This is a genomic window from Allonocardiopsis opalescens, from assembly GCF_003002095.1.
In the GTDB taxonomy this organism is placed as follows: Bacteria; Actinomycetota; Actinomycetes; order Streptosporangiales; family Streptosporangiaceae; genus Allonocardiopsis; species Allonocardiopsis opalescens.
Window position 1 is genome coordinate 1 of record NZ_PVZC01000008.1, and the last position, 56,748, is coordinate 56,748.

50 protein-coding genes and 1 pseudogene are annotated in these 56,748 nt (G+C 75.0%); 13 read left to right on the plus strand and 38 right to left on the minus strand.

All coding sequences use genetic code 11. From position 1 onward, the window contains the following. The first annotated feature begins 640 nt into the window (after positions 1 to 640). Positions 641 to 796, plus strand: coding sequence for a hypothetical protein (locus tag CLV72_RS32370; RefSeq protein ID WP_170141093.1), 156 nt, complete (start codon positions 641 to 643; stop codon positions 794 to 796). Positions 797 to 1,082: 286 nt separating this feature from the next. Here the strand turns inward: CLV72_RS32370 and tyrS are convergent, their stop codons facing one another. The 12 genes from tyrS to argC all read right to left on the minus strand — a co-directional run bounded on the left by tyrS (position 1,083) and on the right by argC (position 12,986). Beyond that, positions 1,083 to 2,357, minus strand: coding sequence for a tyrosine--tRNA ligase (tyrS, locus tag CLV72_RS23785; protein WP_106251305.1), 1,275 nt, complete (start codon positions 2,355 to 2,357; stop codon positions 1,083 to 1,085). A gap of 95 nt (positions 2,358 to 2,452) precedes the next feature. Continuing rightward, a complete protein-coding gene (locus tag CLV72_RS23790) occupies positions 2,453 to 2,845 on the minus strand; it encodes a hypothetical protein (protein WP_106250523.1) in 393 nt (130 codons plus the stop codon). Next, positions 2,842 to 3,342 (minus strand): hypothetical protein, encoded by a 501-nt coding sequence (locus CLV72_RS23795; protein ID WP_146159543.1) that lies wholly within the window; start codon positions 3,340 to 3,342, stop codon positions 2,842 to 2,844. The genes CLV72_RS23790 and CLV72_RS23795 overlap by 4 nt, the downstream gene beginning before the upstream one ends. Continuing rightward, positions 3,339 to 4,010: a DNA-3-methyladenine glycosylase gene (locus CLV72_RS23800; RefSeq protein ID WP_106250528.1), complete on the minus strand. Its 672-nt coding sequence runs from the start codon at positions 4,008 to 4,010 to the stop codon at positions 3,339 to 3,341. Before CLV72_RS23800 ends, CLV72_RS23795 begins: the two co-directional genes overlap by 4 nt. A gap of 9 nt (positions 4,011 to 4,019) precedes the next feature. Beyond that, positions 4,020 to 5,453: an argininosuccinate lyase gene (argH, locus tag CLV72_RS23805; RefSeq protein ID WP_106250531.1), complete on the minus strand. Its 1,434-nt coding sequence runs from the start codon at positions 5,451 to 5,453 to the stop codon at positions 4,020 to 4,022. 105 nt (positions 5,454 to 5,558) lie between these two features. Further along, positions 5,559 to 6,758, minus strand: a complete 1,200-nt coding sequence (locus tag CLV72_RS23810; protein WP_106250533.1) for an argininosuccinate synthase — start codon at positions 6,756 to 6,758, stop codon at positions 5,559 to 5,561. Between the two features lie 68 nt (positions 6,759 to 6,826). Continuing rightward, entirely contained in the window at positions 6,827 to 7,393 is a 567-nt protein-coding gene (locus CLV72_RS23815) for an arginine repressor (RefSeq protein ID WP_106250535.1), read from the minus strand. Then, a complete protein-coding gene (gene argF / locus CLV72_RS23820; protein WP_106250537.1) occupies positions 7,390 to 8,325 on the minus strand; it encodes an ornithine carbamoyltransferase in 936 nt (311 codons plus the stop codon). Before argF ends, CLV72_RS23815 begins: the two co-directional genes overlap by 4 nt. Further along, positions 8,322 to 9,566, minus strand: coding sequence for an acetylornithine transaminase (locus CLV72_RS23825; protein ID WP_106250539.1), 1,245 nt, complete (start codon positions 9,564 to 9,566; stop codon positions 8,322 to 8,324). The genes argF and CLV72_RS23825 overlap by 4 nt, the downstream gene beginning before the upstream one ends. Further along, the gene (gene argB / locus CLV72_RS23830) at positions 9,563 to 10,450 is read right to left on the minus strand and encodes an acetylglutamate kinase (RefSeq protein WP_425428120.1); all 888 of its coding nucleotides are present in this window, start codon (positions 10,448 to 10,450) and stop codon (positions 9,563 to 9,565) included. Before argB ends, CLV72_RS23825 begins: the two co-directional genes overlap by 4 nt. Before the next feature lie 110 nt (positions 10,451 to 10,560). After that, positions 10,561 to 11,712, minus strand: coding sequence for a bifunctional glutamate N-acetyltransferase/amino-acid acetyltransferase ArgJ (gene argJ, locus CLV72_RS23835; RefSeq protein ID WP_106250543.1), 1,152 nt, complete (start codon positions 11,710 to 11,712; stop codon positions 10,561 to 10,563). Between the two features lie 245 nt (positions 11,713 to 11,957). Continuing rightward, a complete protein-coding gene (argC, locus tag CLV72_RS23840) occupies positions 11,958 to 12,986 on the minus strand; it encodes an N-acetyl-gamma-glutamyl-phosphate reductase (RefSeq protein WP_106250545.1) in 1,029 nt (342 codons plus the stop codon). A 222-nt stretch (positions 12,987 to 13,208) separates the two neighbouring features. Here argC and CLV72_RS23845 point away from each other — a divergent pair, with 222 nt between their 5' ends. The 4 genes from CLV72_RS23845 to CLV72_RS23860 all read left to right on the plus strand — a co-directional run bounded on the left by CLV72_RS23845 (position 13,209) and on the right by CLV72_RS23860 (position 17,722). Then, positions 13,209 to 14,516, plus strand: a complete 1,308-nt coding sequence (locus tag CLV72_RS23845) for an acetamidase/formamidase family protein (RefSeq protein WP_106250548.1) — start codon at positions 13,209 to 13,211, stop codon at positions 14,514 to 14,516. A gap of 169 nt (positions 14,517 to 14,685) precedes the next feature. Next, complete coding sequence (locus tag CLV72_RS23850) at positions 14,686 to 15,360, plus strand: response regulator (RefSeq protein ID WP_211303083.1); 675 nt, start codon at positions 14,686 to 14,688, stop codon at positions 15,358 to 15,360. A 317-nt stretch (positions 15,361 to 15,677) separates the two neighbouring features. Then, complete coding sequence (locus CLV72_RS23855; RefSeq protein ID WP_245930408.1) at positions 15,678 to 17,177, plus strand: sensor histidine kinase; 1,500 nt, start codon at positions 15,678 to 15,680, stop codon at positions 17,175 to 17,177. Further along, positions 17,174 to 17,722 (plus strand): GerMN domain-containing protein, encoded by a 549-nt coding sequence (locus CLV72_RS23860; protein ID WP_106250555.1) that lies wholly within the window; start codon positions 17,174 to 17,176, stop codon positions 17,720 to 17,722. Before CLV72_RS23855 ends, CLV72_RS23860 begins: the two co-directional genes overlap by 4 nt. A gap of 19 nt (positions 17,723 to 17,741) precedes the next feature. Here the strand turns inward: CLV72_RS23860 and CLV72_RS23865 are convergent, their stop codons facing one another. The 17 genes and pseudogenes from CLV72_RS23865 to CLV72_RS23945 form a co-directional block, all read right to left on the minus strand. After that, entirely contained in the window at positions 17,742 to 19,433 is a 1,692-nt protein-coding gene (locus CLV72_RS23865) for an ABC-F family ATP-binding cassette domain-containing protein (RefSeq protein WP_106251306.1), read from the minus strand. 849 nt (positions 19,434 to 20,282) lie between these two features. Next, positions 20,283 to 20,957 (minus strand): annotated as a pseudogene (locus CLV72_RS33840) (Fic family protein); the annotation flags it as partial. Further along, positions 20,881 to 23,430: a phenylalanine--tRNA ligase subunit beta gene (gene pheT / locus CLV72_RS23875; RefSeq protein WP_106250557.1), complete on the minus strand. Its 2,550-nt coding sequence runs from the start codon at positions 23,428 to 23,430 to the stop codon at positions 20,881 to 20,883. The pseudogene CLV72_RS33840 and the gene pheT, both read right to left, overlap by 77 nt. Beyond that, positions 23,430 to 24,557, minus strand: coding sequence for a phenylalanine--tRNA ligase subunit alpha (gene pheS, locus CLV72_RS23880; protein ID WP_106250559.1), 1,128 nt, complete (start codon positions 24,555 to 24,557; stop codon positions 23,430 to 23,432). The genes pheT and pheS overlap by 1 nt, the downstream gene beginning before the upstream one ends. Positions 24,558 to 24,743: 186 nt before the next feature. Further along, positions 24,744 to 25,826, minus strand: a complete 1,083-nt coding sequence (locus CLV72_RS23885; RefSeq protein ID WP_245930409.1) for a sensor histidine kinase — start codon at positions 25,824 to 25,826, stop codon at positions 24,744 to 24,746. Positions 25,827 to 26,001: 175 nt separating this feature from the next. Beyond that, positions 26,002 to 26,805, minus strand: a complete 804-nt coding sequence (locus CLV72_RS23890; protein ID WP_106250563.1) for a TrmH family RNA methyltransferase — start codon at positions 26,803 to 26,805, stop codon at positions 26,002 to 26,004. A gap of 17 nt (positions 26,806 to 26,822) precedes the next feature. After that, positions 26,823 to 27,203 (minus strand): 50S ribosomal protein L20, encoded by a 381-nt coding sequence (rplT, locus tag CLV72_RS23895; protein ID WP_106250566.1) that lies wholly within the window; start codon positions 27,201 to 27,203, stop codon positions 26,823 to 26,825. A 77-nt stretch (positions 27,204 to 27,280) separates the two neighbouring features. Continuing rightward, positions 27,281 to 27,475 carry a 50S ribosomal protein L35 gene (gene rpmI, locus CLV72_RS23900; RefSeq protein WP_106250568.1) on the minus strand — a complete coding sequence of 65 codons (195 nt, stop codon included), beginning with the start codon at positions 27,473 to 27,475 and terminating at the stop codon, positions 27,281 to 27,283. Positions 27,476 to 27,616: 141 nt separating this feature from the next. After that, complete coding sequence (gene infC, locus CLV72_RS23905) at positions 27,617 to 28,222, minus strand: translation initiation factor IF-3 (protein ID WP_106250571.1); 606 nt, start codon at positions 28,220 to 28,222, stop codon at positions 27,617 to 27,619. 334 nt (positions 28,223 to 28,556) lie between these two features. Further along, positions 28,557 to 29,384 (minus strand): shikimate dehydrogenase, encoded by an 828-nt coding sequence (locus tag CLV72_RS23910; protein ID WP_106250574.1) that lies wholly within the window; start codon positions 29,382 to 29,384, stop codon positions 28,557 to 28,559. Then, a complete protein-coding gene (gene mltG / locus CLV72_RS23915; RefSeq protein ID WP_106250575.1) occupies positions 29,381 to 30,556 on the minus strand; it encodes an endolytic transglycosylase MltG in 1,176 nt (391 codons plus the stop codon). The genes CLV72_RS23910 and mltG overlap by 4 nt, the downstream gene beginning before the upstream one ends. A 14-nt stretch (positions 30,557 to 30,570) precedes the next feature. Then, positions 30,571 to 31,050 carry a Holliday junction resolvase RuvX gene (gene ruvX / locus CLV72_RS23920; RefSeq protein ID WP_106250577.1) on the minus strand — a complete coding sequence of 160 codons (480 nt, stop codon included), beginning with the start codon at positions 31,048 to 31,050 and terminating at the stop codon, positions 30,571 to 30,573. Positions 31,051 to 31,081: 31 nt separating this feature from the next. Beyond that, positions 31,082 to 33,766: an alanine--tRNA ligase gene (alaS, locus tag CLV72_RS23925; protein ID WP_106250579.1), complete on the minus strand. Its 2,685-nt coding sequence runs from the start codon at positions 33,764 to 33,766 to the stop codon at positions 31,082 to 31,084. After that, positions 33,766 to 34,080 (minus strand): DUF6167 family protein, encoded by a 315-nt coding sequence (locus CLV72_RS23930; protein ID WP_106250582.1) that lies wholly within the window; start codon positions 34,078 to 34,080, stop codon positions 33,766 to 33,768. Before CLV72_RS23930 ends, alaS begins: the two co-directional genes overlap by 1 nt. After that, positions 34,077 to 34,505, minus strand: a complete 429-nt coding sequence (locus tag CLV72_RS23935) for a DUF948 domain-containing protein (protein WP_106250584.1) — start codon at positions 34,503 to 34,505, stop codon at positions 34,077 to 34,079. The genes CLV72_RS23930 and CLV72_RS23935 overlap by 4 nt, the downstream gene beginning before the upstream one ends. 110 nt (positions 34,506 to 34,615) lie before the next feature. After that, the gene (locus tag CLV72_RS23940) at positions 34,616 to 35,920 is read right to left on the minus strand and encodes a methyltransferase family protein (protein WP_106250587.1); all 1,305 of its coding nucleotides are present in this window, start codon (positions 35,918 to 35,920) and stop codon (positions 34,616 to 34,618) included. Further along, positions 35,917 to 36,894, minus strand: a complete 978-nt coding sequence (locus CLV72_RS23945; protein WP_106250590.1) for a hypothetical protein — start codon at positions 36,892 to 36,894, stop codon at positions 35,917 to 35,919. The genes CLV72_RS23940 and CLV72_RS23945 overlap by 4 nt, the downstream gene beginning before the upstream one ends. A gap of 129 nt (positions 36,895 to 37,023) precedes the next feature. Here CLV72_RS23945 and CLV72_RS23950 point away from each other — a divergent pair, with 129 nt between their 5' ends. Both CLV72_RS23950 and CLV72_RS23955 read left to right on the plus strand, forming a co-directional pair. After that, positions 37,024 to 37,704, plus strand: a complete 681-nt coding sequence (locus CLV72_RS23950; protein ID WP_106250593.1) for a TetR/AcrR family transcriptional regulator — start codon at positions 37,024 to 37,026, stop codon at positions 37,702 to 37,704. A gap of 66 nt (positions 37,705 to 37,770) precedes the next feature. Next, positions 37,771 to 38,346, plus strand: coding sequence for a hypothetical protein (locus CLV72_RS23955; protein ID WP_106250595.1), 576 nt, complete (start codon positions 37,771 to 37,773; stop codon positions 38,344 to 38,346). Between the two features lie 4 nt (positions 38,347 to 38,350). Here CLV72_RS23955 and CLV72_RS23960 read toward each other — a convergent pair whose 3' ends face one another. Continuing rightward, on the minus strand, positions 38,351 to 39,421 hold the full coding sequence (locus CLV72_RS23960; RefSeq protein WP_106250597.1) for a hypothetical protein: 1,071 nt from the start codon (positions 39,419 to 39,421) through the stop codon (positions 38,351 to 38,353). A 158-nt stretch (positions 39,422 to 39,579) separates the two neighbouring features. On the opposite strand from CLV72_RS23960, the gene CLV72_RS23965 reads away from it, so the two are divergent. Continuing rightward, positions 39,580 to 39,978: a hypothetical protein gene (locus CLV72_RS23965; protein ID WP_106250601.1), complete on the plus strand. Its 399-nt coding sequence runs from the start codon at positions 39,580 to 39,582 to the stop codon at positions 39,976 to 39,978. 7 nt (positions 39,979 to 39,985) lie between these two features. Here the strand turns inward: CLV72_RS23965 and CLV72_RS23970 are convergent, their stop codons facing one another. Then, a complete protein-coding gene (locus CLV72_RS23970; protein ID WP_106250603.1) occupies positions 39,986 to 41,314 on the minus strand; it encodes a replication-associated recombination protein A in 1,329 nt (442 codons plus the stop codon). A gap of 149 nt (positions 41,315 to 41,463) precedes the next feature. Between CLV72_RS23970 and CLV72_RS31875 the strand changes: the two genes are divergently transcribed. After that, positions 41,464 to 42,954, plus strand: a complete 1,491-nt coding sequence (locus tag CLV72_RS31875) for a serine/threonine-protein kinase (protein WP_146159544.1) — start codon at positions 41,464 to 41,466, stop codon at positions 42,952 to 42,954. A 12-nt stretch (positions 42,955 to 42,966) separates the two neighbouring features. Here CLV72_RS31875 and CLV72_RS23980 read toward each other — a convergent pair whose 3' ends face one another. Beyond that, complete coding sequence (locus tag CLV72_RS23980; protein WP_106250605.1) at positions 42,967 to 43,677, minus strand: phosphatase PAP2 family protein; 711 nt, start codon at positions 43,675 to 43,677, stop codon at positions 42,967 to 42,969. 226 nt (positions 43,678 to 43,903) lie between these two features. On the opposite strand from CLV72_RS23980, the gene CLV72_RS23985 reads away from it, so the two are divergent. Beyond that, positions 43,904 to 45,529, plus strand: coding sequence for a serine/threonine-protein kinase (locus tag CLV72_RS23985; protein ID WP_106250607.1), 1,626 nt, complete (start codon positions 43,904 to 43,906; stop codon positions 45,527 to 45,529). Between the two features lie 13 nt (positions 45,530 to 45,542). Here the strand turns inward: CLV72_RS23985 and CLV72_RS23990 are convergent, their stop codons facing one another. Both CLV72_RS23990 and CLV72_RS23995 read right to left on the minus strand, forming a co-directional pair. After that, positions 45,543 to 46,187, minus strand: coding sequence for a response regulator (locus tag CLV72_RS23990; protein WP_106250609.1), 645 nt, complete (start codon positions 46,185 to 46,187; stop codon positions 45,543 to 45,545). Further along, a complete protein-coding gene (locus CLV72_RS23995; protein ID WP_211303084.1) occupies positions 46,184 to 47,281 on the minus strand; it encodes a sensor histidine kinase in 1,098 nt (365 codons plus the stop codon). The genes CLV72_RS23990 and CLV72_RS23995 overlap by 4 nt, the downstream gene beginning before the upstream one ends. A 111-nt stretch (positions 47,282 to 47,392) precedes the next feature. On the opposite strand from CLV72_RS23995, the gene CLV72_RS24000 reads away from it, so the two are divergent. After that, positions 47,393 to 48,130: an ABC transporter ATP-binding protein gene (locus CLV72_RS24000; RefSeq protein ID WP_106250613.1), complete on the plus strand. Its 738-nt coding sequence runs from the start codon at positions 47,393 to 47,395 to the stop codon at positions 48,128 to 48,130. Further along, positions 48,127 to 48,894, plus strand: a complete 768-nt coding sequence (locus CLV72_RS24005) for an ABC transporter permease (RefSeq protein ID WP_106250615.1) — start codon at positions 48,127 to 48,129, stop codon at positions 48,892 to 48,894. The genes CLV72_RS24000 and CLV72_RS24005 overlap by 4 nt, the downstream gene beginning before the upstream one ends. Positions 48,895 to 48,946: 52 nt before the next feature. Here CLV72_RS24005 and CLV72_RS24010 read toward each other — a convergent pair whose 3' ends face one another. From CLV72_RS24010 to CLV72_RS24020, 3 genes are all read right to left on the minus strand, one after another. Next, complete coding sequence (locus tag CLV72_RS24010; RefSeq protein WP_106250618.1) at positions 48,947 to 50,932, minus strand: SpoIIE family protein phosphatase; 1,986 nt, start codon at positions 50,930 to 50,932, stop codon at positions 48,947 to 48,949. A gap of 268 nt (positions 50,933 to 51,200) precedes the next feature. After that, a complete protein-coding gene (aspS, locus tag CLV72_RS24015) occupies positions 51,201 to 52,973 on the minus strand; it encodes an aspartate--tRNA ligase (protein WP_106250620.1) in 1,773 nt (590 codons plus the stop codon). Positions 52,974 to 53,335: 362 nt separating this feature from the next. Continuing rightward, a complete protein-coding gene (locus CLV72_RS24020; protein ID WP_106250622.1) occupies positions 53,336 to 54,034 on the minus strand; it encodes an MBL fold metallo-hydrolase in 699 nt (232 codons plus the stop codon). A 434-nt stretch (positions 54,035 to 54,468) separates the two neighbouring features. On the opposite strand from CLV72_RS24020, the gene CLV72_RS24025 reads away from it, so the two are divergent. After that, positions 54,469 to 55,698 carry a DUF349 domain-containing protein gene (locus tag CLV72_RS24025; RefSeq protein ID WP_106250624.1) on the plus strand — a complete coding sequence of 410 codons (1,230 nt, stop codon included), beginning with the start codon at positions 54,469 to 54,471 and terminating at the stop codon, positions 55,696 to 55,698. A 49-nt stretch (positions 55,699 to 55,747) separates the two neighbouring features. Here CLV72_RS24025 and CLV72_RS24030 read toward each other — a convergent pair whose 3' ends face one another. Beyond that, on the minus strand, positions 55,748 to 56,665 hold the full coding sequence (locus CLV72_RS24030) for an SAM-dependent methyltransferase (RefSeq protein ID WP_106250626.1): 918 nt from the start codon (positions 56,663 to 56,665) through the stop codon (positions 55,748 to 55,750). Positions 56,666 to 56,748 lie beyond the last annotated feature (83 nt).

Consider the following 56,748-nt stretch of genomic DNA (forward strand, 5'->3'; position numbering starts at 1 on the left):
TGCGGATCTTCTACACGAGGGTCAATACAAAAGCATCAACCAAAATGCACTGGCTTTTAGCACACTGTTGAGTTCTCAAAACACAACCACCACACTGAGAAACCACCCGACTTCCGTCGAGCGCCCCTCAGGGCAACTTTCTTAATTTACCTTAGCAGCCGGCCCGAGTGCTAGTGCCCTCGTTGGCTGTTTCGGTGATCCTCACCCTACCCGAAGCGGAAGACCGCTCTGTACGTCGGTGAGGGGGTGCTGTGCGGTCCGGTTCCGGGGCCTTGCGGCTCCCGCCGTCCCGCGGCGCAGGAAGAACATTACGAGCGAAGGTGGAACGCGTCAAATCAGCGTTCGGCCCTGGGGAAGGGCCTGTCACGCCCGGGGTTCTCCCGCCGTCCGCCCCACACCGGGCGGGGGGGCATCGGTTGTCCTGCTTGTCTGACAGGGAGGGCCTACCCCTGCGTCCGTGGGTCAAAACACCGGAGGCGCCGCCGAAATTCCGCGACGGGGCCGTCCATGGGCGAGCACCAGGTCTCCACCTGCGCGGACACCGGCAGGCGGGAAGGTAGGAGCCTGTTCGGGCCGTCCGTCGGGCGGGTGTCCGATTCGTCCAAGCCGCCGCGCCGCGGGGATAGCCATACCCGCCACCATGAGTGTCGACCTGGCGCGCGCCGCCTCGTTCCTCGCCGGCCACGGCCGGCTGCTCGACCGGAGCCGATTCGGACTGCTGCTCGGCGAGGCGGAGCCGGACGCCGTGCTCGCCACCCTGGAGGGCTACCGCGATGACGACGGTGGTTGCGGCTGAGCTGCTCGCCGGCCGCGGCACTGGAGTGGCGCGGCTACGTGACGGTGGGCGCCGTGCTGATCCTGAAGCGGGCCGGACGGCTGCGGACGGGCTGAGCGGCGGGACCGCCGCCGCGGGCGGCGGGCAGACCTCTGCCTGGGACCTGGGGGGAACCCCTAGATCCAAGTATCCGGGAAAGGCGGCCGCCCTGGCAGGCCGCTTCTCCCGGCTGTGGACGGTGGGCGCCCTGCGGGCGGGTCGTCCACAGCCGGGAGTGCTGCGGCTTGCGGGCTCGGGCGGGTCGCTGCTACGGGCGGACCTCGACGCCGCCGATGCTGCGCTTGCCTCGGCGCAGGACCAGGTAGCGGCCGTGCAGCAGGTCGCCGGGGCCGGGCACGGCGTCGGCGTCGGCGATCTTGGTGTTGTTGAGGTAGGCGCCGCCCTCCTTGACGGCGCGGCGGGCCGCGGACTTGCTGGGGGTGAGCCCGGTCTCGGCGAGGAGGTCGACGACAGGCGGCAGGGCGCCGCCCTCGGCGGCGACCTCGGCCCTGGGCACCTCGGCGAGCGCGGCGGCGAGGGTGGGTTCGTCCAGCTCCTCCAGTGCGCCCTGGCCGAAGAGGGCGCGGCTGGCCGCGACGACCTTGGCGCACTCGTCGGCGCCGTGGACCAGTGTGGTCAGCTCCTCGGCGAGGGCGCGCTGGGCGGCGCGCGCGGCCGGGCGCTCGGCGGTCTGGCGCTCCAGCTCCTCGATCTCCGCGCGCTCCCGGAAGCTGAACACCTTGAGCAGTTTCGCGACGTCGCGGTCGTCGGAGTTGAGGAAGAACTGGTAGAGCGCGTACGGGCTGGTCAGCTCGCGGTCGAGCCAGACGGTGCCGGTCTCGGTCTTGCCGAACTTGGTGCCGTCGGCGCGTGTGATGAGCGTGGTGGACAGGGCGTGCACGCTGACGCCCTCAACGCGGTGGATCAGGTCGACTCCGGCCGTGATGTTGCCCCACTGGTCGCTGCCTCCCGTTTGCAGGGTGCAGCCGAAGCGGCGGTACAGCTGGAGGTAGTCCATGCCCTGGAGCACCTGGTAGCTGAACTCGGTGTAGCTGATCCCGGCGTCGGAGTTGAGGCGGCGCGCGACGGCGTCCTTGGTGATCATCTTGTTGACGCGGAAGTACTTGCCGACGTCGCGCAGGAACTCGATGGCCGACAGCGACGAGGTCCAGTCGAGGTTGTTCGCCATCCGCGCCGCGCTCGGGCCGGAGAAGTCCAGGAAGGGCTCGATCTGGACGCGGATGCGGTCGACCCAGCCCGCGACGACGGCCGGGTCGTTGAGGGTGCGTTCGGCCGTCGGCTTGGGGTCGCCGATCAGGCCGGTGGCGCCGCCGACGAGTCCGATGGGGCGGTGCCCGGCGAGCTGGAGGCGGCGCAGGGTGAGGATCTGCACCAGGTTGCCCAGGTGCAGGCTCGGCGCCGTGGGGTCGAATCCGCAATAGACGGTGACCGGGCCGGAGGCGAGCGCCTTGCGCAGCTCGTCCAGGTCGGTGGAGTGGGCGATCAGCCCGCGCCATTCGAGGTCGTCGATGATGTCGGTCACGGTCGTCATCCGTCTGCTCGGTTGCTCGTGGGTCGGTCCCTCCCACGGTATCGGCAACGGCGCTGCCGCCGCTCGCGCGTTTCGGGCGGGGCGGCTCAGGGCGCGGGGACGAAGAAGCGGTGACCGCCCTCGGCGGGGAGCAGCCAGGCGCCGCCGTCGGTCCATTCGACGGCGAAGGGCGCCCAGTCGCCGGACCCGGCGGCCCGCACCCGCAGCGGGCCGGCGGCGAGCACCCCGTCGTCCGCGAGGGTGAAGCCGTACCGGGTCAGCTCGCGGTTGAGCGCGGACTGCTGCTCGACCACCAGGACCAGGCCCGCCTCGTCCGGCGCCCGGACGCGCTGGATCTCTTGGACGGGGCCCCAGACCGTGCCGGCGCCCAGGTACAGTCCGGCGCCGAGGACCACGACGAGCAGGGCGGCGGTCGCGGCCGCGGCGCGCCGGTAGCCGGGCCGGAAGCCGCGGGCCGGGCCGGGGCGGGGCACGGTCACCACACTCCGGGGAAGCGCTCGGCCGGCACCCAGACCTGGTGCCCGGACTCCAGCCGGGCCAGCACGCCGTCCTCGGCCCATTCGACGGCCGCGACGGCCGCGGTCCCGCCGGGCGGCTCGATGCCGACGGTGTGCGGCGCGGCGAACCACCGCTGCCCCGTGGCGCCGGTGACGCCGGCGCGGCTGCCGACGCGCAGTTCGTAGCCGTCGGCGCCCAGTGGGCAGGGCGTGCGCACCAGGGCGAGGGTGACGGGGAGCGGTTCGCCGGCGCCGTCCAGGGTGTAGCGGCGGCCGGCGTCGGCGGAGTCCGACAGGTGGACGACGTCCTCGCGCCGGAGGCCGTCGAGGGCGAGCAGCGCGCCCGCGAGGACCGCGGCCGCCAGGACCAGGCCGGTGAGCACGCCGAGGGCGGTGCCGGTGGCGCGGGCCGCTCCCCCGCCCCGCTCGGCCTCGGCCGCGCCGCTCGCCGGATCGGGGTCGTCGTGCACGTGACTCATGACGTTCCGCCGGGGCGCGGGGTTCCGGCGCGCCGCCGGGGAGTGTGCCGCCGGTACGGGGAGACGGTGGCGTCGCCGGACAGGTGGAAGCGCCAGGGCAGTTCCGCGGCGGTGGAGATGCCGGTACGGGGTCCGGCGACGACGCGGTCGGACGGCGCCGGCTCGCCGGGCAGGACGCGCAGCGGCCCGTCGGGGTCGCACACGTCCAGGCCGTTGTGGCGCAGGTCCAGGCCGAGGGCCTGGGCGAGCCGGGCGGGGCCGCGGGCGAGTTCGCGGTCGGGGCGGGCGGCCGCCGCGGCGCCCCGCCGGGCCCTGGCCTGCTCGACGCCGGCCACGACCTCGCCGGCCCGCAGCAGCACCGCCGAGGCGGTGCCCTCCGGGCGGCAGACCAGGTTCAGGCAGTGGTGCATGCCGTAGGTGAAGTACACGTAGGCGTGCCCGGGCGGCCCGAAGGTGGCGGCGTTGCGCGGGGTGCGGCCCCGGTAGGAGTGCGCGGCGGGGTCCTCGCCCTGCCCCTCGTACGCCTCCACCTCGGTGATGCGCACGGCGACGGCGCCCTGCGGCGTGCGGTGCTCGATGACGCGGCCGATCAGCAGCGGGGCGACGTGCTCGGCGCGGCCGTCGAAGAAGGCGCGCGGCAGCGGGGACTGCGGTGGCGGTGGGGGCACCGCGCCAGGCTAGTGCCCCTCGGCTTTGCCGATCCAGGCGCGGTGCTCGGCCTGCTCGGCGCGGACCCGCTCCAGCTGCTCGGCGACGCGGGCGGGGGCGGTGCCGCCCTGGCCGTCGCGCGAGGCCAGCGAGCCGGCCACGGTGAGCACCTCGCGGACGCCGGGGGTGAGCAGCGGGGAGATACCGGCGAGTTCGCCGTCGGTGAGGTCCCACAGCTCCACGCCGCGCTCCTCGCAGCGGCGCACGCAGGCTCCGGCCAGCTCGTGGGCGGTGCGGAACGGGACGCCCTGGCGGACCAGCCACTCGGCGACGTCGGTGGCCAGCGCGAAGCCCTGTGGCGCCAGTTCGGCCATGCGCCCGGTGTTGAAGGTCAGGGTGGCGACCATGCCGGTGAAGGCGGGCAGCAGCAGCGCGAGCTGGTCGGCGGCGTCGAAGACCGGCTCCTTGTCCTCCTGGAGGTCGCGGTTGTAGGCGAGCGGGAGGCCCTTGAGGGTGGTGAGCAGGCCGGCGAGGTCGCCGATGAGGCGGCCGCTCTTGCCGCGCGCCAGTTCGGCGATGTCGGGGTTCTTCTTCTGCGGCATGATCGAGGAGCCGGTGGCGAAGGCGTCGTGCAGGGTGACGAAGGAGAACTCCTTGGTCGCCCAGAGGATGATCTCCTCCGACAGGCGGGAGAGGTCCACGCCGATCATGGCGGTGACGAACGCGAACTCCGCGACCACGTCGCGGGCGGCGGTGCCGTCGATGGAGTTGTGCACGGCGCCGTCGAAGCCGAGTTCGGCGGCGACCTCGGCCGGGTCCAGGCCGAGGGAGGACCCGGCGAGCGCGCCGGAGCCGTAGGGCGACACCGCCGCGCGGCGGTCCCAGTCGCGCAGCCGCTGCACGTCGCGCAGCAGCGGCCAGGCGTGGGCGAGCAGGTGGTGGGCGAGCAGCACGGGCTGGGCGTGCTGGAGGTGGGTGCGGCCGGGCAGGGCGGCGCCGGGGTGGGCGGCGGCCTGGTCGGCGAGCGCGCCCACCAGGTCCAGGACGCCGTCGGCGATGGACCTGGCCTGCTCGCGCAGGTACATGCGGACCAGGGTGGCGATCTGGTCGTTGCGGGAGCGGCCGGCGCGCAGCCGGCCGCCGAGTTCGGGGCCGACGCGCTCGATGAAGCCGCGCTCCAGGGCGGTGTGCACGTCCTCGTCGGCGGGCCTGGGGGTGAAGGTGCCGTCGGCGACGTCGGATTCCAGGCGGTCCAGGCCGTCCAGGGTGCCGGCGAGTTCATCGCGGTCGAGCAGCCCGGCGCGGTGCAGGGCGCGGGCGTGCGCGCGGGAGCCGGCGATGTCGTGGCGGGCCAGCCGCCAGTCGAAGTGGGTGCTCAGCGAGAGCGCGGCCAGGGCGTCGGCGGGTCCGTCGGCGAACCGGCCGCCCCACAGGCGCAGGGCGGGCTGCTGCTCGTCAGCCACGGTGGAGGGGTCCTCACGGGTCGGGGCCCGCGGGGCGGGCCGGGGCGGGTGCGGGTGTCCCCCATGGACGCGGGCGGTCCGCGGCCATGGGGGGGTGCGGCGGCGTCAGCCCTGCCGGCGGTCGCGCTCGGCGGCGATCTTGGCGGGCATGGACCAGATGTCGACGAAGCCCTTGGCGAGGGTCTGGTCGTAGGTGTCGCCGGTGTCGTAGGTGGCGAGCTGGTAGTCGTAGAGCGCCGAGGGGCTGCGCCGGCCGGTGACGACCGCGCGGCCGCCGTGCAGCACCAGGCGCACCTCGCCGCTGACGTGCCGGTTGGCCTGGTCGATGAAGCCGTCCAGGGCCTCCTTGAGCGGGGAGAACCACAGGCCGTCGTAGACGAGTTCGCCCCAGCGCTGGTCGACGGTGCGCTTGAAGCGGGCCAGCTCGCGCTCGACGGTGACGTTCTCCAGCTCCTGGTGGGCGGCGATCAGCGCGATGGCGCCGGGCGCCTCGTAGACCTCGCGGCTCTTGATGCCGACCAGGCGGTCCTCGACCATGTCGATGCGGCCGACGCCCTGCTCGCCGGCGCGCCGGTTCAGCTCCTCGATGATCTGCAGCGGGGTCAGCTCCTTGCCGTCGATGGCGGTGGGGACGCCCGCCTCGAAGGTGAGGACCAGTTCGTCGGCCTCGCGCGGGACGGCGGGGTCGCTGGTGTAGGAGTAGACGTCCTCGATGGGGCCGTTCCAGATGTCTTCGAGGAAGCCGGTCTCGACGGCGCGGCCCCACAGGTTCTGGTCGATGGAGTAGGGCGACTTCTTGGTGACGTCGATCGGCAGGCCCTTCTCGGCGGCGAAGGCGATGGCCTTGTCGCGGGTCATGCCGGAGTCGCGCACCGGGGCCAGGACGCGCAGTCCGGGGGCGAGGGCGGCCAGGCCGGCCTCGAAGCGCACCTGGTCGTTGCCCTTGCCGGTGCAGCCGTGCGCCACCATGGTGGCGTTGTGGTACTGGGCGGCATTGGCGAGGTGCTTGACGATCAGCGGCCGCGACAGCGCCGACACCAGCGGGTAGCGGTCCATGTAGAGGGCGTTGGCGCGCAGGGCGGGCAGGCAGAAGTCGGTGGCGAACTCGTCCTTGGCGTCGGCCACGACGGCCTCGACGGCGCCGCAGTCGATGGCGCGCTGCCGGATCGTCTCCAGGTCCTCGCCGCCCTGGCCGCAGTCGATGGCGACGGCCACCACCTCGGCTCCGGTCTCCTCGGCGATCCAGCCGATCGCCACGGAGGTGTCGAGTCCTCCTGAGTACGCGAGTACGACGCGCTCGGTCACGGGTTGTCTCCTTGCTGGAACGGGGTCGTCATGTGGGTGGCTGCGTGGAGCCGGGGGCGGTGGCCGCCTCAGGGCCGGTCGGCGGGCTCCGTGCCCGACCGGCCCTCGCTACGTCGGTCGGCCAGGGCCAGCAGCGCGGCGGCGAGGTCGCCGCCGCCCGCGGGGTCGCGGCTGATGACCAGGATGGTGTCGTCGCCGGCGATCGTGCCGAGCACCGAGCGCCAGTCGGCGTGGTCGATGGCGGAGGCGAGGAACTGCGCGGCGCCGGGCGGGGTGCGCACGATCACCATGTTCGCGGACGCCTCGGCGGAGACCAGCAGTTCGGCGCCGATCCGGGCCAGCCGGGCGTTGGGCGCCTCGGCGGGGCCGCCGCGCAGCTGGGCGCGGGGCAGCCGCTGGCCGCCTTCACCAGGGAGAACGTATACCAGCGACCCGTCTATGGTACGCAGTTTCACCGCGCCGAGCTCGTCGAGGTCGCGGGAGAGCGTGGCCTGGGTGACCTGGACGCCGGCGTCGGCGAGCCGGGCGGCCAGCTCGCTCTGGGAGCGCACGTCGTTGCGGGTGAGCAGCTCGGTGATCCTGGCGTGCCTGGCCGCCTTGGTGAGCGGGGCGGCGGCGCTGTCGGGGGCGGTCATCGCGGGTCCTGGCCGGTGAGGAAGCACAGCAGCGCCTTCTGGGCGTGCAGCCGGTTCTCGGCCTGGTCCCACACGGCGCTGCTCGGGCCGTCGATGACGGCGGCGGTGATCTCCTCGCCGCGGTGGGCGGGCAGGCAGTGCAGGACGACGGCGCCGGGCGCGGCCAGGGCGAGCTTGGTTTCGTCCAGTCGGTAGGGCAGGAAGGCGGTGTGCGGGCGGGCGGCGCCGTCGGGGCCTTCCTGGCCCATCGAGGTCCACACGTCGGTGGCGAGCACGTCGGCGCCTTCGGCGGCGGCCGCGGGGTCGTCGAGGACGGTGGCGGAGCCGCCGGTGGCGGCGGCGATCTCGGCGGCGCGGGCCAGCACGGCGGGGTCGGGGCGGTGGCCGCCGGGGCAGGCGACGCGGACGTGCATTCCGGCGGTGGCACCGCCGAGCAGGTAGGAGTGGGCCATGTTGTTGGCGCCGTCGCCGAAGTAGGCCAGGACGGCGCCGGCCAGCCGCCCCTGGCGCTCGCGGACGGTCTGCAGGTCGGCGAGGATCTGGCAGGGGTGGAATTCGTCGGTGAGGGCGTTCACCACCGGGACGCGGCTCGCGCCGGCCATCGCCTCGACGCGGTCCTGGCCGAAGGTGCGCCAGACGATCGCGGCGACCTGGCGGTCCAGCACGCGGGCGGTGTCCTCGATCGGTTCGCCGCGGCCGAGCTGGCTGCTGCCGGCGTCGATGACCAGCGGCTGGCCGCCGAGTTCGGCGATGCCGACGGCGAAGGACAGCCGGGTGCGGGTGGAGGGCTTGTCGAACAGGACGGCCACCGTGCGGGGGCCGGCCAGCGGGCGGTGCCCGTGGCGGTCCTTCTTGAGCCTGTCGGCGAGGTCGAGCACCTCGGTCTGCTCGGCGGGCGACAGGTCGTCGTCGCGGAGGAAGTGCCGGGTCATGGGGTGCCTCCGCTGGTGGCCGCGGTGTCGAGGATGCCGGGGAGCGCCGCGAGGAAGGCGTCGGCCTCGGCGCGGGTGATGACGAGCGGCGGGGCCAGCCGGACGGTGCCGGGGGCGACCGCGTTGACGAGGAAGCCGGCGTCGGCGGCGGCCCGCTGCACCTGGGCCGCGATCGGGCGGGTGAGCGGGACGCCCAGCCACAGGCCGCTGCCGCGCACCCCGGCGACGAGGGGGTGGGCGGTGGCGCGGATGCCGTCGGCGAGCCGGGCGCCGACCTCGGTGGCGCGGGCCAGCAGGCCGTCGGTGTCGATGGTGTCGATGACGGCGAGCGCGGCGGCGGCGGCGACGGGGTTGCCGCCGAAGGTGGAGCCGTGGTCGCCGGTGCCGAAGGCGGTGCCGTAGCGGCCGATGCCGACGCAGGCGCCGATCGGGAGGCCGCCGCCCAGGCCCTTGGCCAGGGTGATGATGTCGGGGACGACGCCGGCGGCCTGGTGGGCGAACCAGTGGCCGGTGCGGCCGAGGCCGCTCTGGATCTCGTCCAGGACGAAGGCGGCGCCCGCCGCGGAGGTGATCTCTCGCACCTGGGCCAGGTACCCGGCGGGCGGCTCGACGATCCCCGCCTCGCCCTGGGTGGGCTCGACGAAGACGCCGGCGCACCGCTCGGTGACGGCCGCGCGCAGCGCCTCGGCGTCGCCGTAGGGGACGAAGCGCACGTCGACGCCGAAGGGGCCGAAGGGCTCGCGGATGGCGGGCTTGCCGGTGAGGGCGAGGGCGCCGGAGGTGCGGCCGTGGAAGGCGTCGGAGGTGGAGACCAGGTAGTCGCGGCCGGGGCCGGCGGCGCGCTTGACCAGCTTGAGGGCGGCCTCGTTGGCCTCGGTGCCGGAGTTGGCGAAGAAGACCCTGCCGTCGGCGCCGAGCAGGCCGAGCAGCCGCTCGGCCAGGTCGACCTCGCCGGGGTGCAGGTAGAGGTTGCTGGTGTGGGCGAGGGTGGCGACCTGGGCGGAGACCGCGTCGACCAGGGCCGGGTGGGCGTGGCCGAGGGATGAGACGGCGATTCCGGCGACGAGGTCGAGGTAGGCGCGGCCGTCGGCGTCCCAGACCCTGCAGCCCTGGCCGCGCACCAGGGCGAGCGGCGGGGTGCCGTAGGTGGGCATCAGCGCGGCACCGAACCGCCCTTGCAGTTCGGCGGTGCGCGGCCCGGTGCCCGCGGCCTGCGGGGTGTGGGCCTGCTGGGCGGTCATCGGGCTCCCTCCCGTGGGGTGTGGCCGCTGCCGAGGGGCGCGGGGTGCACGTCGGGGTCGGGGTCGGGGTCCGGCACGACCATGGTTCCGACCCCTTCGTCCGTGAAGACCTCCAGGAGCATGGAGTGCGGGACGCGGCCGTCCAGGACGTGGGCCTGGGGGACGCCGCCGCGCACGGCGCGCAGGCAGGCCTCCATCTTGGGGACCATGCCGGCCGACAGCGAGGGCAGCAGGTCTTCCAGTTCGGCGGCGGTGAGGCGGCTGATCAGGTCGTCGGTGTCGGGCCAGTCGGCGAACAGGCCCTCGACGTCGGTGAGGACGATCAGCTTGGCGGCGTCCAGGGCGGCGGCGAGCGCGGCGGCGGCCGTGTCGGCGTTGACGTTGTAGACGCCGCCGTCGGCGCCGCGGGCGACGCTGGCGATGACGGGGATGCGGCCGTCGTCGAGCAGGCTGCGCACCGCGCCGGTCTCGACCCGCACCACCTCGCCGACCATGCCGATGTCGACGGGTTCGCCGTCGACCAGGGCGTGCTTGCGCTCGGCGGTGAACAGGTGGGCGTCCTCGCCGGACATGCCGACGGCGAAGGGGCCGTACTGGTTGACCAGGCCGACCACGTCGCGGTTGACCTGGCCGACCAGCACCATCCGGACCACGTCCATGGTCTCGGGGGTGGTGACCCGCAGTCCGGCGGTGAAGTGCGAGCGGACGCCGAGGCGGTCGAGGTGGGCGTTGATCTGGGGGCCGCCGCCGTGCACGACGACGACGCGGATGCCGGCGTAGCGCAGGAAGACGATGTTCTGCGCGAAGACCTCGCGCAGTTCCCGGTCGGCCATGGCGTGGCCGCCGTACTTGACGACGACCGTGCGGCCGTGGAAGCGCTGCATCCAGGGCAGCGCCTCGATGAGGGTGGCGGCGCGGCCGGCGAGGGCGTCGACGCGGCGGGCCCGCTGGGCGGCGGTCTCGTCCAGGACGAGAGGGCCTTCGGTCTCGGTGCTCATGTCGAGTACGCCGAGTTCTCGTGGACGTAGTCGGCGGTGAGGTCGGTGGTCCAGATGGTCGCGGCGTCGCTGCCGGCGGCGAGGTCGACGGTGATGGTGACCTCGCGGCCGCGCATGTCGACCTTTGCTCGGTCGTCGCCGACGGTGCCGCCGCGGCAGATCCAGACGCCGTTGATGGCGACGTTGACGCGGTCGGGTTCGAAGGCGGCGTCGGTGGTGCCGACGGCGGACAGCACCCGGCCCCAGTTGGGGTCCTCGCCGTGGACGGCGCACTTGAGCAGGGCGCTGCGGGCGACGGCCCGGCCGGCGGCGACGGCGTCGGCCTCTCCGGCGGCGCCGACGACCTCGATGGCGATGGACTTGCTGGCGCCCTCGGCGTCGGTGATGAGCTGGCGGCAGAGGTCGGCGCAGACGGCGGTGACCTGCTGCTGGAACTCGGCGAGCTCGGGGGTGGTGCCGCTGGCGCCGCTGGCCAGCAGCAGCACGGTGTCGTTGGTGGACATGCAGCCGTCGGTGTCGACGCGGTCGAAGGTGGTGGCGGTGGCGGTGCGCAGCACCGCGTCGAGCTGCTCGGCGGGCAGGTCGGCGTCGGTGGTGATGACGCAGAGCATGGTGGCGAGTGCGGGGGCGAGCATGCCGGCGCCCTTGGCCATGGCGCCGACGGTGTAGCCCTCGCCGCGGCGGAAGGCGAACTTGGCGACGGTGTCGGTGGTGCGGATGGCGTCGGCGGCGTTGATGCCGCCGTCGCGGGAGGCGGCGGGGACGGCCTCGTCCAGGCCGGCCAGCAGGGCGTCCATCGGCAGCCGCTCGCCGATCAGGCCGGTGGAGCAGACCGCGATCTCGGCGGCGGAGTCGTCGAGCAGCGCGGCGGCGTGCTCGGCGGTGGTGTGGGTGTCGGTGAAGCCGTCGGCGCCGGTGCAGGCGTTGGCGCCGCCGGAGTTGAGGACGACGGCTCGGACCCTGCCGCCGCGCAGCACCTGCTGCGACCACAGGACGGGGGCGGCCTTCACCCGGTTGGCGGTGAACACGCCTGCGGCGGCGCGCGAGGGGCCGTCGTTGACCACGACGGCGACGTCGCGCGAGCCGCTCGGCTTGAGGCCGGCGGCCACGCCTGCGGCGCGGAATCCCAGCGGAGCGGTGACGCTCACGGTGTCTCCCTATGTTCCCGGTACTGCTCGGTGGTCGCCGTCCGGCCTGGGGCCGGGGGCGCCTGGCGGCGGCGGTGCGCCCGCGCCTGTGCACGGGCCGTCCGGTTCCGGACGCCGTCGTCCACAACCGGGGCCGGCCCCGCGCGCGGCGCACCCCGCGGCGGAATGATGGTGTGCAGGGGTGTCCCCCCGGGGTGGGCGGGGGTGGGTCTTCATGGGGCGGGGTGCCGGGGCGGCGGAAGGCGTCATGGGGCCAGGCCCGTGGTGGGGAGGCCGGTGGTCTCGGGGAGGCCGAGGGCGATGTTGGCGCTCTGCACGGCGCCGCCCGCGGTGCCCTTGGTGAGGTTGTCGATGGCGGCCACCGCCACGATCCGGCCGGCCGCCTCGTCCAGGGCCGCCTGCACCAGCACGGTGTTGGCGCCGAGGGTGGCCGAGGTGGCGGGCCAGCCGCCCTCGGGGAGCAGGCGGATGAAGGGCTCGCCGGCGTAGGCGTCCTGGTAGGCGGCGCGCAGCCGCGCGGCGGTGGTGCCGGGGCGCGCCGGGGCCGAGCAGGTGGCCAGGATGCCGCGCGGCATCGGCACCAGCATCGGGGTGAACGACACCCGCACCGGCCGCCCGGCCGCGGCGGTGAGGTTCTGCGCGATCTCGGGGGTGTGGCGGTGGGTGCCGGCCATGCCGTAGACGCTGGCCGAGCCCATCACCTCGCTGCCGAGCAGGTGGGGCTTTGGCGCCCTGCCCGCGCCCGAGGTGCCGGAGGCGGCCACCACGACGACGTCGGCCTCGGCCAGCCCGGCGGTGAGCGCGGGCAGCACGGCGAGGGTGGCCGCGGTCGGGTAGCAGCCGGGCACCGCGATCCGGCGGGCGGTGCGCAGCCGCTCGCGGGCGCCGGGCAGCTCGGGCAGGCCGTAGGGCCAGGTGCCGGCGTGCGGGGTGCCGTAGAAGCGCTGCCAGTCGCCGGCGTCGGCGAGGCGGAAGTCGGCGCCGCAGTCCACGACCAGGGTGTCGGGCCCCAGCCGCGCGGCGAGCGCCGCGGACTGGCCGTGGGGCAGGGCCAGGAAGACGACGTCGTGGCCGGCCAGGGCGTCGGGGGTGGTGGCTTCCAGGACGCGGTCGGCCAGCGGGGCCAGGTGCGGCTGGAGCTCGCCCAGTCGGGTGCCGGCGTTGCCGCCCGCGGTGAGCGCGCCGATCTCGATGCGGGGGTGGCCGAGCAGCAGCCGCAGCAGTTCGCCGCCGGCGTACCCGCTGGCCCCCGCGACCGCGGCCCGCATGCCCATGGCGCCCCTCCCCCGTCGGCTCTTCGGCCCTTTCCGCGCTCTACGGTAACGGAACACTATGCATTCTGTCGAATGTTCATGCAGTGAGCTTGATCATCCGTAACGGGGGCCGAACCTGTCCGATACGTCCCGGAAACGGCCCGCCCGTACAACCGAAGCCGCGCCCGAGGCGCGCACCGGCCGCGTCAGGCCAGGTGGAGCGGCTCGACAGAGAGGATCGGCATGCCAGCACACGACCACGACGAAGCGGGTGCGGAGGCCAGACGCACCCTGATCGACGGCCTCGGCCGGCGCGGGTTCTTCCGGGCGGCCGCCACCGTCGGCGCCGCCGGGGCCGGCGCGCAGCTGCTGGGCGCGGCCCCCGCCGCGGCCTCGGCCCGTCCCGCCGGCTCGCCGCCCGGCGTCGGACTGGACGTGCTCCAGCCCGGCGCCGGCCCGATCCGCGGACGGTACCTGGAGTCCACCCCCGAGACCGTCAGCTGGGGGCTGATGCCCAACCGGCGCAGCCGCCCGGCGCTGCGGGTGGACTCCGGCACCGTGGTGACGATCGACACCGTCTCGCACGAGGGCGTCCTGGCCGACCAGGGCCGCGACCCCGACGGCTACTTCGGCGACCACGGCGTGCCGCGCGAACGGGTGCTCGCCGACGCCCGCGCGATCGCCGCCTCCGGCATCGAGCACGACCCCGCGTCCATGGGCCCGCACGTCATCACCGGGCCGATCGACGTACGCGGCGCGCGCCCCGGCGACGTGCTCAAGGTGGAGGTGCTGGACCTGCGCACCCGGGTGCCCTACGGGGTGGTGTCCAACCGGCACGGCCGCGGTGCCCTGCCGGGCGAGCTGCCCGAGGACATCGTCGGCGACCCGTCGACGGCGCCCTACCTGAACGAGGGCGGCAACATCTCGGTGTTCACCCCGCTGGTGCGGCGGCGCGGCTCGGTGCTGGCGGAGCTGCCGGCGGGAACGGCGGCGGTGCGGTTCCCGCTCAGTCCCTTCCTGGGGATCATGGGCGTCGGCACCGACACCTTCGAAGCGGTGAACTCGATCCCGCCGACCGTCGCGGGCGGCAATCTCGACATCAACGAGCTCGGCGTCGGCTCGGTGCTGTACCTGCCGGTGCAGCTGCCGGGGGCACAGTTCGTCGCTGCCGACCCGCACTTCGCCCAGGGCGACGGCGAGGTCGCGCTGACCGCGCTGGAGGGCTCGCTGCGGGCGACGCTGCGGCTCACCCGGATCCGGCCGGGAGGCGACGCCCCCGCGATCGCCTTCGACCGGCCCTTCGCCGAGACCGACGAGCACTGGATCCCGATCGGACTGTCGGACTGGCACGCCGGATCGTCGCTCTCGCTGGACACCGCGATGAAGGAGGCCGTCCGCAACGCGCTGCGGTTCCTGACCGAGGAGCACGGCATGGCCCCCGCCGTCGCCTACGCCTACCTGTCGGCCGCGACCGACTTCGAGGTGTCGCAGGTGGTGGACCGCACCACCGGCATCCACGCGCTGATCCGCAAGGCGGACTTCGCGGACTGAGCCGTGGCGGGCCCGGTCCGCTCGGGGCGGCCGGGCCCGCCACCACTGTGGCGCAGGCGCCTTCGCCGCCGTGTCCGCGGCGGGTAACGGTGTCGCGGCATTGTCAGGATCTCGTGACATTGGGCGGGTGTGCGAGGCCGCCGACCCCGGTGGGGTGATAATGGCGGGCGTGACTGCGATCCTGCTGGTGGAAGACGATCCGTCGGCGCGCATCGGGCTCGAACTGGCGCTGAGCCGCCAGGGCCACACCGTGACGGCGCGCTCCACCGGCGAGGAGGCCCTCGACGCCGTGCGCACGCAGCGCCCCGAACTGGTGGTGCTCGACGTGATGCTGCCCCGCATGGACGGCTTCGAGGTGTGCCGCCGGATCCGCAGCCGCGACCAGCTGCCGATCATCCTCCTCACCGCGCGCAGCGACGACCTGGACGTGATCGTGGGTCTGGAGGCGGGGGCCGACGACTACGTCGTCAAGCCGGTGGAGCCGCGGGTACTGGACGCGCGCATCCGCGCGGTGCTGCGCCGGGCGGAGAGCACGCCGCTGAGCCGGTCGACCTACGGCGACATCGTGCTGGACCGGGCCGCGCTGAAGGTGACCAAGGGCGGGCAGGACGTGCACCTGACCTCCACCGAGCTGCGGCTGCTGCTGGAGCTGACCCGCAACGCCGGGCAGGTGATGAGCCGCCAGCAGCTGCTGCGGGAGGTCTGGGACCACGACTACCTGGGCGACTCCCGGCTGGTCGACGCCTGCGTGCAGCGGGTGCGCGCCAAGATCGAGCCCGACCCGGCCGCACCGACCCTGATCCAGACCGTGCGCGGCTTCGGCTACCGCTTCGCCGCACCGTGAGGCCCGGGCGCGCCCCCGGCGAACCGTCGGCGCCCGCACCCTCGGACGCGCCCGCGCCCTCAGACGCCGCCGCGCGCTCCGATCCGCCCGGGGCCGATCCGCCCAGGGAGGCCGATCCGCCCGCGGCGGCCGCCCCGCCCGGCACCGATCCGCCGCCCGATGCCCCCGCTCCCGGTTCCGCCCCTCGCGACACGGTTCCGCCCGACTCCCCCGCATCCCCCTCCCGCCCAGGGGGGCGACCCCACATCCAGTATCCCGCGCCGAAGTCGCGTGTCGCGAGGGCCGGGCGGGGGCTGTGGACAAGGCTGGTCCGCGCGGTGCGCCTGTGGACGGGCGGCGTGCGCGGCGGGGCGGTCCGTGGTAGCGGGACCGGGCGGCGCTGGTGGCGGGCGCCGGTGCTGCGCTCGCTGCGGTCGCGGCTGATCATCACCTTCACGCTGGTCGCGCTGACCTCGACGGTGCTGGTGTCAGTGTTCACCTACGCGCTCGTGCGCAACCAGCTGCTCGAACCCGCCCAGGACGCCGCGCTCAACCATGTGCGCGAGGTCCTCGCCTACCAGGCGTCGCCGGAGCTGCTGCGCACACCCGACGGCCCGCCCGACGACACGCTGGAGGACCTGGCCCAGGAGCTGCGCGCGGGCAGCAACGGCAGTGTGCTGATGACCTTCGAGGACGAGGTGCGGGTGATGGACCGCTTCGGCCCGGCCGACGTGCCGCCCGAGCTGGCCGCCCTCGCCGAGACCGATATCGGCTTCCAGCGCGTCCAGCAGCCCGACGGGCCCTGGGTGGTCATCGGCACCCGGGTGCACGTCCCCAGCGCCGCCAGCCAGACCGGCATGCCGAGCCCGCTGCGCGTCTACGTGTTCATCTCCCTCAACGAGCAGCAGCAGGAGCTGGACCGGCTGGAGCAGACCTTCACCCGCACCGGCGCCGCCGCCGTCGGCTGCGCGCTGGTGATCGGCGCGGTGCTGGCGGCCAGCGTCCTCAAGCCGGTGCGGCGCTTCCGCGACGCCGCCCGCCGCCTGGGCCTCGGCCACCTCGACACCCGCGTCGAGGTGCGCGGCGGCGACGAGCTGGCCGACCTGGCGCACACCTTCAACGAGAGCGCGGTGGCGCTGCAGCGGGCCGTGGAGGAGCTGCGCCGGATGGAGGCCAACGCCCGCCGCTTCGCCGCCGACGTCTCCCACGAGCTGCGCACCCCGCTGACCGCGATGACCGCCGTCAGCGACGTGCTGGAGGAGGAGTCCGAGCGGCTGCCGCCCGACACGCAGACGGCCGCGCGGCTGGTCGCGTCGGAGACCAGGCGGCTGCACCGGCTGGTGGAGGACCTGCTTGAGATCAGCCGCCTGGACGCGGGCGTGAGCGCGCTCTCCCCCGACGACGTCGCGGTGGGCGAGGCGCTGCGCGAGTGCCTGCGGGCGCGTGGTTGGACCGACCGGGTCGACATCGACGCGCCCGCCGAGCTGCGGGCCCGGGTCGACCCGCGCCGCTTCGACGTGATCGTGGCCAATCTGGTCGGCAACGCGCTGCGCCACGGCGCGCCGCCGGTCACCGTCACGGCGCGGGCGGCCGAGGACGCGGACCTGGAGATCACCGTCCGCGACCACGGCCCCGGCATCCCCTCCGGGATGCTCACCGACGTGTTCGAGCGCTTCGTCAAGGCCGACAGCTCCCGGGGCGGCGCGGGCGGCAGCGGTCTGGGGCTGGCCATCGCCCTGGCCAACGCCTCGCTGCACGGCGGCGGCATCGAGGCGCGCAACGACGGCGGCGCGGTGTTCACGGTGCGGCTGCCCGCCGGTCCGGCGGACCCGTCATGACCGCGCCGCCGCGCCGCGCCGCGGCCGCCGGGCTGCTCGCCGCCGCGCTGCTCGCCGCCGGGTGCGGGGTGCAGCCCAGTTCCGGCGCGGTCTCGGCCGGGCAGGCGCCGATCGCCAACGGCGAGGTGAGCCAGGGCAGCATCGTCTACTTCGTGGACGCCGGCAACGCGCTGACCGGGGTGTGGCGCCGGGAGTCGCGGCTGGAGCCCGAGGCGGTGCTGCTCCGGCTGCTGGAGGGCCCCACGGCGGTGGAGGCCGGGCGCGGCCTGCGCGACGAGCTGGCCGGCCGCGTCGCGCTCGCCGACGCCCGGCGCTCCGAGTCGGTGCTGGACATCTACGTGACCCCGATGGCCGACGCCGGGGCGCCCGCGGTGCAGGAGCCCGACGCTCCGTCGATCTGGACCTGGGCTCCGCTGGAGCCGCTGGGCGTCGCGCAGCTGGTCTGCACCGGCCAGGCGCTGCCCGAGGTCGACGCGGCGCGGGTGTGGTACCTCGTGCCTGGCGGCGGCGTCGTCGAGGTGCCCGACCCGGGCCTGTCGTGCTGACGGCCGGTGCGGGCCCGGCTCAGCGGGTCCGCCGGACCCGCCCCTCCGACCACACCGGCTCCGGCGCCTCGTACACCGAGCCGTCGGCGCCGAAGACCAGGTAGCGGTCGAAGGACCGGGCGAACCAGCGGTCGTGGGTGACCGCGAGCACGGTGCCCTGGAAGGTCTCCAGCGCGCTCTCCAGCGCCTCGGCGGAGTCCACGTCGAGGTTGTCGGTGGGCTCGTCCAGCAGCAGCATGGTGGCGCCGGACAGTTCGAGCAGCAGGATCTGGAAGCGGGCCTGCTGCCCGCCCGACAGCCACTCGAAGCGCTGGTCGCGCTGGCCCACCAGCTCGTAGCGGTGCAGTGCGGGCGCGGCCTCCTCCAGCGGCATGGCGTGGTCCTCGGCCAGGACGGCGGCCAGGGTGCGGCCCAGCCACTCGGGGTGGTGGTGGGTCTGCGCGAAGTGCCCGGGCACGACGCGTGCGCCCAGCCGCGCCTCGCCGGTGTGCGCGACCGTCGAGGCGCCGCCGGCGCCGGTCTCGGCCAGCAGCCGCAGGAAGTGCGACTTGCCCGAGCCGTTGGAGCCGAGCACGGCCAGCCGCTCGCCGTAGAACACCTCCAGGTCGAAGGGGCGCATCAGTCCGGTCAGCTCCAGGTCCACGCAGGTGAGGGCGCGGACCCCGGTGCGGCCGCCGCGCAGCCGGATGGTGATGTCCTGGTCGCGCGGCGGCTCGGGCGGCGGCCCCTCCGCCTCGAAGCGGGCCAGCCGGGTCTGCGCGGCGCGGTAGCGGCTGGCCATGCCGTCGTTGTTGGCGGCCTTGATGCGCAGGTTGCGGACCAGCTCCTTGAGCTTGGCGTGCTCCTCGTCCCAGCGCCGCCGCAGCTCAGCGAAGCGGGCGTGCCGGTTGCCGCGCGCCTCGTGGTATCCGGCGAAGCCGCCGCCGTGCACCCACACGCGGTTGCCGCCGGAGCGGGAGCCCTCGACGGTGACGATGTGGCTGGCGGTCCTGGCCAGCAGCTCCCGGTCGTGGCTGACGTACAGGACCGTCTTGGGGGTGGCGGTCAGCTGCTCCTCCAGCCAGGTCTTGCCGGGCACGTCGAGGTAGTTGTCGGGCTCGTCCAGCAGCAGCACCTGGTCGGGTCCGCGCAGCAGCGCCTCCAGCGCCAGCCGCTTCTGCTCCCCGCCGGACAGGGTGGACAGCTCGCGGTACTGGGCGTCGTTGAAGGGGACGCCCAGGGCGGCGACGGTGCAGGCGTCCCACAGCACCTCGGCCTCGTAGCCGCCGGCGTCGGCCCAGTCGGCGAGCGCCTGTGCGTAGCGCAGCTGCACGGGCTCGTCGTCGGACTCCATCATGGCCAGTTCGGCGGCGTCGTGCTCGCGGGCGGCGGCGCGCAGCCGCGGCGGCGCCACCGACACCAGCAGGTCCCGCACGGTGGCCGAGGCGCCCAGCGGGCCCTCGGGTTCGTCGGGGTCGGCGGCCGCCCCGGTGTCGGCGCCGTGGACGCCGATGAACTGGCGCATCACGCCGAGCCCGCCGCTGCGGGTGACCGCGCCGGCGTTGGGCGAGAGGTCGCCGGCCACGATGCGCAGCAGGGTGGTCTTGCCGCTGCCGTTGGCGCCGACGAGCGCCGCCTTCATCCCGTCGCCCACCCGGAACGAGACCTCGTCCAGCAGCGGACGCCCGTCAGGCAGCCGGTAGTGCACGCCGGTCAGATCGATGTGGCCCACGAGAACCCCATTGTGGTGCGCCCCGGTGGCCAGGCCAAGCGGATTTCCGGCCGCTCGGGGCTCCGCTCCCGCTCGACCGTCCACGCCGCACACTCTTGATTGTTGACATCTGTCAACACCCCGGTAAGACCGGACCGGTGGGCGAACCGCTCTCGCCTCCCCGGGTCGGCCGGCTCGACGTCCTCGTGGTGATGGGCGAGGGCGGGACGGCTGTGGCGCGCGGGGCCGTGGCGGCGGCCGAAGCGCTGGTGCCGGGCCTGCGGGTGCGGCGGCTCGACGGCGGCTCGTCGAGACGGCCGAGATCGACCTCTGGCTGTCCGGGCGCCCTCGGTTCGGGTAGGGCTCGCGGAGGTGGGTGGCGGCGGCTTCGGCTTCGGCCTCCTGGCCGGCCTTCGCGACGGCGCCGGCCGCGACGTAGCGCTGCGCGCGGGCGCGGCCGACCTCGCGGATCCAGCCGAGGCGCTTCAGCTCGTGCAGGTCGCGCACCGCCTGGTCCCGGGTCAGGTCCTCGTCGCGCTGATAGGTGGCACGGCGCAGGTCGTCCTTTGTCGCGGCGTAGAGGGCCGAGACCATCCGCTCGTCCAGGCCGCGCTCCTCGACCAGTTCGGCGAGGGCACGCCGCAGTCGGCCGACCGAGTCGAATCGCTTCTGGACCGTCTGGGCCTGCAGGTGGTGGGCGCGCAGGCAGAACCGCACCCAGGAGCGGGCGGAGCGCTCCGGGGTGTAGGAGGTGCGGACGCCGCGCAGCGCCGCGTAGTACTCGAGGGTGTTCAGATCCGAGGAGCCGAGCCATTCCTCGATACTGGAGAACTCGGGCGCGAGGATGCGTTCGCGCGCCAGCACGAGGGTGTGCACGCACCGCGACATCCGGCCGTTGCCGTCGCGCCACGGGTGGATGCTGACCAGGTTCAGGTGCGCCATCGCCGCCCGGACCAGCGCCGGGGTGTCGAGGTCGCCCGTGTTGAGCCAGTCGCACAGCTCCATCATCAGGGCGGGGACCTCTTCCGGCTCCGGCCCGGTGTACACCGGCGGCCGGTTGGCGCCTCCGGTGACCCAGATCCTGCCGCCGCGGTACGCACCGGGGCTCGCTCCGGAGTCCGCGTGCACCATCATGAAGTGCAGCGCCGAGAGCAGCATGGGGTGGTAGCTGAACTCGGCGAAGTCCGCGGCGTGCTGCACGTAGGTGAGCGCGTTCTGGTAGCCCGCGACCGCCGCCCTCGTCTCGGGCGACGGGTGGTCGGGCATCTCCTCCCGGCGACCAGCGCCTCGGCGTCGAGCCGGCTGATCGTGTAGCCCTCGATGCTGTTCGATCCCTGGATCGCTCCGGCCACCAGGCTGCGGCGCAGCTGCCCGAGCCAGCGGCACGGCGAGGCCAACCTGGTGGCGGAGCGCGGTCCGCGCCTCCTCGACCTCCGCGAGCACCCGCAGGTCGTCGGCGCCTTGTCCGCTACGCCCCCCGCAGCACCGCGCCGGTGCGTTCGGTGGCGGCGGTGACGGCGGCGTCGCGGGCGGTGGTGATCTCATCGGTGGTGAGGGTGCGGTCGGGGGCGCGGAAGCGCAGGGCGTAGGCGAGGGACTTGCGGTCGGCGCCGATCTGGTCGCCCTGGTAGACGTCGAAGAGCCGGAGGGATTCCAGTAGTTCGCCGGCGCCGGCGCGCAGGGCGTCCTGGACGTCCTGGGCGGGGGTGGCGGCGGGGACGACCAGGGCGACGTCCTGGTAGGCGGCGGGGAAGGTCGAGACGCCGGGGGCGGTCGGCTCCTGGGCCAGGCGCTCGACCGGGTCCAGGTCGATCTCCATCGCGGCCGTGCGCTCGGGCAGGCCGTAGGCGGCCACGACGCGCGGGTGCAGTTCGCCGGCGTGGCCGATGAGGATCCGTTCGCCGTCGGGGGCGGTCAGGTGCAGGGCCGCGCAGCGGCCGGGGTGCCAGGGGGCGTGCCGGGCCGCCTCGGCGGTGAGCTCCAGGCCCGCCTCACGGACCACGGTGCGGGCGGCCTCGATGGCGTCGGCCCAGCCGGCGGGCTGGGCGGGGCCCCACCAGCCGGCCGGCTCGCGCTGGCCGGACAGGGCGACGGCCACCCGGCGCGGCTGCTCGGGGATCGACGCCGCCAGTTCGGCCAGCTCCTCGGGGCTGGGGCCGCGGTCGACCGACAGGCGCGGCGGCGGGGCGAAGCCGCCCTCCCCGCGCAGGTAGACCAGGCCGGTCTCGTACAGGGCGGCGTCGGGGAAGCCGCGGCCGGCGTTGCGGGCCAGGGCGTCGAGCAGCCCCGGCAGCAGGGTGGTGCGCAGCAGCGGGGTGTCGTCGCTGAACGGGTTGACCAGCCGCAGGGTGCGGCGGCGCGGGTCGTCGTCGGGCAGCCGGAGGTCGTCGTAGGCGCGGGCGGCGGTGAACGGGAAGTTCAGCACCTCGGTGTAGCCGTCGGCGGCCAGCGCCCGGCCGACGCGGCGGCGCAGCCGCTGCGCACGGGTCAGGCCGTGGCCGGCCGGCGCCTGCGGGGCGCGCGCCGGGATGGACTCGTAGCCCTCCAGCCGGATGACCTCCTCGGCGAGGTCGTTGGGCTCGGTGAGGTCGGGCCGCCAGGTGGGCGGCTCGACGGTGACGGTGTCGGTGCCGGTCTCCACCGTGTAGGGCTCGGACAGGTCCAGCACGCGGCCGCCGGCCCGCACGGTGGCGCCGATGTCGCGCAGCGCCTCCAGCACGGCGCCGTGCGGGTAGTCGATGCCCGCCACCTTGCCCGGGTGGTCCAGGCGCAGCTCGATGGCCGGCGCGGGCCGCTCCCGGCGCACGTGGGTGACGCCGGGGTCGATCCGGGCGCCGCCCAGCTCGGCCAGCAGCTCTACCGCGCGGGTGGCGGCGGCGAGCTGCAGGGCGGAGTCGACGCCGCGCTCGAAGCGGCGCGACGCCTCCGAGTTGAGGCGGTGGCGGCGCGCGGTGCGGGCGATGTGGGTCTCGGCGAAGTGCGCCGCCTCGATCAGGATGTCGGTGGAGGTGTCGCCGATCTCGGTGGTCAGGCCGCCCATCACGCCGGCGATGTTGATGGGCCCGGAGTCGTCGGTGATCAGGATGTCGTCGGGGTCCAGCCGCCGTTCGACGTGGTCCAGGGTCTCCAGCCGCTCGCCCTCGCGGGCGAGGCGGACCACCAGCGGGCCGCGCAGGGTGGTGCGGTCCCAGGCGTGCAGCGGCTGGCCGAGTTCGAGCATCACGTAGTTGGTGATGTCGACGGCCAGCGAGATGGAGCGCATGCCCGCCAGCTCCAGCCGCCGCCGCATCCACACCGGGGTGGGCGCGGCCGGGTCGAAGCCGGTGACGCCGCGCAGCACGTAGCGGTGGCAGATGCCCTCGCCCTCGACCGCGGCCGGCCAGGAGCCCTCGGCGGTGTCGGGCGCTTCGATGGCGGCGGGGTCGCGGAACGGCAGGCCGTAGGCGGTGGCCGCCTCCCGCGCCACACCGCGGATGCTCAGCGCGTAGCCGCGGTCGGGGGTGACGGCGATGTCCAGCACGTGGTCGTCCAGGCCGAGCAGGGGGACGGCGTCGTCGCCGGGCTGGGCCGGGGTGCCCTGCGGCAGCACCAGGATGCCGGAGTGGTCCTCGCCCATGCCCAGTTCGGCGACCGAGCAGATCATGCCCTCCGACATCTTGCCGTAGGTCTTGCGGGCGCCGATGGCGAAGCCGCCGGGCAGCACGGTGCCGGGCAGCGCGACGACGACGCGGTCGCCGGCCTCGAAGTTGGCCGCGCCGCAGATGATGTTCTGCGGCTCGCCGCTGCCGTTGGCCTTGCCGACGTCGACCCGACAGTACCGGATCGGCTTCTTGAAGCCCTCCAGCACCTCGAAGGCCAGCACCTCGCCGACGACCAGCGGCCCGCTGAGCCCGGCGCCGGACTCCTCGACCGTCTCGACCTCCAGCCCGGCGGCGACCAGCTTGGCCGCCAGCTCGCGCGCGGGCACCTCGGCGGGCAGGTCGACGTACTCCCGCAGCCAGGAAAGGGGGACGCGCATCAGATCTCCATCCCGAACGCCGAGGCGAAGCGGACGTCGCCCTCGACGATGTCGTGCATGTCCTGGGCGCCGTGCGCGAACATGAGGGTTCGCTCGACGCCGATGCCGAAGGCCCAGCCGCTGTAGGTGTCGGTGTCGACTCCGCAGGCGCGCAGCACCCGCGGGTTGATCACCCCGCAGCCGCCGATCTCGATCCAGCCCTCCGAGCCGCAGGTGCGGCAGGGGCGGTCGGGCCGGCCGACGGAGGCGCCCCGGCAGACGAAGCACTCCATGTCGACCTCGGCCGAGGGCTCGGTGAACGGGAAGTAGGACGGCCGGAAGCGGGTGCGCAGCCCGCTGCCGAACATCTCCGACACGAAGGCGTCGATGGCGCCGCGCAGGTCGGCCAGGCCCAGGCCCCGGTCCACGGCCATGCCCTCCAGCTGGTGGAAGACCGGGCTGTGGGTGGCGTCCAGCTCGTCGCTGCGGAAGGTGCGGCCGGGCGCGACCACGTACACCGGCAGCTCGCGGCCGAGCAGCGCCCGTGCCTGCACCGGCGAGGTGTGGGTGCGCAGCACCAGCCCGGACTCGCGCGGCTCCGGGGCCGAGGGGTCGGCGACGAAGAAGGTGTCCTGCATGCTGCGGGCGGGGTGGTCGGGCGGCATGTTCAGCGCGTCGAAGTTGAACCACTCCGCCTCGACCTCGGGCCCCTCGGCCACCTCGAAGCCCATCGCGACGAAGATGTCGGCCATCCGCTCGGCGACGGTGGTGATGGGGTGGCGGGCGCCGCGGGGGCGGCGGTCGTAGGGCAGGGTGACGTCGACGGCCTCCTCGACCAGCACGCGCTCGTCGCGCTCGGCCTCCAGGACCTCCTGGCGGGCCTTGAGCGCTTCGGAGATCTCGCGGCGGGCGCCGCCGACGCGCTTGCCGGCCTCGGCCCTGGCGGCCGGCGGCAGGGCGCCGATCTCGCGGTTGGCCAGCGCCAGCGGCGAGCGGTCGCCGGCGTGGGCGAGCCGGGCCGCCTTGAGCTCGTCGAGCGAGCCGGCCGCCGCGATCGCGGCCAGCGCCTCGTCTCGGGCGCGGGCCACCTCGTCGGCGTGCAGCGGGGTGACTTCGACCGGATCGAAGGATGTGTTGGGTGCAGACATGGGATCCTCATCGCCCGGCACGGGCGGAGCAGTCGAATCGATCGGGACGAGCGTAGCGTCACCGCGGTGCGGCGAGGCGGTCGGCGGATCCCCGGCTACCGGGTTCCGGGGTGCGCCGCGCGGCCGCGGAGGCGGGGCGTACGCCACCCGCTGGTCGGAAGGGGCCCACCGGCGCCGGGATTCGCCTCAGGCGAAGTCGGGGGTGCCGGCGGGCAGCATAAATCGGAACTCCGCGCCGCCGCGGGGGCCGCGCCGCACGTCGATGCTGCCGCCGTGCGCCTCGACCAGGCCCTTGACGATGTAGAGGCCCAGGCCGGTGCCGCCGCGCCGCTTGCCGCGCCAGAACTGCCGGAACACGCGCGAGACCAGCTCGGGTGCGATGCCCTCGCCCTCGTCGCTCACCGACACCACGGCTCCCAGCTTGGACTCGCCGGCTTCCTCGCCCGCAAGGGGCCTGATCTCGATGGTGATGGTACCAGCACCGTGCCGGACGGCGTTCTCGACCAGGTTGACCAGGATCTGGTCGACCTTGTCGGGGTCCAGCCACAGCTCCGGCAGCGGCCCGCGCACCTCCAGCCGGAAGCGGTCCTCGGCGTCGCCGACCGCGACCCGCCCGGCGATCACCCGGCGGGCCCGCTCGGCGAGGTCGACCACCTGGCGGTGCAGCTCCAGGCGGCCGGACTGGATGCGCGAGACGTCGAGCAGTTCGGCGATCAGGCGGGTAACCCGGTCGGCGTCGGCGTTGACGGTCTGCAGCATGACCAGCTTCTGGTTCTCGGTGAAGCGGTCCCACTTGGCCAGCAGGGTGGCGGTGAAGCCCTTGACGCTGGTCAGCGGGGAGCGCAGCTCGTGGGCGACCGTGGACACCAGGTCGGCGCGGTTGCGGTCGCGCCGGGCGAGGTGGGCGGCGTCGCGCAGGACGACGACGAGGCGCACCAGCGGGCCGGCGTGCTCGGGCTCGCGGACGTAGCGGGCCGAGACCAGCACCTCGCGGCCGTCGGCCAGCTGCAGCAGCCGCTCGGGCTGGCGGGTGCGGGTGCGCAGGCCGCCGTAGGGGTCGCTGCACTTCCACCAGTCGCGGCCCTCGGCGTCGTGCAGCGGCAGCGCGTCGGCGAAGTGGGCGCCCAGCGCGGACGCGGCCGCGATGCCGGTGAGGCGCTCGGCGGTGCGGTTGAACTGGACGATCCGGCCGTCGGCGTCGGCGATGAGCAGCCCGTCGGGAAGTTCGTCGGCGCGAACCCACTGGCCCTCCGCACGGCCCCCGTCCACAACCGCCTCCCTCGCGCACGCCGCAGTGCTCGGCGATCGCCACACTATCGGTAACCGGGGGTGGTCGGGCAGCCTCACAAACCGGGCCGGATCCTCCGTAGTAGCACGAATATGGACTCGGCGTCGAAAGTACTGATGCCGGGCGGGAGACCGGTGCGCCCGATCCGGGCGCGCCTCAGCGCTGGGCGCGCGCGGAGGCGTACAGGCAGACGGCGGCGGCGGTGGCGAGGTTCAGGCTCTCGGCCGCGCCGTAGATCGGCACCCGCACCACGGCGTCTGCCAGGGAGCGCACCTCCTCGGGCAGCCCCCAGGCCTCGTTGCCGAAGATCCACGCGGTGGGCGCGGCCAGCGCGCCGCCGTCGTCCAGCGCGTGCAGGTCGGCGTCGCCGCCGCCGTCGGCGGCCAGCACCCGCAGCCCGGCGGCGCGCAGCGCCGCGACGGCCTCGGCCGCCGTCGGGCCGACGACCACCGGCAGGTGGAACAGGCTGCCGGCGGAGGCGCGCACGGCCTTGCCGTTGTAGGGGTCGACGGAGGCGTCGGTGAAGACCACCGCGCCGGCCCCGGCCGCGTCGGCGGTGCGCAGCACGGTGCCGGCGTTGCCGGGGTCCCTGACCTGCGCCAGTACCGCGGCCAGCCGGGGGCGGCCGAGGCGGTCGAGCGGCACGTCGAGGAAGTCGCAGACCGCGAGCAGCCCTTGCGGGGAGACGGTCTCGGCCAGTTCGGCCATCACCGACTCGGCCACCCGCTGCGGCGCGGCGCCACCGGCCGCGGCGGCCGCGCACAGCTCGGGGTGGCGCTGCTCGGCCGCCTCGGTGGTGTACAGCTCGCGGACCGTGCCGGGGCGGCGCAGCGCCTCGCGCACCGCCTGCGGCCCCTCGGCCAGGAAGCTCCGCTCGCGCTGCCGGGAGACGCGTCTGGCGAGCCGCCGAACCCGTTTGATCCGCGCGGAGCGGATGCTCGTGAGCTCGTGGCCCGCCATCGCGCGGTCGGGGGTGCTCAGGCCGCCGTCGCCTCGGCCTCGGCCGGCAGGGCGCTCTTGGCGGCCTCCACCAGCGAGGCGAAGGTCGCGGCGTCGTGGACCGCGAGCTCGGCCAGGATGCGGCGGTCGACCTCGATGCCCGCGGCCTTGAGGCCCTGGATGAAGCGGTTGTAGGTCAGCCCGTTGGCGCGGGCGGCCGCGTTGATGCGCTGGATCCACAGGCGGCGGAACTGGCCCTTGCGGTCCTTGCGGTCACGGTACGCGTAGGTCATCGAGTGGAGCATCTGCTCCTTGGCCTTGCGGTACAGCCGCGACCGCTGGCCCCGGTAGCCGCTTGCCCGCTCCAGGACGACCCGGCGCTTCTTCTGGGCGTTGAGTGCCCGCTTCACGCGTGCCACGTCTCACTGCTCCCTCGTGGTCGCCGGCGCGGGGGGTGGGTGCGCCGGTCAAGGTCGAATCGGTCTGCTGGGAAGCGCTACTTGCCGAGCAGCTTCGAGATCTTCTTGGCGTCGGCCGGGGCCAGCTGGACGTCGCCGTCCAGGCGGCGCATCCGGGTGGACGGCTTGTGCTCGTTGTAGTGGGCGCGAGCGGCGCGGCGGCGCATGATCTTGCCGGAGCCGGTCAGCCGGAAGCGCTTCTTGGCACCGCTGTGCGTCTTGTTCTTGGGCATGTCGCCGTCGTCTCCCTCGTTGTGTGCATGCCACACCCCCGGCAGGGGGTGGCAGACGAATCCGCGCTCCCGCGCCCGCGGGGCGGCGCGCGGCCATCGACATACTCCCCACCGGGGGCGGGGCGCCGACGCTGGGGCCGGTCAGCCGTCGACGTTGGCCTGGGCGTCGCGCGCGGCGCGGCCGGCCTTCGCTTCGGCCTTGGCCTCAGCCTTCTTCTTGTGCGGGCCGATCACCATGATCATGTTTCGGCCGTCCTGCTTGGGCTGGGACTCCACCGAGCCCAGGCCCTGCACGTCCTCCGCCAGCTTGCGCAGCAGCCGGAAGCCCAGTTCGGGGCGCGACTGTTCGCGGCCGCGGAACATGATCGTGACCTTGACCTTGTCGCCGGCCTTCAGGAACCGCTCGACATGGCCCTTCTTGGTCTCGTAGTCATGTGAGTCGATCTTCGGGCGAAGCTTGATCTCCTTGATGATCGTGTTCGCCTGGTTCTTGCGCGCCTCACGCGCCTTGACCGCGGACTCGTACTTGTACTTGCCGTAGTCCATCAGCTTGCAGACGGGCGGTCGGGCGGTGGGAGCAACCTCTACCAGATCAAGGTCGGCTTCCTGAGCCAACCGGAGCGCATCGTTGACGGACACGATGCCGACTTGCTCGCCGTTCGGGCCGACGAGTCGGACCTCCGGCACCCGAATGCGCTCGTTGATGCGAGGCTCTACGCTGATGGGACCTCCCCTAGGACTTACCACTTGCTGACCTGGCCGGATCGCGGACCGGGCGCGGTAGCGCCCAATGCCGAAAGCCCCGCCTGCGAAGACGGGGCCACCTGTACTTCCGGTATGGTCGGGACGCTCCCCGTGGGGAGCGCCGATGACGCCTGACGGCGCTTGACTCCTGTGCGGGCGGTGCCGCACGGCCGAACGCCGTCGACCGGAACCCGTCGGCCTGTGTCCGGATGGACGGCGGTCGCTCGGGTGGGAGGTGGGCCTCCGCTTGCGTATCCGGCGCATTTACGCCGGATCGGTCAGATGCCAAGGGTATCAAGGATTTCGACCGCTCGGGTATTCCCGCCGGCCGCGCGGCTCAGGCCGTGTGCGCGGCGAGCGCGGACCGCATCGCCTCCACCGGCGCGGGGGCCAGCCCGGTCATCAGCTCCACCTGCCGCGCCGCCTGGTGCAGCAGCATCGGCAGGCCGTCCACGGCGGTGCCGCCGGCCGCGCGCACCGCCGCGACCAGCGGCGAGGGACGCGGCCCGTACACGACGTCGAAGACCGCGCCGGGGCCGTCGGCGGCGCCCGCCACCACCGGCGCGAAGGGATCGGCCGCGCCCGGCGGCAGCGCCGACATCAGCAGGTCCACGTCGAGCAGCCCGGGCAGGGCGTCCAGCGGGCAGGGCCGCGCCATGACGCCGAGGCGGTCGGCCGCCGCCTCGAGCTGCTCGGTGCGCCGCAGGTCGCGCGCTGCCACGGTGATGCGGGAGGCTCCCAGCTCGACCGCGGCGGCCAGTGAGGACGCGGCCGTCGCCCCGGCGCCCAGCACCAGCGCGGAGCGCACCCGGCGCACGCCGGCCTCGCCGAGCGCCGCGACGATGCCGTGCACGTCGGTGTTGTGGCCGGTGCGGCCGTCGGGGCCGAGCACGACCGTGTTGGCCGCGCCCACGGCGGCGGCCAGGTCGGTGAGCCGGTCCAGCAGCGGCAGCACGGTGCGCTTGAGCGGCATGGTGAGCGAGAGCCCGGCCCAGCGGGCGTCGAGCGAGTCCAGCAGCCCGGGCAGCTCGTCCTCGCGGCACTCCACCGCGGAGTACTCCCAGCCGTCCAGGCCCAGGGCGGTGTAGGCGGCGGTGTGCAGCACCGGAGACAGGGAGTGGGCGACGGGCGCGCCCAGCACGGCGGCGCGCCGCTCGGACGTCATCCGCCCCCCTGCTGGCTCTGCTCGAACTCGTCCACCAGTGCGTTGAACTCCTCTTCCGTCTCGGCGAACTCGGTGATGCCGTTCTCCGGGTCGGTGGCCACGAAGTAGATCCAGTCGCCTTCGGCGGGGCTGAGCGCCGCCTCGATGGCGTCCGCGCCCGGGCTGCCGATCGGCCCCGGCGGCAGGCCGGTGTTGGCGTAGGTGCTGTAGGGCGAGGACGCCGCCTGGTCGAGCTGGTCGTAGGAGGCGGCGATGCCGAAGTCGCCCAGGGCGTACATGACCGTGCTGTCCATCTGCAGCTCCCGCCCGATGTCGAGCCGGTTGTAGATCACCCGCGCGATCTCGTCCATGTCCTCGACCCGGCCGGACTCGGCCTGCACGATCGAGGCGATCGTCATGATCTCATGCGGGCTGTAGCCCAGGGTGGCACTGCGGCCCTCCAGGTCGATCTCGGTGGCGACCTGCTGGTACTGGGCGAGCATCTGGTTGAGCACGCTGGTGGGGTCGGCGTCGGGCTCGACGGCGTAGGTCTGCGGGAACAGGTAGCCCTCCGGCCCGGTCTCGGCGTACTCGGGGAGCTCGAGCGCGTCGGTGTCCTCGGCGGCGGCCTCCCACTCCTCCAGCGGGAACTCGGTGTTCTCGGCCAGCTGGGCGAGGATGGCGTCCAGGCGCAGCCCTTCGACGAGGGTGACCTGGTCGCCGATGCGGTGCTCGGGGTCGAGCAGGGCGGCCAGGGCCGCCTCGGCGCTCATCTGCGGCTGGAGCTCGTAGAAGCCGGGCGCGAGTTCGTTGGCGGCCCCGGCGTCGTCCACCTCGTTGGTGAAGGCGCGGACGCTGGCGACGATGCCGGCCTCGACCAGGCGCTGCCCGATGTCGGCGCCGGTCTCGCCGTCGCTGATCTGGAAGGTGACGGGCTCGCCGGTGCCGGCGCCCTCGAAGTCGGGCGGCTGGAAGTAGGCGGCGAGGTAGCCGTAGCCGAGGTAGCCGCCGCCGCCGATCACCACGGCCAGCACGAGCAGGGCGGCGGCCAGGGCCAGGCCGCTCATGCCCTTGCGGCGGCGACGGCGGCGACGGCGGCGTCTGTCCTGGTGGCGTCGGCTGCGGGAGCCGGTCGAGGAGCGGCCGCCGCCGGTGTCCTCGTCGTCGTCCCGGAAGATGCTGATATCGCTCATGTCTCTGCTTGCGCTCATATGACTACCGGGACAATCTCGCCTGGCGGCTTTCCCGTCAACCTCTCGGTGTCAAGTGCGGCTTGCAGCAGCACCGTCGCCGCCGCCTGGTCGATCACCTGGCGCCGGGCTCTGCCCCGGCCTCTGCCCCGGCCCGCCGAGCCGCGCAGCTCGCGCTCGGCGGTGACGGTGGTCAGCCTCTCGTCGAAGAGCCGCACCTCGGCGCCGCCCTCGCGGGCCAGCCGCCGCGCGAGGGCGGCGGCGAAGTCGCGGGCGGCGCCCGCGGCGGGCCCGGGGCGCCCCGACAGGGAGGTGGGCAGGCCGACCACCACCGCGACGGCGGCGTGCTCGCGGGCCAGCTCGGCCAGCCGGTCCAGGACCCGCCCGGTGTTGGGCACGGTCTCCACCGGGGTGGCGAGCAGGCCGTCCGGGTCGCTGCGAGCGACACCGACCCGGACGCTGCCCACGTCGACGCCCAGCCGGACGCCGCGTCTCACCGGGCGGCCCCCGGCGTGCGGACCGAGGCGGTCACGCGCCGGCCGCCACCCGGTCGGCGACGGTGCGGCGCACCGCGTCGAGCGCGGTGCCGATGGCGCCGGGGTCGGTGCCGCCGCCCTGCGCGACGTCGGGCTTGCCGCCGCCTCCGCCGCCCAGCGCGCGGGCGGCCACGCCGACCAGCTCGCCGGCCTTCAGCTCGCGGCGGCGGCCCGCCTCGTTGACGGCCACCACCACGACGGGCCGGTCCTTGGGCACGCCGGTGATGACGACGGCGGCGGGGCGGTCGGCCGGGATCCTGCCGCGCACGTCGAGTGCGAGCCTGCGGAGGTCGTCGGGGCCGGTGCCGTCGGGCGCGCGGTGCGCGACGAAGGCGGCGCCGCCGATGTCGGCGGCCTCCTCGGCCAGCCGGCCCGCCGCCTGGAGCACCTGCGCCGAGCGCAGCTTCTCCAGTTCGCGCTCTGCGGCGCGCAGCCGGGTGACGATGCCGTCGATGCGCTCGGGCAGTTCCTCGCGGCGCACTTTGAGCTGGTCGGAGAGCTGGCTGACCAGCACGCTCTCGCGGGAGAGGTAGCGGAAGGCGTCCAGGCCGACCAGCGCCTCGACCCGGCGCACGCCCGCGCCGATGGAGGACTCGCCCAGGATCTTGATCAGGCCCAGCTCGCCGGAGTTGTGGACGTGGGTGCCGCCGCACAGCTCGCGGGAGTACTCGCCGATCTCGACCACCCGCACCTCGTCGCCGTACTTCTCGTTAAACATGGCGACGGCGCCCATGGCGCGCGCCTGGTCGATCGAGGTGTGGAAGGCGTTGACCGCGAGGTTCTCCTCCAGGACGGCGTTCACCTCGTCCTCGACGTCGCGCAGTACCGAGACGGGGACCGCGCCCGGCGAGGTGAAGTCGAAGCGGAAGCGGCCCGGGGAGTTCTCCGAGCCGGCCTGCGCGGCCGACTCGCCCAGGGCGCGGCGGACCCCGGCGTGCACCAGGTGGGTGGCGGAGTGCGCGCGGGAGATGGCCTGGCGGCGCTGGAGGTCGATCTCGCTGTAGGCGGTGTCGCCGACGACGGCCTCGCCGCTGACGACCTTGCCCCGGTGCGCGATCAGGCCGGGCACCACCTGCTGGACGTCGTGGACGTCGATCTCGGCGCCGCCGCCGAGCCGGATGGAGCCCTGGTCGGCCAGCTGGCCGCCGCCCTCGGCGTAGAAGGGGGTGCGGTCCAGCATCAGCTCGACCGTGCTGCCGGCTCCGGCCGCGGCGGCCGGGACGCCGTCGACCACCAGGCCGACCACGGTGGCCTCGGCGACGGTGGCGTCGTAGCCGATGAAGGAGCTGGCGCCGGCCGATTCCAGCAGGTCCGTGTAGGCGGAGATGTCGGCGTTGCCGGTCTTCTTGGCGGCGGCGTCGGCCTTGGCGCGCTCGCGCTGCTCAGCCATCAGCCGCCGGAAGCCCTCTTCGTCGACGCTCAGCCCGGCCTCGGCGGCCATCTCCAGGGTGAGGTCGATGGGGAAGCCGTAGGTGTCGTGCAGAGTGAAGGCCTGGGCGCCGGCCAGCTGGGTGCCGCCGGAGCGGCGGGTCTGCTCGACGGCGGTGTCGAACAGGGAGGTGCCGGTGCGCAGGGTGGCCGCGAAGGACGCCTCCTCGGCGTCGATGACGGTGTGGATGCGGCCGGCCTCGGCGATCAGCTCGGGGTACTGCTCGCCCATCACCTCGATGGCGGTGGCGGTGAGCTCGTGCAGGTAGCGCTGGTCGCCGGAGCCGAGCAGCCGCAGGTTGCGCACGGCGCGGCGCAGGATGCGCCGCAGCACGTAGCCGCGGCCCTCGTTGCCGGGCATGACGCCGTCGGCGACCAGCATGGTGCCGCCGCGCAGGTGGTCGGCGACGACGCGCAGCGCGACGTCGGAGCGGTCGTCGCGGCCGTAGGCGACTCCGGTGAGGCGGGCGGCGTGGTCGAGGATGCGGCGGGTGGTGTCGACCTCGTAGATGTTGTCGACGCCCTGCAGGATCGCGGCGATGCGCTCCAGGCCCATGCCGGTGTCGATGTTCTTGGCCGGGAGGTCGCCGACGATCGGGTAGTCCTTCTTGGCGCCGCCCTCGCCCCGGATGTTCTGCATGAACACGAGGTTCCACAGTTCGAGGTAGCGCTCGTCATTGGCCTCGGGGCCGCCCTCGCGGCCGTAGGCGGGGCCGCGGTCGTAGCAGATCTCGGAGGCGGGTCCGCACGGGCCGGGCACGCCCATGGACCAGAAGTTCTCCTCCATGCCCAGGCGCTGGATGCGGTCGGCCGGGACCCCGACCTCGCGGCGCCAGATGTCGGCCGCCTCGTCGTCGTCGAGGTAGACGGTGACCCACAGCTTGGACTCGGGCAGGCCGAAGCCGCCGTCGGCGACGGGGGCGGTGAGCAGCTCCCAGGCGAGCGGGATGGCCCGCTCCTTGAAGTAGTCGCCGAAGGAGAAGTTGCCGAGCATCTGGAAGAAGGTGGCGTGCCTGGTGGTCTTGCCGACCTCGTCGATGTCGGGGGTGCGGATGCACTTCTGGGCGCTGGCGGCGCGCGGGTACTCGGGCCTGCGCTGGCCCAGGAAGTACGGCTTGAACGGGGCCATGCCCGCGTTGATCAGCAGCAGGGTGGGGTCCTCGGCGATGAGGCTGGCCGAGGGGACAACGGTGTGCCCGTTGCGCTCGAAGAAGGTGAGGAAGCGGCGAGCGATTTCTGCCGACTTCATCAGCGGCCGTCCTTGTTGTCGTGGCGGTTGGTCGGATTGGTGCCCTGGTCGGTGGAGGCCCTGACGGGCCCGGTAGCTCGGCGCGGCCGCGCGGCGGCCGCCATGGCCGCCCGCAGTTCGGCCTCGCGGCCCCGGCTGGCGTCGCGGACCTCGGCCGCGAACGCGCGGGCGCCGGCTTCGAGCTCGCTCACGCGGCCCTCGACGCGCTCCGCGATCCCCTCGGGGGTGAACGCGTGGGACGCTCTGCTCAGCTTACGCAGCGCGAACAGGGTGAGGGCCGAGCCGACCAGCATCCAGAACAAGCGCCTGATCATCGGGTCCGCCCCGGGAGCCGGCGCTGCGCGCGCCCGGGCAGGGCGCGGCGGGCCGCCCGGCGGCCGGCGCGCTGCTCGCGGCGGGCGGCGATCGCGGCGCGCACGCCGTGGCCGAGGGCGGCGACCTTGATGAGCGGGTTGGCGATGACCGTGCGGGCGACCCCGGACAGCTGGGAGACGTCCGCCGAGGTGGATTCGAGGTTGGTGGTGATCACGTCGGTCCGGTCGAGCTGGCTGTTCACCCGCGAGAGCGCCGTCTCGGCGTCGTCGAGGAGCGCGGGGGCGCGTTCGGCGAACTCGGCCACGACCTTGGTGGTCTCGTTCACCAGCCGGGTGAGCCGGATCAGCGCGTAGGCGAGGAAGCAGACCAGGATCGCCCAGAACACAGCGACGATCAGGGCCGCTACTTGGCCTCCTGTCAGCATGCGAACTCCGCTGTCGACGGTCGGGGGCGAAGCGGTTACCCAGCCGTAGGGTCACCGAAACGAGGAATGGCACGACGATACCGCCTCCCGGGGTCCGCGGCGCCCGGATATCAGCGCGCGCCGGCGCCCGGGCGCCCCGGGGGCGGCGCGGCCGGGCGCAGGGTGCGGGGGCCGGCGCCGAAGGCGTCCGCGCACAGCTGGACGAAGCGGCCGGCGCCGGGCAGCGCCAGCGCCCAGCCGAGCAGCGCCCAGCCCAGGTGCAGGTGCTCCAGGGCGCGGGCGAGGGCGGCGGTGCCGGTGCGGGTCTCGGGGCCGCAGGTGTAGGTCATCCGGTCGGGGGCGCCGTGCTCCTCGGCGGGCAGCAGCTCCAGCGCGACCGGGCCGCGCACGGCCAGCCAGCGCCCGAGGCCGCGGCACATGGAGCAGGTGCCGGCCAGGTAGAGCCGGGCGGCGGGCCGCCCGGGCCAGGGGCGCCAGGAGGGCAGCCAGGGGCGGACCGCGCGCCGGTAGCGGCGCCAGCCGGGGCCGAAGGCGCGGTCCAGCCGGCCGTTCTCGTGCCAGGCGGCGAGGCCGCCGCAGGCCAGTGCGGCGGCGGTGCCGGCCAGCAGCCGGGGCTCGGCGGCGGCCAGGGCGCACAGCGGGTAGGCCAGGGCCATCGCGAGCTGCATCGGGTTGCGCACGTAGGCGTAGGGGCCGCTGGTGACCAGCCGCACCGGCGGGTCGTAGGGCAGCGGGGTGCCGCCGCCGGTGCGGGCGAACTCGGCGGCGGCCGCCAGGCCGGGCAGCAGCACCAGTGCCAGCAGCTGGACGAGGACGCCGGTGGCAGGGGCGGGCCAGGCGGGTTCGGCTCCCAGCAGGTGCAGGGGCAGGGCCAGCATCAGCGCCCCGGCCAGCAGCGCCTGCGCCGCCGCCCGTGCGCGCGGGCGGCGGCGCTCGGCGGTCCAGCGGGCCAGCAGCACGGCGGGCAGCAGGCAGCCCGCCACCGCCACGGCCTCGCCGGCGAGCCAGTTCGGGCCGAGCACCACCACGGGTTCGGCCAGCGGCATCAGGGCGAGGTCGAGCCAGGCCGCGGCCGCGGCGGTGAGCGCCAGCGGCAGGCCGCGGGCGGCGAGGGCGGGCAGGGCGCCCCACAGCACCGCCCAGCCGATCCACAGGTCGACGGGCAGGCCGCGGGCGAGGGCGCCGTCGGCGGCGAAGTGCCACCAGCCGGCGGCGGGCGCGAGCTGGTTGAGCGCGTAGAGGGAGGCGGCGGTCCACGCGGTGGCGACCACGGCGGCGCCCGTTTCGGCGCCGGGCTCGCTCGCGCGGCCCGATCGGCGGCCCGATCGACGGCGGAGCGCGACCGCGGCGGCCAGGGCGAGCAGCGGGCCGAACAGGGCGAGCCCGCGGATCAGCGCGGGGTCGGCCGGGCTCACCGCCGCACCGGGTGCGCCGGGCCGGCCGCCAGGGCGGCGAACTCCGCGGCCAGGTAGCCGGCGGCCTCCCCGGCGGCGTACCGCTGGATCGGCCCGAAGTACCAGCCGGGGTCGTAGGTGCGCCGGTAGTGCAGGGTCCAGGCCAGTTCGGTGCCGCCGCCCGGGCGGGCGCGCCAGCGGACCTCGGCCCGCTCCAGGTCCAGCCAGCGGGCCAGGGTGGTGTCGGCGGTCACCGTGAACACGGCCCGGCCGCCGTCGGGCCGCGACTCGCTCTCGGTGACGCGCAGCGCCATCGAGCGCGGCTCGGGCTCGGCGCCCGGACCGAGCGAGCGGCGGGGCGTGAAGCGGACCAGCCGCTCGTCGCCGAGGTCCAGGCCGGTCCCCGCGGCGGACAAGGGGCGGGGGAAGCCGAGGGCGAGCAGGCCGCCGGGCGGCTGTTCGTAGGCCGGCTCGGCGGCCAGGGCGGCCGCGACGCGGCCGGGCTCGGCGGCCACCGTGCGGACGGCCGTCGCGGCGTCGTGCTCGGGCCAGGAGGCGAGGGCGCCGCCGCTCGCGGCGCCGTCCAGGCAGGCAAGCGCGAGCACCGGCGCGAGCGCGAGGGTGCTCGGCCCGCCGCGGGCGCGGTCGGCCAGCCAGCCGACCAGCGCGGCGACCCCGAGGAAGAGCGGTGCGGCCACGACCAGGCAGACGACGCCCTCGTCCAGCAGCGGTCCGGCCAGGGCGAGCCCGACCGCGGTGGTGGCGGTCGCGACGCCGGCCGCGCTGCGCGGCCGGGCGGCGAAGACCACCGTGAGCGCGATGGCGGCGGGCAGGCCGACGTAGAAGAGCGCGGTCTCCTCCAGCCGGCCGGCGTGCAGTACGCGGTAGCCGAGCATGGCGGCGAAGAGCGCCGCCAGCACCCCGGCCAGCAGCAGCCGGGACCGCCCGCCGCCCCGCGGCTCCGGTTCGCCCCTGAAGTCGTCCTCGCCCGCCATACCTCCCCCTCACGCCCGGCCGCGCCGCCGGAGTTCGTTGACCGATCGATTTAATCACTTGGTTAAACCGTATGATGAACCGGCAGCGGCCGTCCGCGCAAGGGCGGGCTGGCACGGAGGGAGGCGGCGGTGAAGGCCGGCACGGGCGGGCGCGGCGGGCGGAGCGCCCCCGGCGCGGAGCAGACCAGGGACAGGCTGGTGGAGGCGGCGGGGCTGGTGCTGCGGACCGAGGGCTACACCGGCGCCTCGGCGCGCACGATCGCGCGGGAGGCCGGGGTCAACTCGGCGCTCGTCTTCTACCACTTCGGCGGGGTGGACGCGCTGCTGCTCGCGGCGCTGGACCGCTCCTCGGCGCAGCGGATGGAGCTGCACGAGGCGACGGCCGCGCGGGCGCGCACCCTGGAGGAACTGGTCGAGGCGGCCACCGAGATCTACCGGGCCGACGTCGAGGGCGGCCACATCACCCTGTTCAGCGAGCTGGTCGCCGCGGCCGTGACCCGGCCGGAGCTGCGCGCGGAGATCGCCCGGCGCTCCGAGCCGTGGATCGCCTTCCTGGAGCGGCACCTGGACCGCGTCATCGGCGGCTCGCCGCTGGCGCGGCTGCTGCCGCCGCGCGAGCTGGCCTCGGCCGCGATCACCTTCTACCTGGGCGCGAACCTGTTCACCGTCATCGACGACGACGGGCGGCGCACCGAGGAGCTGCTCGGCCTGGCCGGGCGGCTGGCGCCGCGCGCCCGGCTGCTCACCCTCCGGCTGCCCGGCCGCAACCGGCGCGGCGCCCCGGCGCCGGACGGGGAGGGGGCGCCCTAGCCGGGCCGGGTGGGCTAGGTTGGCCGCGACCGACCGCTCAGCCACGCCACACGACGGGAGGCGCCGATGGCGACCGGCCACGCGTACCGCGCCCAGGACGGCGCCGCGCCGCGCGGGCGGCGCACCCCGATCCGGGCGGCCGGGCCGCTCGCGGCGCTCGCGCTGGCGGCCGCCGGCTGCGGCGGCGCGGGGCCGGCCGAGCCGTCGGCGCCGCCGCCGGAGTCCGCGCGGCCCGCCCCGACCGCCACCGCGGAGGCGGTCGCCTTCGTCGGCCTGGCCGACTACCCGCCCGAGGGGCCGCGGCCGCAGGCCGGCCGCGCCTTCCCCTTCGTCGAGGCGCGCCCCGCCGACGAGGTCCAGCCCGACAACCCCGGACTCGGCGAGGGCTTCTACTCCCCCGGCGAGGACGCCGAGCCGCGCTGGGCGGTGTTCGCGCCCGGCGCCGAGGTGCTGTGCGCCTCCTTCTGCGACCCCGACGAACTCACCATGGACGGCGAAGGGCGGGGCACCGCCCCGGTGCCGGTCGCCGACGCCGAGCGCCACCTCGCCGACGGCGGCGAACTGCTGCTCGACCTCTCCTACGCCGAGGCGGCCGACGGCAGCGTCGTGATCACCCGCGCCGCCGAGGTCTTCCAGCCCTGAGCGCTCAGCGCACCTCGATGTCCCACTCCGTGGTGGGCGGCTCGTCCACCCAGCTCAGCGGCTCGCTGTCGCCGCCGCCCGCCGCCCGGGCGAGTTCGCCGCGCGGGCTGAAGACCAGGGTGCCGCTGCGGAAGTCCTGGGGCACCTCGAAGACCACGCTCTGCCCGGACACCCCCGCCTCGGCGCCGGCCCGCGCGCCGTCGGGCAGCGGGCGCCGGGTGCCGCCGGCCGGCAGCCTCAGGCTGAAGCTGTCGGTGAGGTCGAGGTCGAGGGTCACCGGCTGGCCCCGGTCCAGGTCCAGGCCGTCGTCGGCGAAGCTGAAGGACGACACCACCAGCCAGGCCCGGCCGGACTCCGCCCAGCCGATCCCGGGCAGGTAGCTGTCGAGTTCGGCGCCCGCGTCGACGGTGCCGGGCCGCACCACCACCGTGAACGGCCGCCGGGTCCCGCCGCCCTCCACCCGTCCGCGCAGCTCGGCGGTGAGGTCCAGGCGCTGGGTCCGGCGCACCCGCTCCGAGTGGGTCTCCTCCCGCTCGGTGATCTGGCCGGTGCGCACGTCGATGGCCTGGGTCTGGCCGTCCTCGGTGACCCGCAGCGAGGTGGGGGCGCCCTCGGGCACGCTCACCATCAGCGAGGCGGGCACCACGCCGTCGATGCCGGACAGGTCCAGCGGGCGGGGCCGCCCGTCCACCGCGATCTCGGCGGTCACCCCCTGCCAGGGGTCGGGGCGCGAGGCCGCGAGCGCGGGGTCGTAGCGGATCGTGACGACCAGCAGCTCGTGGCCCTCGGCGGTGCGCACGGGGCCGTCCAGCCCGTTGAGCCGGGCGCCCTCGGCGTCAACGCGGCTGGCCACGGTGAGGTCGCCCAGGGTGAAGGCGTAGCCGGGGCCGGCCAGCCCGGCGTCGTCGGGCAGCTCGACCAGCTGGGTGTTCTCGGCGTCGTAGCCGAAGACCAGCTCGCGGTTGACGACCTGGACGAAGTCCGCGGGCAGCTCCTCTCCCGCCGGCACGGCGCAGCCCGCAGCCACGGCGGCCGCGGCGAGCAGCGCGGCGGCGCCTGGGCGCGCGACACCCACGGGTCCTCCTGTGCGGGCGACGAACGGAGGGCCGCGACGGCCCTGGCAGGGCGCGGCCGCGCCGGCGGGTCAGCTGGCCGGGCGCCAGCACAGCCTACGCCCACGGCGGCGGCCGTCCGGCCATCGCACCGGGCGGTGCGGGGCGCTAGCGTTGCCCCATGAGCCTGCCCTACGGCCCCCATCCCGGCCGGCCGCCCGACCGCCCGCTGCCGCCGGGCGGCGGCGGGGCCGGGTGCCTGTGGGCGGTCCCCGCGTTCCTGCTGATGTGGGGGCTGCTGTTCCTGCCGGTGCTGTTCCTGTCCGACACCGAGGTGGCCGGCTGGGTGGCGCTGGGCGTGCTGGTCGCGCTGCCGGTGCTCGGGGTGGCCGGCTCGGTCGCGGCCGTGGCCGGGCGCACCGCCGCGGCCAGGGGCTCCGGCTGCGGCCTGGCGGTGGGCTGCGCGGCCCAGGTGGTCGTGTTCGTCGTGCTGCTGGTGGCGGCCGGCGCGCTGCTCACCGAGCTGTGGGGCCAGATCTCCCCCGAACTGGAGGGGCTGTTCAGCTCGTACTTCGGCTGAGCGCGCCTCAGCCGCCGCCCTCGGGGCGCAGCACGGCGCGCAGCCGCTCCAGCACCTCGCCGTAGCGGCGCTCGGCGCCGTGGGAGCTGGGGCGGTAGTACTCCCGGTCGGCCACGGTGTCGGGGGCGTAGCGCTGCCCGACCACCCCGCCGGGGAAGTCGTGCGGGTACCGGTAGCCCTCGCCGTGGCCGAGCGCCGCCGCGCCCTTGTAGTGGGCGTCGCGCAGGTGCGGGGGCACGCCGCCGGCCCGGCCGGCGCGGACGTCGGCCAGCGCGGCGTCGATGGCGGTGACCACGCTGTTGGACTTGGGCGCCAGGCAGAGGTGGATGACGGCCTGGGCCAGGTTGATGCGCGCCTCGGGCAGCCCGATGAGCTGGACGGCCTCGGCGGCGGCCACCGCGACCTGGAGCGCGGTGGGGTCGGCCATCCCGACGTCCTCGCTGGCGTGCACCACCACCCGGCGGGCGATGAAGCGGGGGTCCTCGCCCGCCTCGATCATCCGGGCCAGGTAGTGCAGGGCGGCGTCGACGTCGCTGCCGCGGATGCTCTTGATGAAGGCGCTGATCACGTCGTAGTGCTGGTCGCCGGAGCGGTCGTAGCGCACCGCGGCGCGGTCCACCGCGCGCTCCAGCGCGGGCACGTCGATGAGGCCGTCGTCGCCGGCGGTCAGGGCGGCCGCCTCCAGGTAGGTCAGCGAGCGGCGGGCGTCGCCCCCGGCCAGCAGCACCAGCTGGTCGGCGGCCTCGGGGGCGAGGGTGCAGCGCCCGGCCAGGCCGCGCTCGTCGGTGAGGGCGCGCTCGACCACCGCGCGGACGTCGTCGTCGCCGAGCGGTTCGAGGGTGAGCAGCAGCGAGCGCGACAGCAGCGGGCTGATCACCGAGAAGAAGGGGTTCTCGGTGGTGGCGCCGATGAAGGTGACCCAGCGGTTCTCCACCGCGGGCAGCAGCGCGTCCTGCTGCGCCTTGTTGAAGCGGTGGACCTCGTCGACGAAGAGCACGGTCTGGGTGCCGGACATGCCCAGCCGCCGCCGCGCGCCCTCGATCACCTGCCGCACGTCCTTGACGCCGGCGGTGACCGCCGACAGCTCCACGAAGCTGCGCCGGGTGGCGCGGCTGACCACGTAGGCGAGGGTGGTCTTGCCGGTGCCGGGCGGCCCCCACAGGAACAGCGACATGGGGACGTCGTCCTCGACCAGCCGCCGCAGCGGGGTGCCGGGCCCGAGCAGGTGCCGCTGGCCGAGCACCTCGTCCAGGCCGCTGGGCCGCATGCGCACCGCCAGCGGCGCGTTGGCGCGCTGCGCGGACTCCTCGGCGTCGTCGAACAGTGTTTCGGACACGCCTCCAGCGTACGGGGCCCGGCCGCCCGGTCCGGGCCGCCGGCGCCGCGCCCCGGGCGCGGCGGTGTCCGGGTGGCCGGGCGGGCCATCGGCTAGGGTCGAGGCGGCGGCCGCCGCTCCCTGACCAGCTGACCCGCGTAGGAGGCCGTGTGCAAGCGCTGCAGACCGGCGATCCCGACCGCGTCGGGCGGTACCGGCTGGTCGGCAGGCTCGGCTCCGGGGGGATGGGCCGGGTCTACCTGGGCCGCTCGCCGGGCGGGCGCACGGTCGCCGTCAAGGTCGTCCACCCCCAGTTCGCGGCCGACCCGGTGTTCCGGCGGCGCTTCGCGGGCGAGGTCGCCGCGGCGCGGCGGGTGAGCGGCGCCTTCACCGCCCCGGTCGTGGACGCCGACCACGAGGCGGAGTTCCCCTGGCTGGTCACGGCGTACGTGCCCGGCCCCGCCCTCGGCGAGGTGGTGACCGCCCGGGGCCCGCTGCCGGAGGCCAGCGTGCGGGTGCTGGCGGCCGGGCTGGCCGAGGCGCTGGTGGAGATCCACCGCTGCGGGCTGATCCACCGCGACCTCACCCCCGGCAATGTGCTGCTCGCCGACGACGGCCCGCGCGTCATCGACTTCGGCATCGCCCGCGCCGCCGACTCCGTGCAGGTCACCGCGACCGGCACCATGATCGGCACGCCGGGCTTCATGTCGCCCGAGCAGCTGGCGGGCGAGGAGCTGACCCCGGCGGCCGACGTGTTCAGCCTCGGCGCGGTGCTCACCTACGCGGCCACGGGCGAGGGCCCCTTCGGCGCGCCGACGCTGCCGGCGCTGATCGCGCGGGTGCTCACCGCCGAGCCGGTGCTGGACGCGGTGCCCGAGGGGCTGCGGCCGCTGCTGGCGGCCTGCCTGGCCCGCGAGCCCGCGGCCCGGCCGAGCCCCGGCCGGGTGCTGGACCTGCTCGGCGACACCGACCCCCTCGACGGCGCGGGCGGCTGGCTGCCGGCCGACGTGACGGCCGTGGTGGCCGAGCGCGGCGCCGAGGTCCGCGAGCTGGCCGCCACCGCCGATGCGGCCCGAGCGGTCGGCGGCACCGCGCCGCGGCCCGCCGCGGCGCCGCTGCCGGCCGGGCCCCGCACGCCGCCGCCCGGGGACGCGGGCACCGGCCCGCAGGGCACCCGGGTGGCTCCGGCGCCGCCGCTGCCGCCCGGCCACCCCTCGGGCCCGCGGCCGCCGGCCGCCTACAGCACCGCGCCGGGGCCGCCGCGCACCGGCCCGTGGCTGCCGCCCGTCGATCCCAGGCGGCACCGGCCCAACACCTGGCTGCTCATCATCCCGGTCCTCCAGCTGCCGCTGGGGGTGGGGCTGGCGCTCACCCTCGCGCTCGGCGCCTTCTACCTGGCCGAGACCGACTACGCGGACCTCGGCACCGAGGTGTACCGCTGGCTGGGCGGCTCCGGCGACATGGAGACCATCACCGACATGGACGCCAGGACCTTCTTCGGCCGCGCGCTGGGCCTGGGCTACTTCGCCTACAACAACTCCCTCGCGCTGGGCCTGCTGCGCCCGTCGCTGGCGGCCCGCTACTGGTGGGGCGCGGCGCACGCCGCGGCGATCATCGCGCTCACCAACACCGCGCTGGTCGCGTTCGGCTTCTTCTCCTGAGGGCGCCGCGGCTCAGCGGCGCAGCTCGGCGCGGATCCTGGGCGCCAGCAGCCACCACCACAGCAGGGTGAGGCCCACCCCCAGGCAGACCGCGCCGACGGTGTCCGACAGCCAGTGCGCGCCCAGGTAGGTGCGGCTCCAGGCCATCGCGGCGGTGATCAGCACGGCGGCGCCGATCGACAGCCCGAAGGCGTAGCGGCGCGGCCGCATCGCCACCAGCACCACCATCACCAGCGCGAAGCTGATGACCGCCGCGGTGACGGTGTGCCCGGACGGGTAGGCGGCGCTGTCGGTGGGCACCAGCCGGTCCACCGGGCGGGGCCGGTCCAGCAGCGCCTTGAACAGGGTGGTGGCCAGCGGCTGCGCCGTGACGTAGGACAGCGCGAAGAACAGCAGCGCCCACCAGCGGCGCCAGACCGCCAGCAGCAGGGCCACTCCGCCGAGCGCGAGGTAGGTGTAGGGCACCGCCCCGGCGGCGTCCAGGAAGAGCGCCACCCCGGTCAGCTCCGGCGCCCGGGCGGCCTCCACCGCGCCGAGCCACAGGTCGTCGGCCTGCTGGACCGCCTCGGGGCGCCCCCAGCCGAAGTCGGCGACGAACAGGCCGAGCAGGGCGAAGAGCGCGAGGGCGGCGGCGCAGGTGCGGGCCGCCCACACCGGGCGGCCGGGCAGGGGCGCTTGCGGGGCGGCGCCGGTCGGTCGGTCGGTCCGCGAGCCTTCGGTCATGTCCTCTCCCTCCCCGCCGCCGGCGCCGCCACGCCCGACCCGGCCGTCCCACCGCTCCCCCACGCTAGTCGAGGACCACGGCGGGGCCCCGTGTTCGCTAGGCTTTGGCCGCACGTGGATGTCCGTCGCACGACCGACCGGCGGCCGGCCCGTGGACTCCCGAGCTCTCGCAGCCCAGGGCGGCCGGGGCCGTCGGCGGGGCCGCCAGCACAGGGAGAGGGATCGCGTGGGACCGCTGGAGAGTGGAGACCCGGACCGCGTCGGGCGATACCGGCTGGTCGCACGGCTCGGTGCGGGCGGCATGGGCCAGGTGTACCTCGGCCGTTCGCAGGCCGGGCGCACGGTCGCCGTCAAGCGCATCCACCCCCACCTGGCCGGCGACGCCTCGTTCCGGGAGCGCTTCGCCCGCGAGGTGACCGCCGCCCGCCAGGTCAGCGGCGCCTTCACCGCGCCGGTCATCGACGCCGACCCCGAGGGCGCGGTGCCGTGGCTGGTCACCGCCTACGTGCCCTCGGCGCCGCTGGACACCGCGATCGACGGCACCGGCCCGCTGCCGGGCGCCTCGCTGCGCTTCCTGGCCGCCGGCCTGGCCGAGGCGCTGATGGAGATCCACCGGGTGGGGCTGATCCACCGCGACCTCAAGCCGGGCAACGTCCTGCTCGCCGAGGACGGCCCGCGCGTCATCGACTTCGGCATCGCCCGCGCCGCCGACACCCAGACCGCCACCCAGTCGGTCATCGGCACCCCGGGCTTCATGTCGCCCGAGCAGATCCAGGGCGACCACCTCACCGCCGCCAGCGACATGTTCGCCTTCGGCGCGATCCTCGCCTACGCGGCGTCGGGCACCGGCCCTTTCGGCACCGGCTCGGTGCCCACCCTGATGATGCGGATCATCAACGACCGCCCCGACCTCAGCGCCGTCCCGCACGACCTCGTCCCGCTGGTGTCGGCCTGCATGGCCAAGGACCCCGCGGCGCGGCCCGGCCCCCAGCAGGTCCTCGACGTGCTCGGCGACGCCGAGCCGGGCGCGTCCTGGCTGCCGCCGGCCTTCGTGTCGGCCATCCACGCCAGCGTCGGCGAGGTGCAGAAGCTGCTCGGCCACGCCCCGCAGCCGGGCCCCGACGCCGCCACCGCGATGTTCAACGAGGCGCCGCCGACCGCGGCCCAGGGCTACGGCTCCACCCGGGTCTTCCCCGAGCCCGGCCAGGCTGGCGCCACCGCCGGCCACCCTGCCACCCGGCGGCAGACCGGCGGGCTCAGCCCCGAGGAGCTGCGGCGCGAGGAGCTGCGCAGGGAGGAGCTGCGGCTGGAGCAGCTGCGGCGCGAGGACGAGCTGCGCCGCGCCGAGCTGCGGCGCGAGGAGGACCGCCGCCGGGAGCTGGCGCGCCGCGAGGACGAGCGCCGGGAGGCGATGCGCCGGCAGGAGCAGCAGCGCGAGGAGCAGCGGCGCGCCCACGAGCGCCGCGAGGAGCAGCTGCGCCGCGACGAGATGCGCCGCGAGCAGCAGCGCGCGCGGGCGCAGGCCTCGCGGCCGCACGGCCTGGCCGCCTGGATGGTCTTCCTGGTGCTGCCGATCCTCCAGTGGCCGGTGGGGTGGTTCTCCCAGTGGACGCTCAGCTCCATGTTCGACCAGGACGCGCCGCCCGAGATCAGCCTGGACAACCTCTCCTTCGACCTGTTCGGCGAGCTGCTGCCGCTGCTGGGCCTGGGCTACTTCGTGCTGAACAACCTGGTCGGCCTGTACTACCTGGCCCGGTCCATATACAGCCAGTACCTGTTCGGGATCGTCGGCTCCAGCCTTGTGCTGGTCGTCACCAACATCGTGCTGTACAACGTCGGCTTCTTCGAGTGACCCCGGGCGTCCGCTAGCGCAGGATGCCCTCGTGCAGGGCGCGCAGCACGGCCTTGGTGCGGTCCCTCGCCCCGAGTTTGAGCAGGATGGTGGAGACCCGGTTCTTCACCGTGCCCTCGGCGAGGAACAGCGCCTCGGCGATCTCGCGGTTGCTGCAGCCCTCGGCGACCAGCCGCAGCACCTCCAGCTCGCGCTCGGTCAGCTCCTGCACGGGCGGGGCGTCGGCGCCGGCCGGCGAGGGGCCCGAGCGGATCGCCCGCAGCAGCCGGTCGGTGATCGACGGCGCGATGAGGGTTCCGCCCTCGGCCAGGGTGCGGACCGCGCGGGTCAGCTGCTCCAGGGTCACGTCCTTGAGCAGGTAGCCGCGGGCCCCGGCGCGCAGCGCGTCGAGCAGGAGGGTGTCGTCGTCGAAGGTCGTCAGCACCAGCACCGGGATCTCGGTGCCGCGCTCGCGCAGCCGGCCGAGCGTCCAGATGCCGTCGTAGCGGGGCATCCGCAGGTCGAGCAGGATGACGTCCGGCTCGGTCGCCGCGACCACCTCCAGCGCCGCCCGCCCGTCGTCGGCCTCGCCCACCACCTCGATGTCGGCGAGCGCGAGCAGGCTCCGGATCCCGTGGCGCACCAGGGTCTGGTCGTCGACGACCACGACGCGGGTCACGGCGCCGGCACCCGGGCGGTGACCCGGAAGCCCTCGGCTCCGTCGAAGGCCACACCGCCGCCGAGCGCTTCGAAGCGCTCGGCGAGCCCGCGCAGGCCGTTGCCCGGCACCGGCTCGCGGGCACCGCGACCGTCGTCCACCGCGGTCAGCACGGTGCCGGACTCGTCGGCGCTGACCTCGATCCACAGCTCGCGGGCGTCTGCGTGCCTGACGGTGTTGGTGACGATCTCCTGGACGGCCCGCACCAGCGCGGCGGTCTGCTCCTCGCCGACCCGCACCCGGGAGTCCACGTCGACGGAGACCTCCAGCCCGGGGAGGTTCCGCACCACCTGGCGCAGCGCGTCGGTGAGGTCCGGCGAGCCGGTCCGCAGTTCGCCGACGGTGGCGCGCACGTCCCCCAGCAGCTCGCGGGCGACCCGGTTCGCCCGGTCGACGTGCTCGCGCGCCTGCTCGCCCCCGCGGTGCCGCGCCGCCTCCAGCTCCAGGGTGAGGATGGTCAGCTGGTGGCCGATGAGGTCGTGCAGCTCACGCGAGATCCGCAGCCGCTCGGCGGTGCGGGTGGACTCCGACAGCAGGACCGACGCCGCCCGCAGCTCGATGTGCGCCTCGGTCAGCTCTCGGCGCAGCCGCTGCTCGCGGACGAGTGAGACCGAGCTCAGCAGGGTGGCCAGCTGGATCAGTAGGTAGAAGCCGGTCATGATCACCGCTTCGGCCGGCTCCGGCTGCCGCGCCATGAGGACGGCGATGACGGCCGTGTTGAGCCCGACGATGACGAAGCCGACCCGCAGGGGTGCGGCGTAGACGCTGATCGCCGCGGTGAGGACGAGCAGGACCGGCAGCAGCCCGGTGTTCGGCGCGGTCAGCACCAGCGCCCAGGAGGCGGCGACCGCCACGGCGAGTCCCGGGTACCTGAGCGCGGCCGGGAACTCGTTGACGGCGGTCAGCAGTGCGGCCATGAAGGCGACGAACAGGACGATCCACCAGCCCCGGGGGATCGTGGTCGCGACCGCGCCGGCCAGGGTCGGGCCGGCCACCGCGACCGATACGACGAGCATCACCAGGCCGGACCACTCCTCGGTCCTGAATCTGGGCATGGCGCAAGCCTATTGCCTGGTCGCGGGGGCGGCAGGTGCCGGAAGTCACGGGCCGCGAGGCTGACTTCCGGCAGCTGCGCGGCGCCGGCCGGGCCGCCTAGCGTCGTCGCCATGAGCGGCACGACACCGGCGATCATCGCCGAGAACCTCCATAAGCGCTACGGCGGCACGGTCGCCGTCGACGATGTGAGCCTGCACGTCGAGGCGGGCGCCGTGCTCGGCGTCCTGGGCACCAACGGCGCGGGCAAGACCACCACGGTCGAGATGATCGCGGGCCTGCGCAGGCCCGACCGCGGCCGCGTCGGCGTCCTCGGCCTGGACCCCCGGCGCGACCGGGCGAAGGTGCGCCAGGTCCTCGGGGTCCAGTTGCAGCAGGCATACCTGCACGGCGCGCTGACCGTCGCCGAGCTCATCGGCCTGTACCGCTCGTTCTATCCGGCGCCCAGGCCGGCCGAGGAGCTGCTGGAGCTGGTCGGCCTGGGCGAGCAGCGCGCCGTCCGCTTCGAGAAGCTCTCCGGCGGCCAGCAGCAGCGGCTGTCCATCGCGCTCGCGCTCGCCGGGCGGCCCCGGGTGGTGATCCTGGACGAGCTGACCACGGGTCTGGACCCGCGGGCCAGGCGCCAGATGTGGAAGACGATCGAGCGGCTCCGCGACGAGGACGTCACCATCGTGCTGGTGAGCCATGCGATGGAGGAGGTCGAGCGCCTGTGCGACCACGTCGCCCTGCTCGACGCCGGGCGCGTCGTCGCCTTCGACACGCCCGCCGGGCTCGTCTCGCGGGCGGGGGCCGAGAACCTGGACGAGGCCTTCGTCGCCCTCACCGGCAAGGAACTGGAGGAGGCGCAGTGAGCACCGCGATCGAGACCCGCCGCCCGGGGGCGCGGGCCTGGCTGACCCTGATCCAGTGCGAGGCCAAGATGGTCGCCCGCGACACCGCCGGCCTCATCGTCCCCATCGGCCTTCCGCTGCTGATCCTGGTGACGAGCGCCACCGCCGCCGGCGACCAGGTCGTGGCCGGCGGGCGGACCGCGCTGGACCTGTTCGTCCTGCCGCTGGTGCTGACCATGGTCATCGCCACCATCGGCATCATCAACATGCCGAGCTTCCTGGCGTACTACCGCCGCTCCGGGATCCTGCGCAGGCTCTCGGTCACCCCGGCGTCACCGGTCATGGTGCTGGTGGCCCAGGTGGTGGTGAGCGTGCTCCAGGCGGCCCTGGGCATCGCCGCGGCGCTCGCCGTGGCGGGCCTGCTGTTCGGCGCCAACCCGCCGGCCGCCCTCGGCCGGGCCCTGGGCGTCTTCGCGCTCGCGATGGCGGCGATGTACGCCCTGGGCATGATGGTCGCGGCGGTCGCGCCGACGCCCAACTCGGCGGTGGCGATCGGGCTCGTCCTGTTCTTCGCCCTCGGCGCGGTCGGGGGCATGTTCGGCGGCCGCCAGGCCCTGCCCGAGCCGGTGGCGGAGTTCGGCGGATGGCTGCCCTTCGGCGCCGCGGTCGACGCCCTCTCGGCCGCCTGGGCCGGCGCCGCGGTCGAACCGGCCCAGCTGCTGAGCCTCGGTGCGACGGTGGTCGTCGGCGCCGCCGTCGCGGGGCTGCTCTTCCGCTGGGAGTGAGCGCCCGCCGCCTCCCGGGCGCCCGCTCGTCGGGAGCGGGCGCCCGGACGGGTCAGAGCCGGGCGACCAGCAGCGCGATGTCGTCGTGGCGGCCGGCCGGGGCGGTGCCCACCAGGGCGTCGGCGATCACGTCGGCCGTGGCGCCGGACCATTCGGCCAGCACCGACCCGGCCATGGACAGACCGTCGTCCATGGCCAGCCGGGCGTTCTCCACCAGGCCGTCGGAGCACATCAGCATGACGGTGCCCGGTTCCAGCCAGGCCTGCGACACCGGGTAGACGGCGCGCGGGTCGACGCCGACCGGCGGGCCGGTCTCGGGGCCCCACACCGCCATGCCCTGGGAGTCGGCGAAGACGATCGGCGGCTGCCCGGCCCAGGCGGCGTGCGCGATGCCGGTGACGGGGTCCAGCACCAGGTAGCCGCAGGTGGCGAAGACGATCTCGCCCGCCTCACTGAGCAGCCGGTTGGTGGCGGCCAGCACCGCGCCGGGGTCGTCGTGGCCGGCGGCGTAGGCGCGGAAGGCCACCCGGATCTGGCCCATGGCGGCCGCCGCCTCGACGCCGTGGCCCTGGACGTCGCCGACCACGAGGCCGATGCGGCCGTCGGGGAGGGTGAACACGTCGTACCAGTCGCCGCAGATGTCGAAGCCCGCCTGCGAGGGCAGGTAGCGCACGGCGACGTCCAGGCCGCGGACCTCGGGCACGTCGGGCGGCAGCATCCGCCGCTGCAGCGCCGCCGACAGGTCCAGCTGGGCCTGCTGGAGTTTGACCCGCTCCAGCGCCTGCCCGGCGAGGTCGGCCAGGGTGTACATGAGCATGCGCTCGTCGTGGCTGCAGTGGTGCGGCCGGGTCCAGCCGAAGATCCACAGCCCGGTGGGCAGCCGGTCGCTGCCGCTGAGCGGCACGATCGCGCAGGACTGCACCTTGCCGCGGGTGAAGACCTCGTGCAGGTTCGGGAAGGCGTCCAGCAGCTCGGCGCGGCTCTCGTAGAAGCGGGCGGCCCGCCGCCGCAGTGCGGTGCTGACCGGGCCGCGGCTCTCGGCCACCTCGATGCCCTGGAGCGCCGCGAGCACCGACTGGTCGACGCCGTGGTAGCCGGTGACGCGCAGCCGCCCGTCCTCCAGCAGCCCGAAGACGCCGCCGTCGCCGTCGAAGAGGGAGGCGATCCTGGCCACCACCAGCTCGCTGATCTCGGCGACCGTGGTGGCCGAGACGAGCGCGCCGGCGAGTTCGGTGACCTGGCGGCTGTGGTCGGCCTCGCGGCGCTGCCGCCTGGCCAGCCGCCGCACCAGCTGGGCGTGCTCGGTGACGTCGTCCAGGACGCCGACGATGCGGGTGCGGCCCGGTTGGCCGAGAGTGCGGCCCCGCGCCTGGATCCAGCGCTCGTCGCCGCGGTGGTCGCGGACGCGGAAGCGGTGGTCGAAGTCGCCGTGTCTGCGGGCCGCCCCGGCGGCGGCGACCAGCTGCTCGACGTCCTCGGGGTGCACCCGCTCCAGCAGGTCCTGCCAGGTGCGCACGCCGGGGCCGAAGAAGCGGCCGAAGCCGGTGGAGCCCAGCGGCTGGGAGAACTCGCCGGTGGCGATGTCGAGGGCCCACACCGCGGTGTGGGAGCGCTCGACGCCCAGCTCGGCGAGGACGCCCAGCTCCTCGCCGCCGTGGGCGAGGTCGAAGAAGGCGACGACCACGCCGTCGCCGCCCGGCTCGGCGCCGTCGGGCTCGCCGTCGGCGCGCACCGAGGCGACGACCGTGCGCACGTCGTCGCCGCACTGCAGCCGCAGCAGCCGCCGCTCGGTCGGCGCGGTGCCGTCGAGCGCGTCGCGGTGGGCCTGCCAGCCCTCGGCCCGGTCGCCGGCCAGCACCAAGTGCGGCCAGCGCCGCCCGATCAGGCCCGCCTCGGCGGCGTGCGCCATCGACGAGCCGCTGATCAGTTCGACCAGCGCCTGGTTGACCGAGCCGATCCGCCCGCTGTGGTCGGCTCGCAGCAGCGCGACCGGCGCGTAGCGGAACCCGACGTCCAGTGCCGCGACCGTTGCTCCCATGTCCACGTTGTCGTCCCCGCGTTCTGCGAGCGTCCGCGGCGCGAAAGGCGCTCCCCCTCTGGACGCCGGCGTTCGGCCTAGCGTATCGAACAGGACCCCGTCCCGGCGGAACCGTGTGTCGCGGAACCGCTCGCCCCGTCCAACGCCGGACGGTGCGGGTGGGGTTCCTGTTACGGATGTGGTCCTTCTCCCGCGTGTCCCTGCCCTGCGGCGCGGACGCCGCCGGGGCGGGACGGCGGCCGCCGGGGGCGCCGGCGGCCGCCGCGGCTCAGCTCCGTCCGGGCGCGCCGCCCGCCGGGGCCTCGGACCCGGCGTCCTTCGGCCGCGCGTCGATCCCGGCCTCGCGCCGCTGCGCGGGGGTGATCGGGGTGGGCGCGCCGGTGAGCGGGTCGAAGCCCGAGGCGGTCTTGGGGAAGGCGATCACGTCGCGGATCGACTCCCCGCCCGACAGCAGGGCGACGATGCGGTCCCAGCCGAAGGCGATGCCGCCGTGCGGCGGCGGGCCGTAGTTGAATGCCTCGAGCAGGAAGCCGAACTTCGACTGCGCCTCGTCCTTGGAGATGCCGAGCACCTCGAAGACGCGCTCCTGCACCTCCTGCTGGTGGATACGGATGGAGCCGCCGCCGATCTCCGAGCCGTTGCACACGATGTCGTAGGCGTAGGCCAGCGCCTCGCCGGGGCTGGTGTGGAAGTCCTCGCGCCACTCCGGCCTCGGCCCGGTGAAGGGGTGGTGCACCGCGGTCCAGCCGCCCTCGCCGTCCTCCTCGAACATCGGGTAGTCGACGACCCACAGGAAGGACCAGGCCGAGGCGTCGATGAGCCCGCAGCGCTCGCCGATCTCCAGCCGGGCCGCGCCCAGCAGCCGGCGCGCGTCGGCGGGGGGGCCGGCCGCGAAGAACACGGCGTCGCCCGGGGCGGCGCCGACGGCCTCGGCCAGCCCGGCGCGCTCGGCCTCCGACAGGTTCTTGGCCACCGGGCCGCCCAGCTCGCCGTCGGCGCCGACCAGCACGAAGGCCAGGCCCCTGGCGCCGCGCGCCTTGGCCCAGTCCTGCCAGGCGTCCAGCTCCCTGCGGGTCTGCCCGGCGCCGCCGGGCATCACCACGGCGCCGACGTAGGGCGCCTGGAAGACGCGGAAGGGGGTGTCGGCGAAGAAGGCGGTGAGGTCGACCAGCTCCTGTCCGAAGCGGAGGTCGGGCTTGTCGGAGCCGTAGCGGGCCATCGCGTCGGCGTAGGTCATCCGCGGCAGCGGCAGCGGGACCTCGTGGCCGGCGACCTGCCGCCACAGCCGGGAGACCAGCGCCTCGCCGAGGGCGATGACGTCGTCCTGGTCGACGAAGCTCATCTCGATGTCGATCTGGGTGAACTCCGGCTGCCGGTCGGCGCGGAAGTCCTCGTCGCGGAAGCAGCGGGCGATCTGGTAGTAGCGCTCCATGCCGCCGACCATCAGCAGCTGCTTGAACAGCTGGGGCGACTGCGGCAGCGCGTACCAGGAGCCCGGCTGCAGCCGGACCGGCACCAGGAAGTCGCGGGCGCCCTCGGGGGTGGACCGGGTGAGGTAGGGCGTCTCGACATTGACGAAGCCGTGCTCGCGCATGACGTCGTGCACGACGTAGCTCGCCTCGGAGCGGGTGCGCAGCGCGGCCGCCACCGGGGCGCGGCGGATGTCGAGGTAGCGGTGGCGCAGCCGCGCCTCCTCGGAGACCTCCACCGCGCCCTCGATCGGGAACGGCAGCGGCGCCGACTCGCTCAGCACCTCGATGCCCTCGGCCACCACCTCGACCGCGCCGGTGGGCAGCTCGGGGTTCTCGTTGCCCTCGGGCCGGACGCGCACCCGGCCGGTGACGCTGACGCAGTACTCGGCGCGCAGGTCGTGGGCGAGTTCGTCCTCGCGGACCACCACCTGCGCGGTGCCCGAGGCGTCGCGCAGGTCCAGGAAGACCACTCCGCCGTGGTCGCGGCGGCGCGCGACCCACCCGGCGAGCACCACGTCCTCCCCCGCGTGCCCGGTGCGCAGCGCGCCGGCGTCGTGTGTGCGGATCACAGCTATTCCCCTATCTCGGTTCGTCGGACCAGCGGCTGGGACCGGGAGGGCGGCGGGCGCGGGGCGGCGCCGGGGGCGGGCCGGCGTGAGCCGGTCCGGCCGGGCGCTCGCGCTCACAGACTCCCGGTGCCGCTATCTCGCCTGCCGGTGACCACGGCGAACTCCCCTTGGGCCTCGGTCCGCCGGCCTCGCGGCGGTGTGCGCGCGGGCGTGCGGACGATCTGGGTGGGACCGGCCGGCCGGCGCCGCACCGGCGAGCCGGAGGCGCGCGACCGGGCAGGTCCGACGCTATCCATTATCGACCACCGACGGTACCGGCTTTCGCGCCGCCGCAGGCGGCAACGGCCGCACCGGTGCGCGGCTCACAGCCCCCGGGCGGGGGCCGGCGGCGGCACGTCGGCCAGGAAGGGGTTGGCGGCCCGCTCCCGCCCGACCGTGGTCTGCGGGCCGTGGCCGGGCAGCACGGCGGTGTCGTCGGGCCGGCTCAGCACCACCCGCGACAGGCTGCGCACCATGGCGTCCGGGTCGCCGCCGGGCAGGTCGGTGCGGCCGACGGAGCCCGCGAACAGCAGGTCGCCGCTGAACATGACCTCGGGGCGGCCGCCGTCGGCGGCGCGGGGCAGCCGGAAGGCGACCGAGCCGGGGGTGTGCCCGGGCGCGTGGTCGACGGTGATCTCCAGCCCGGCCAGCTCCAGCACGGCGCCGTCGCCCAGTTCGCGCACGTCGTCGGGCTCGGTGAACTCCAGGCCGCCGAGCAGCCGCTGCCCGGCGGCGAGCGGGAAGCCGCGCGCCGGGTCGGCCAGCAGCGCCCGGTCGCCGGGGTGCACGTAGGCCGGGACGCCGCGCGCGCCGCAGACCGGCGCCACCGACCACATGTGATCGAGGTGGCCGTGGGTGAGCAGCACCGCGACCGGCCTGAGCCGGTGCTCGCGCAGCAGCTCGTCGATGCCGGCCTCGGCGTCCTCGCCGGGGTCGACGATGACGCACTCCTCACCGGGTCCGGTGGCGGCGACGAAGCAGTTCGCGGCGAAGGAGCCGGCCGGGAATCCGGCGATCAGCACAATGGGCCTCGGGGTGCTCGGAGGGCCGCGGGCGCGGTGCGGGCGCCGCGGCGGGCGGTCGGCGGCGGGCGTCCAGAGGGCCGCCGCATAGCTGGAGCGTACCGATACGGACACAACCCCTGCGATTCGGGGTGGGGTCGGCGCTACCATTTGCGGGCGGCGCCGCCCAGGTGGGACCGCGAACGCGTACGGTCACGCCGAGCAGGTCCCGCGGCCGCGGGCCACCGCCGACGGAGCCGTTTGCGTACTACGGTGACAGTGACATATTGGTCGGAGCCATGATCGGCGCGGCTCGGCAGGTCGCTCGGGGAGGCGGCGCACCGCTTCGGCGGTCGCCGCGGGGGGCGGGCGACGCATCCGCGTCCGGCGCGCGGGCCGGTGCCGGCGCCGCACGACCCGGTCGCATCCGACCGGGCCAGCACGAGGAGGACACGGTGAGTACGGACCCCTGGGGCCGCGTGGACGCAGACGGCACCGTCTATGTGCGTACGGCTGACGGCGAACGGGTCGTAGGGTCCTGGCAGGCCGGGGAGCCCGAGGAGGCGCTCGCCTTCTTCCACCGCAAGTTCGACTCCCTGTCCACCGAGGTGGACCTGCTGGAGCAGCGGATCAAGACCACCGACCTCCCCGCGGCGCAGGCCGGCTCCACCATCGCCCGGCTGCGCGAGTCCATTGTGAACGCCGCCGCCGTCGGCGACCTCGACGGCCTGGCCAAGCGGCTCGACGGCCTCACCGAGCTGGTCGACCAGCGCCGCGAGGAGCAGAAGGCGGCGCGCGAGGAGGCCCGCGAGAACGCCCGCGACGTCAAGGAGCGGATCGTCGCCGAGGCCGAGCGCATCGCCGAGGAGACCACCCACTGGAAGTCCGGCGGCGAGCGGATGCGCCAGCTGGTGGAGGAGTGGAAGACCGCGCCGCGCGCCGACCGCGCCACCGAGCAGGCGCTGTGGAAGCGGCTGTCCTCGGCGCGCAGCTCCTTCACCAAGCGGCGCAAGGCCTACTTCGCCGGGCTCGACAGCGAGCGCGAGCAGGCCAAGGAGGTGAAGGAGGAGATCGTCGCCGAGGCGGAGGCGATCGCCGACTCCACCGACTGGAACCGCACCGCCTCGCGCTACCGCGAGCTGATGCAGCGCTGGAAGTCGGCGGGGCGCGCCCAGCGCGATGCCGAGGACCGCCTGTGGGGCCGGTTCAAGGCCGCCCAGGACCGGTTCTTCCAGGCCAGGTCGGCCGTGTTCGCCGAACGCGACGCCGAGCTGAGCGGCAATGCCGAGGCCAAGGAGGCGCTGCTCACCGAGGCCAAGCGCATCCTGCCCATCACCGATCTGCGCGCGGGCAAGGCCGCGCTGCGCGACCTCCAGGAGCGCTGGGAGGCGATCGGCCCGGTGCCGCGCGACTCTCGCGACCGCCTGGAGGGCGGGCTGCGCAAGATCGAGGAGGCGGTCCGCAAGGCCGAGGACTCCGAGTGGCGGCGCACCAACCCCGAGGCGCGGGCCCGTGCCGAGGCGACCGTGAACCAGCTGCGCACCTCGATCGAGCAGTTCGAGAAGCAGCTGGAGCGGGCGCGGGCCGCCGGGAACGAGCGCAAGATCCACGAGGCCGACGAGGCGCTGGCCGCCCGCCGGTCCTGGCTGGCCGAGGCCGAGCGCACCCTGAACGAGTTCAGCTGAGGCGGGCGGCCCGCCGCCGAGGGCGGCGGGCCCTGCCGGTGCCGGGCGCTCAGGGCTTGCGGCCCACTCCGCCGGCCATGAACTTCTCCAGGTCGGTCGGCTCGCGCAGCAGGGGTTCGTCCGGACGCCACTGCGGCAGGTAGACCACGCCGGGCTCGACCAGGTCCCAGCCGTCGAAGAAGGCGGTGATCTCGGTCTTGTCGCGGTAGCGGCCGCTGCCGAGCCGGGTCAGCAGGATCTCCTCCGAGCGCTTCGCGAACGGGGTGCCGGAGCAGAAGTGCGTGATGAACACGTGGCTGCCCGGCGGGACGGCGTCGCGGTAGGCCGCCACGATCCCGGCGGGGTCGTCGGCGTCGTCGAAGTGGTGCAGCACCCCGCACAGCAGCACGCCGACCGGCTCGTCCAGGTCGATCAGCCGCCGGGTGTCGGGATGGCCGAGCACGCGGTCGTGCTCGCGGAGGTCGGCGGTGATCACGGCGGTGTCGGCGGTGTCGGCCAGCAGGGCGCGGCCGTGCGCGAGCACGATCGGGTCGTTGTCGACGTAGACGACGCGGGCGCCGGGCAGGTGGCGCTGCGCCACCTGGTGGACGTTGTCCTGGGTGGGCAGGCCGCTGCCCAGGTCGAGGAACTGCCGGATGCCCTCCTGGCACAGGAAGCGGACCGCGCGCCGCAGGATCTCCCGGTTGAGCCGGGTGGCGCGGCCGGCCTCGGGGGTGAGGGCGTACAGCTGGTCGCCGACGGCCCGGTCGACGGCGAAGTTGTCCTTGCCGCCCAGCATGTAGTCGTAGGTGCGGGCGACACTGGGCACGGTGACGTCGATGCCGCTCCGCCGCAGCGCCTCGGCGTCGGGGTCGGCGTCGGCGCCCAGGTCGGCGAAGGACTCTGCCAGCCCCTCTGCCAGCCCCTCGGCCAGGCCGTCCGCGAAGCTCTCGGCGGGCGGGCCCGGTCTCAGATCCTCGTCCGGCATCGCCGCATCGCCGCCTTAGCGCCCTGGCGTCCGGCCTGTCTGGAACGCCGCCTTCGAGCATCGTAGGGGCGGCGGTGGCGCGC

What these genes read in the sequence shown, in the direction of transcription:
- mltG (WP_106250575.1), bottom strand. Translation starts at nt 30,556, where the DNA reads ATGAGCGATATCAGCATCTTCCGGGACGACGACGAGGACACCGGCGGC.
- CLV72_RS23815 (WP_106250535.1), bottom strand. Translation starts at nt 7,393, where the DNA reads ATGACCGCCCCCGACAGCGCCGCCGCCCCGCTCACCAAGGCGGCCAGG.
- CLV72_RS23965 (WP_106250601.1), top strand. Translation starts at nt 39,580, where the DNA reads ATGAGCCTGCCCTACGGCCCCCATCCCGGCCGGCCGCCCGACCGCCCG.
- CLV72_RS23995 (WP_211303084.1), bottom strand. Translation starts at nt 47,281, where the DNA reads ATGCCCAGATTCAGGACCGAGGAGTGGTCCGGCCTGGTGATGCTCGTC.
- CLV72_RS23825 (WP_106250539.1), bottom strand. Translation starts at nt 9,566, where the DNA reads ATGACCGCCCAGCAGGCCCACACCCCGCAGGCCGCGGGCACCGGGCCG.
- argF (WP_106250537.1), bottom strand. Translation starts at nt 8,325, where the DNA reads ATGACCCGGCACTTCCTCCGCGACGACGACCTGTCGCCCGCCGAGCAG.
- CLV72_RS24010 (WP_106250618.1), bottom strand. Translation starts at nt 50,932, where the DNA reads ATGGGAGCAACGGTCGCGGCACTGGACGTCGGGTTCCGCTACGCGCCG.
- CLV72_RS24030 (WP_106250626.1), bottom strand. Translation starts at nt 56,665, where the DNA reads ATGCCGGACGAGGATCTGAGACCGGGCCCGCCCGCCGAGAGCTTCGCG.
- CLV72_RS24000 (WP_106250613.1), top strand. Translation starts at nt 47,393, where the DNA reads ATGAGCGGCACGACACCGGCGATCATCGCCGAGAACCTCCATAAGCGC.
- CLV72_RS23955 (WP_106250595.1), top strand. Translation starts at nt 37,771, where the DNA reads ATGGCGACCGGCCACGCGTACCGCGCCCAGGACGGCGCCGCGCCGCGC.
- pheT (WP_106250557.1), bottom strand. Translation starts at nt 23,430, where the DNA reads ATGCGCGTCCCCCTTTCCTGGCTGCGGGAGTACGTCGACCTGCCCGCC.
- argB (WP_425428120.1), bottom strand. Translation starts at nt 10,450, where the DNA reads ATGCAGCGCTTCCACGGCCGCACGGTCGTCGTCAAGTACGGCGGCCAC.
- CLV72_RS23945 (WP_106250590.1), bottom strand. Translation starts at nt 36,894, where the DNA reads ATGGCGGGCGAGGACGACTTCAGGGGCGAACCGGAGCCGCGGGGCGGC.
- CLV72_RS23795 (WP_146159543.1), bottom strand. Translation starts at nt 3,342, where the DNA reads ATGAGTCACGTGCACGACGACCCCGATCCGGCGAGCGGCGCGGCCGAG.
- CLV72_RS23930 (WP_106250582.1), bottom strand. Translation starts at nt 34,080, where the DNA reads ATGATCAGGCGCTTGTTCTGGATGCTGGTCGGCTCGGCCCTCACCCTG.
- CLV72_RS32370 (WP_170141093.1), top strand. Translation starts at nt 641, where the DNA reads ATGAGTGTCGACCTGGCGCGCGCCGCCTCGTTCCTCGCCGGCCACGGC.
- CLV72_RS23980 (WP_106250605.1), bottom strand. Translation starts at nt 43,677, where the DNA reads ATGACCGAAGGCTCGCGGACCGACCGACCGACCGGCGCCGCCCCGCAA.
- alaS (WP_106250579.1), bottom strand. Translation starts at nt 33,766, where the DNA reads ATGAAGTCGGCAGAAATCGCTCGCCGCTTCCTCACCTTCTTCGAGCGC.
- CLV72_RS23890 (WP_106250563.1), bottom strand. Translation starts at nt 26,805, where the DNA reads ATGGCGGGCCACGAGCTCACGAGCATCCGCTCCGCGCGGATCAAACGG.
- CLV72_RS23935 (WP_106250584.1), bottom strand. Translation starts at nt 34,505, where the DNA reads ATGCTGACAGGAGGCCAAGTAGCGGCCCTGATCGTCGCTGTGTTCTGG.
- argC (WP_106250545.1), bottom strand. Translation starts at nt 12,986, where the DNA reads ATGGGCATGCGGGCCGCGGTCGCGGGGGCCAGCGGGTACGCCGGCGGC.
- CLV72_RS23910 (WP_106250574.1), bottom strand. Translation starts at nt 29,384, where the DNA reads ATGACGTCCGAGCGGCGCGCCGCCGTGCTGGGCGCGCCCGTCGCCCAC.
- pheS (WP_106250559.1), bottom strand. Translation starts at nt 24,557, where the DNA reads ATGTCTGCACCCAACACATCCTTCGATCCGGTCGAAGTCACCCCGCTG.
- CLV72_RS23860 (WP_106250555.1), top strand. Translation starts at nt 17,174, where the DNA reads ATGACCGCGCCGCCGCGCCGCGCCGCGGCCGCCGGGCTGCTCGCCGCC.
- rpmI (WP_106250568.1), bottom strand. Translation starts at nt 27,475, where the DNA reads ATGCCCAAGAACAAGACGCACAGCGGTGCCAAGAAGCGCTTCCGGCTG.
- CLV72_RS23845 (WP_106250548.1), top strand. Translation starts at nt 13,209, where the DNA reads ATGCCAGCACACGACCACGACGAAGCGGGTGCGGAGGCCAGACGCACC.